The sequence below is a fragment of the Kosakonia sp. AG348 genome (assembly GCF_003337365.1).
GTDB lineage: Bacteria > Pseudomonadota > Gammaproteobacteria > Enterobacterales > Enterobacteriaceae > Kosakonia.
Genome location: NZ_QPJR01000002.1, coordinates 286025 through 343695, shown reverse-complemented (window position 1 = coordinate 343695; position 57671 = coordinate 286025). Strand labels below are relative to the sequence as shown.

Here is a 57671-nt window from a genome sequence, read left to right as displayed (position 1 = left end):
TCTTTAATGTGTTCCCGCTCGATGACCATCTTGGGTTTTATTTTGTTGATGTCGCCGGGCATGGCGTTGGTGCGGCGATGATGTCGCTGGCGGTTGCCCGGCAGTTTCTGCAGGGCCGCGTGGTGGAACGTTTTCTGTTTAATGAACATGGCGAGGTGGCGTCACCCGCGAAGGTCGTGCAGATGCTGAATGCGCGTTTTTGCAGTGAAGATACGGAGATAGTCAGCTATTTCACAATGGTTTATGGCGTTATTAACCTGCGAGATGGCAGCGGGACGTTGTGCCAGGCCGGGCATCCCACGCCGTTTATCGTCTCGCCTGACGGGCAAGTCCGCCAGACGGGTAATGGCGGGCCCCCGGTCGGGTTACTGCCGGATATGCAGTGGGAAGACACTGCATTTAGTCTGCATAACGGCGAGCGGTTGTGCCTGTTCAGCGATGGCATTACCGAGTGTGAAGGACCAGGCGATGAGCAGTTTGGTGAATTACGCTTACAACATTGGTTACAGCAGCAGACCGGCAAGCCCATTGAGGCGCTGCTGCCGTTATTCGGCGAGCATTTGACGCGCTGGCGTAATCATGACGGTGGGAGTGAAAGAACCATGACGGATGATGTTTCGTTGTTAATTATCGAGCGCGGAGGGGATGGGCATGAATATTGAGATCGAACGGTTGCCGCAGGCCATCATTATGACGCCGGTTGTCAGACGTCTGGATGCGTCGGTGGCGGCGACATTCAGGGAGATGCTCTCACGTGAAATGGCAAATGAGCAGAAAGCGTTAATCATCGATTTTAGCCGCGTCGACTTTATCGACAGTAGCTGTCTGGGCACGCTGGTGTCGTTACTGAAAATGATGAATGGCAAAGGTGAAATGCTGGTTTGCGCCCTCAAGCCCGGTATCCGCAATATGTTCACTCTGACGCGTATGGACAGGGTGTTTCGTATCTGCGAAGACCGCGATGCCGCCTGCGCCGCGCTTGCCAGGTAAACATGATGCGTGAGGCGATTACCCTTGAGGCTACGTTGGGCGCATTAGCTCCGCTGGCGGAGTGGTTGCAGCGCAACATGGCGGCGCTGCCCGTTGATGATGCGTGGCGCTTTGCGCTCGATCTTGCCGTTTGCGAAGCGGCGACCAATGTTATTCGCCATGCGTTAAACGAAGACAGCCACCGCGAATTTTCTGTGACATTCAGTTGCCACAACGATGCTGTGCAGGTCGAGTTGACAGATGATGGTATCGCCCTTTCGCCAGACAGCCTGAACAAAGCACGGCGCAAAATTGGCAGCGACGAGGAGCAGGATCTGGAAAGTGGCAGGGGGATAATGCTGATGTTGCTTAGCGTGGATAACGTGAGCGTTGAGCGGGAGGGTGGCTGTAACAAAACCACCCTCGTAAAGCGCCTGTGATGCGTTAGCTGTGCGCCGTGCGGATCAGTAATTTACCCTGCAGTAACAGCGCGAAGGTTTTCACCATCAACAGCGCGATCACCAGGTTAGCCGCGATAAACAGCGGGAATGATATCCAGTACAGTGCGCCACCCGGCGTGCCGTGTCCCAGACGAATCGAGGTGGTTGCCAGCGACGCCACGCCGAATGAAAAGCTCCAGAACGACGGGTTAAACGGCTGCGAACTGTACCAGGGGATCAGTCTTATCATGAACAACATCTGTAACAGGCCATAACCGAATAACAGTTTGGCGAACACATCGGCCTGCCCGCCGTTGACGCTCAGCCAGGCGCTACAGGCCACGAATGCAGGCGCCATCTGAATGCCAAGCGATGTACGCACCGCGGGCGACATTTCATCAAGGTTGCGCATCCGGCTGAGAATAGCTGGCTCAAGACTCAGCCAGGAGAAGAGCCCGGCGCCGAGAAACAACATCCCGACATCGTTAAAACCAAACGCGCCACAGGCCATCGCGCTGATAAAATTATTGGCAACCGTGGGCAGATAAAGCCCCGGTGTCGTTGCTTCTTTCGGGTGTTGACCGCGCCATAACCCGGCGGTTTGCCAGGCGGAGTAGGTGAGCTGCGCCACAACTGCAATAAGAAACAGCCCCAGTGCCAGCGTGTGCAGCCACGGCGCAAGGCCAATGGCGACCAGCATCGAGGTTGCCGGTGCCAGGCTGACAAAACTGCTTTTCAGCGGATGGGAGATCTCTTCCAGCACGCTCGCGCCGTGGCGAAACATTCGGCTAATAAATGCCAGCATCAACAGCGCCCAGATGACCATCGCCAGAATGATTAAGCCATCCGCAGGCAATAGCGTGACCGGCCAGATAGTGGCGGCGAAACGCCAGGAAAAGCCCAGCCCGATAATGCCAAGCACGATGCCAAAGTAGCCCGCCGGCAGGTTGAGGTGTGAATCTTTCATCACCAGACTCCTGAAATGTGTAAACCCTGAAGTAAGACGCGCGCCATTATATATGACATTTCATATGCACGTTTCACTTTTTATTCAGCTTAATATGTTGATTAAATAACCGATTAATTAATGACATTGAATTATTGTTGGCTTGGTCTACCGTTAAAGAGTAAATGATCGACTGTGCTTTTCTGTTATTTACAGCCATCTCAAATCAATCCGGAGAATGCCTGATGAACAAAAAAAGTTTAGTGATTATTAGCGCGTTAACATTACTGGCGAGTAATGCCTGGGCCGCCAAATTAATGGAAAAAGCAGAATTTGATAAAGTTTCTTCTCAATATGAAAAGGTTGGCGAGATTGCCACATCCGACGAAATGTCACCCATGGATGCCCGCCATGCGCTGAGCAAACTGGCAGATGAAAAGGGCGGCGATGTGTATGTCGTCACCTCCGATCAAACAAGGAAAAAAATTCACGCAACGGCTGACGTTTACAAGAAAAAATAAAATACCAAAGCCTCCCGCGCGGGAGGTTTTTATTTGCGAAACAGCCTGGTCTGAATATATCGAATATCGCGTCAGTTAGGTTTTAAATTAATTGTTCTTTTTAACGAAATATATTGGTGCGCAGGGTAAATATACCTGCGCATCTTTTTTTGTTTTTCTACCGCAGTAATAGAGGAGTGTGTATGGGCGTCATCTCACGAATGACGATGCGTGTCTTTGCCATCGTATTATTTCTCTCTGCCAGCTCTGGCGTGTTTGCAGGTCAGTTAATCCTCAAAAATAGCTCGTCATCGCCGATTACCTGTACGGTTGACGGCTGGACCCGCGCGTCTGGCGGCAGCTTTGACTGGTTTATTAAAGTTGAACCGGGGCAGAGTTTTTATGTCGGGCAAAATACCAGCCGCCCAAATCCGCCGATCATTAACTGGGCGAACTGTAATAACCTGCAAACCCGCGCCATGACGCTGACGCCGAAAGGGCCGAACTTCGGGATTATATTCGTCGACATGTTGCGTCAGGGACTTATCGGGGATATCGAACAGCCGGTATTCATGTTGAGGATCTTCTGAGGCTGCCTGTATCCCGCCCGCTTCCGGTGCCGCGTCTTAACCTGAGTACTTTCCGAAACATGACGTCAAGGATCCCCATTGGTTTGCGGTTGAGATAAAATAAATTATTATTTTTCAATAGTTTGCGTGCTTATTGCGCTGCGGCGGAATTTATTTGCATTTCCCTGGCAATATTTTTACCGCTCATCCGTCTACTTCATCACAAGCAATTATTCACTAACCTGATGGAGTAGAAAAAAGATGAGAGATTTTGATATGCATGAGCACAGACACGGACACCGTCACGGCTTTGGTCGGCACCGCATGATCAAACCGCTGATTATTGGCGTGGTGGTATTCATCGCGTTAGGGCTGCTAGTGATGTCGTTGTGGAACGCGCTGCTACCGGCCATTCTTGGCGTGAAAAGCATTGGTTTCTGGCAGGCGCTGGGGCTGTTAGTGCTGAGCCGCATTCTGTTTGGCGGGCTGGGATTCCACGGGGGAATGTTTGGTATGGCGCGTCGGCGTATGCATGAACGCTGGATGCAAATGACGCCGGAGCAGCGTGAAGCTTTTATCCAGCAGCGCCGCGAAGGGTTTGGTCGTCGCGATCGCTGCGGCTGGCGTGGACGCTGGGATGAAAGGGCAGATGACCGCCATCAGCCTGACGATAGCAGCGCCAAAAAACCGGACGCTGAGTGAGCACGGTGAAAACCATGGACGGCGAGTCTTTGCTGGTTAACGCGCTGAATGCCTGTCGCTCACGCCTGAAAGCGTTTATTCGTGGGCGCACGGCAGTGCGCGATGACGCCGACGACATTTTGCAGGAAGTGACTTACCAGCTGATGAATGTGGAACACCCGGTGGAAAATGTTGCCGCCTGGTTGTTTCGCGCCGCGCGCAATGAAATGACTGACAGAGCGCGTAAAAAACGTGAGCTGCCATTGTCCGGTTTTTTCAACGGCGATGATGATGAAGGCGATTTTGCGGAAGATGAGCTGGCGGAAACGCTGTTTGGCGTGCCGCAAACGCCGGAAGAGGAGTATCTGCGCGAACTGTTATGGCAAGAGCTTGAAAGCGCGCTGGCGGAGCTTCCACCCGCCCAGCGCGAGGTGTTCGAAAAGACCGAGCTTGAAGGTTTGAGTTATAAGGTGCTGGTGGAGGAGACGGGCGTCAGTATGCAGGCGCTGTTATCCCGTAAGCACAAAGCGGTGCGCTATCTGCGCAGCAGGCTGCGCAGTGTTTATGATGAATTAGTTGCAGAGTGAATAACGACGCAGAACAAACAAATAGTGACTAGAGGTTTTTAATAGCGCTCTGTTAACCAAGAATAGAAATAATTTAGTAGGTAAGGATTGTTTTTGCTTTCGAATAATGAGTATTATTGAGAACTTTCTCTAGAAAACATGTTTCTGGTAAGGATAACAGACATGCTTAGATATATTAAAGAATTCGCGTATCTTTTCAAAGACAGCAGAAAGGTTATTAATGTTGATGTTTTTGAATGGGATTTGAAGAATATTACATTAAAAAAATTACCTCATCATGCGAAATGGGATGATTTTGCGATACCGCATCCGCAACTCGAATTTACCCTATGGCAATTGGCTCACGCGGTAGTAAAAACAGACTTCCTTATTCAACGCAATTATAGCTTTCATAGCCTGGGACTTATTTTGTCTGCTCATGAACTGATTAAACTGGCAAAAAATGATAATCTGAGGCTCGTTGATGACATTGATACAGTTGTCAATGATGTGACATTAACAAGCCTAATAGGTCGGCTAGGGCAAGGTATATCTTTACTGCTAAGTAACAGATTAGGTTACGTTTTCGTCGGACATCTGGCTTCCGATGTTAAGGTGAGGGCTCATATCGCTGCTTTGCCTGATTCTAAGAAGAGAGTGAAAATAGCGGATTTTTTATTTGAGAACAGTAAGAAAGAAAGAGTTATTTTTGAATCTAAAAGCTCCTACGCGTTGCAGATTAACGACCCTTCTGAGATTAAATCGTCGTTAAAACATGCTTTAGATAAGCAGGTAGATCCCTGGCTGAACAGCCCCACAACTAATATCAATAATGGTTATGCGATGCATTCAGCCCTACGTGGTGAAAAGCAGCCCGTTAACAGCGCTATCATTTATGTCGATCCACCAGGGAGAAATATAGGTTACGAAATTGAGCTTTCAGCCGAATGGGTAAAAGTTAGAAATTATGCAGCATGGTTCAAGTTCGCTAATCTTTTCGCGCTTGCTGATAAATTAATGAACGGTGGCGAAAGCGATTTTAAACAATATTCTTTCAGAGTTGAGCGGTTTTTTGGGGGGGAGTTTGTTATATTAAACAGACATGAAAATAAATATGAGCTGGCAATCATTGTGGGCATTGATTTGCAGTTAATGCGGGCAATTGAGAAATATTTTGCGGGTGAAAAAAACGATTTCATCAACTATGCCGGAATAGATAGTTATCAGAGATTCATGGAGAGCATTGCATATCAAGCATTTAATTACAGCGTGTTCCCCGACGGTACGCTAATTGGAGAATCTGAGTGCGAGAACCCCCGGGGAAACTATCAAAAATTTTTCCTTCCTGCTTAACCACCCCAGCGGCTCTTCAAATAATTCACTGCCTGCTGAGTTTGCGGCTGTTCCAGATAACTTTCGCGGAACAAAATCGTGCCGTTAATCTGCGGCAGCGATTCGTTTAAATCGAGCTGTTTTTTCAGCTCAGGCACGCCGCCGTTGACTGTCCAGTCGGGCTCATTCTTCGAATATTCCCCCACCTTATACAGCGCCACGCCGATGTAGAGGCGTGTTTTTGTCGGTTTCACGACATCCGCCCACCATTTTGCCAGCACATCGTAACGCGCCGCATCGCGCGCGAATGGCCAGTAGATTTGCGGGGCAATGTAATCCAGTAACCCTTGTTGCACCCAGCGGCGCGTGTCGGCGAACGATTCGTCATACGCCGCGGCACCACGCGTATCGGAACCGGCGGCGTCAAATGAGCGGTTACGCCAGACTCCCGCCGGGCTCACGCCGAATTCGACATTGGGATTGAGTTGTCGGATGGTGCGTGAAACCTGCTCAATCAACTGCTGCGTATTGTTGCGCCGCCAGTCTGCTTTTGAACTGAACGCCTGGCCATATTGCCGGTAAGTCTGGCTGTCATTCAGCGCAGAACTCGGGGTTTCAGAGTAGAAGTAGTCGTCAAACTGAACGCCATCGACCGGGTAGTGTGCCACCACTTCTGCCACGATGCTGGTTATCCAGTCGCGCACTTCCGGAATGCCGGGATCGAGCACAAAACGGTCGCCTGCCGTGCGGATCCAGTCACGATGCAGCACGAAAATGCTGGCCGGATGCAGGGATAAGGTACGGATGAGTTCCGCGGTGGTCGACGGTTTGGTATTAACCGAAACGCGGTAGGGGTTAAACCAGGCGTGCACTTTCATGCCGCGCTTGTGCGCTTCATCGAGAATAAACTGCAGCGGATCGTAACCCGGATCCTGCCCAATCGTGCCGGTCAGCATATCTGACCATGGTAAAATCTTTGACGGCCATAGCGCGGTGCCGTCGGGTTTGACCTGGAAAAAGACGGTATTGATGCCAAGGCTTTTTAGCTTATCCAGCTTGTTTCTCAGCGCCTCTTGCTGCTGGCTAATGCGCAACGCAGCACTCATATTGACCGAATTTACCGGCGGCCAGTCAAGACGCGACACGGTCGCCAGCCAGATACCGCGTACGGGTTGTGTATTTTTTGCAGGCGTTGTTGCGAGTGGTTGTTTGGCCACCGGCGGCAACGGTGTGACGAGTGATTTCGGCGCTTTCGAGGCGCAACTGGCGAGTAAAAGCGCAGTGGCAATAAGCACGCCTGACTTTTGTAGTGACATCTGAAAATTAGCTCTTAGGCGTTCGACCGCGGGTCCACGGGTTAAACGCTGGTTCGTCTGATTTGGCCGGGGCGCGCTCTTCCTGCGATTCGAGATACAGCGCCTCAACTTCCGCGCGCGCCCAGGGCGTGCGTCGCAAAAATTTCAAACTGGATTTAACGCTTGGATCGTTTTTAAAGCAATTAATATTGATGCGTTTGCCGAGTTCGAGCCAACCGTAGCGGGCAACCAGCGCGTTAACCTGCATTTCAAGCGTCACGCCGTGCAAAGGATCTTTTGAAATATGAGCGGCCATGTGAAGTCCGGTTTTCAGGAAAAGTGTTGCGGAAGGTTACAAGAAAGCCCGCTAAGCGTCACGGGCTTTGCGCCGCTAAACGTTACCGTCCAGACAGGCACAGGCGACTTTCTGCGTTCCGGTCACCTTGAGTAAGGCGGACTCTGAGCGTGACGGTATCAGTGGAAAAAGGGAGAAAGTGGCGGGTGATTGCTCTTGAGGTAAGTGCTGGCAGACGCGCTGCCAGCACTGAGCGTTGCCCGCGTGCGGGGCCCGTTAACCGCCGTTATTCTAACAAGTTACGGTGTAACGTTTTCACGGCGCTGTCAGCGCATTCTGCGGGGAGCAGGAAGCAAAGATTATGGCTGGAGGCACCGTGGCAAATCATCCGCACGGAATGGTTTTCCAGTTCGGCGAACACCTCTTTGCATACCGCCGGAGCCTGCGAGAGCGTGTTACCAATAAGCGAGACTAACGCCAGACCGGTCTCGATTTCGACATGGCAGTGCGATGACAGTTCGGTAAGCAGCGCGGTAGTCAGCGTGTCCGCTTCACCGGACGTAGAGCCGGTGGAGTTGAGGATAAGCGCAATGCTGGCTTCCGAAGTTGTCACCAGATCCATCGCCACATCATGACGCGACAAAATGTTGAACATCTCGGCTAAAAAGCGGTGTGCCGGCTGCGCATCAATGCTGGATAACTTTAACAGCGTTTGCTGGCGACGAACGGCCAGCGCACGGTAACGTGGCGGTTCGGGCGTGTCACGGCAGACCAGCGTTCCGCCCGCGCGCGGCTGGGCGCTTGAACCGACAAAGACCGGAATATTTTTACGCATCGCGGGCAACAGTGTTGCCGGATGCAGCACTTTCGCGCCGAAGGTCGCCATTTCACTGGCTTCAGAGAATGAGAGCGTATCAATGCGTTTTGCCTGGGCAACGATTCTGGGATCGGTTGTATAAATCCCGGCGACATCGGTCCAGATATCCACTCGCGCTGCCTGCAACGCTTCCGCCAGCAATGAAGCAGTGTAATCACTGCCGCCACGGCCGAGCGTGGTGGTTTGCCCCGCCGCGTCGCTGCCAATAAAGCCTTGCGTGATCACCAGCGACTGCGCAATGCGCGGGCGCAAATGCTTTTCCACCCGTTCTGCAATCTCGCTTATAACAGGTACCGCGCAGCCGAACGTGTCGTTCGTGCGAATCACTTTGCGCGCGTCAAACCACTGCGTTTCGACGTCGCGTTCGCGCAGAACCTCCACAAACAGCAGGGAAGACATCAGCTCCCCGTGGCTCACCAGTTCATCGCACAGCGCGTCTGACCGGGAATCAACGGCCATGGCCGCAAGATGGCTGATATTATCGAGCAGGCGGTCAATCTCCTGGCCGATGGCTTCTGGCTGTTTCAGGCGAGAAATAATGTTGTATTGCAGGGTGCGCAGGGTGTCGATCTTATCTTGTCGAACGCTGCTTTCCAGACCGCCTGAGAGTTCAACTAACAGGTTGGTGACGCCAGCGGAGGCAGATAAAACAACCAGACGAACGTCTTTATCAGCAAGGACAATGGTGGCGCTGCGGCTCATCGCGTCAAAATCGGCGACACTGGTTCCGCCAAATTTGGCAACGATGGTGTGTGGATAAATGCGAGTCATAACAATCTCATATCAGGGCGCCATAATTTTATGGCATGAAAATTTTCATTCTCGGCATAAGGGAAGTGTGCTTCGCCTTACGAAATGTCCGCCCGCGAACATTTCTTTTTACAACCCAGGATTCTGCTCCCGTTGTCGATAACCTGTATTGCCTCTCACGAGTTACCGGGTGTGATACGCATTAATGATTAAATAGATGCTTCCTTTTTTTCGCCTCAGGGTTTTTATCGCGGGGCATAGTAAGTGATTTAACTCGCTGAATCGATATTTTCCTCAACATTTGCAATAAACCAATGGAAAATATCATGATTTATTCAGTGCTTGCTGGCGGAGTTTGGCTTAAATAACGTTCTAATAACATAAAAAGAGCACAAATATTAAAAAGCGAGGCTTATCATGGCATTGTTTCCGATGCTGCCTGGAATATTCTTGTAACAGAATTGGTTACAATTCATGCTGAACAATCCCCACGCATAAATATTTTTTGTCATTGATTTTTAAAGAAAATGACATAAATAGCCTGACAAAATAAAAGATTGAGTCCGCTGCTGAAAACACATATATTAGCCGCGTTTTTTACAAGCCCCCTTAAACCCTTATTCAACCCGGTGTTAAATCAACCCAGGTTGTAGGAGAGATATGATGACGGATAAAGTCCGTATTGATTCTTTGAGTGCTAAATCATTCCCGCAAAGCAATGAGACCTTTTTAGCAAGACAGGCCGAATTTGAATCCAATGTCAGAAGCTATCCGCGTAAATTGCCGTTAGCGATTGCCAAAGCGCAGGGCGTCTGGATCACCGATGTTGAGAATAATCAATACCTTGACTGCCTTGCAGGCGCCGGTACTCTGGCGCTGGGCCATAATCATCCTGATGTGATTCAAAGCATCCAAAGTGTCATTACCAGTGGCTTACCGTTACATACGCTCGACCTGACCACGCCGTTAAAAGATGAGTTTTCAGAATATCTGCTCTCTTTGCTGCCGGGTCAGGGCAAAGAATATTGCCTGCAATTCACCGGGCCTTCCGGCGCGGACGCCGTGGAAGCGGCGCTGAAGTTGGCGAAAAAAGTGACCGGTCGTTCCGGGATTATCAGCTTCTCTGGCGGTTACCACGGCATGACGCACGGCGCGCTTTCCGTGACGGGCAACCTGTCGCCGAAGGAAGCGGTAAACGGCATGATGCCGGAAGTGCAGTTTATGCCTTATCCGCACCAGTATCGTTGCCCGCTGGGTATCGGTGGTGAAGCCGGTGTGAAAGCGCTGACTTACTACTTCGAAAACCTGATCAACGACGTTGAAAGCGGCGTGCGTAAACCGGCTGCTGTGATCCTGGAAGCGGTGCAGGGCGAAGGCGGCGTGAACCCGGCGCCGATCGAGTGGCTGCAGCGTATCCGTAAAGTGACCCAGGAACACGGCATTATGTTGATCCTGGACGAAGTGCAGGCTGGTTTCGCCCGTACTGGCAAACTGTTTGCCTTCGAACACGCCGGTATTGAGCCGGACATCATTGTGATGTCCAAAGCGGTTGGTGGCGGTTTGCCGCTGGCGGTACTGGGTATCAAAAAGCAGTTCGACGCCTGGGCGCCGGGCCACCATACCGGTACCTTCCGTGGTAACCAGCTGGCGATGGCAACAGGCCTCACTACGCTGAAGATCCTCAAAGAAGATCGCATTGCCGATAAAGTGGCAGAGCAGGGCGAATGGCTGAAAGGCAAACTGGCTGAAATGCAAAAACGTTTCCCGGTTATCGGTCACGTTCGCGGCCTGGGCCTGATGATCGGTATTGAGATCGTTAAGCCGCACGAAGCGCAGGATCACATGGGTTGCTACCCGGCAGACGGTGAGCTTTCTGCACTGTTGCAGAAAAAATGCTTCGAATCAGGTCTGATCCTGGAGCGCGGCGGTCGTGGCGGTTGCGTACTGCGCCTGCTGCCTTCGCTGCTTATCAGCAATGCTGAGCTGGAAATTTTCCTCGATAAATTTGAAAACGCGCTGCTGAGCGCTGGCGTGAAGCCTGTTTAATCGGAGTAAGTAAGCGAATGTCTGATTTAAATCCGATTCTCTCGGGTTCCGCGCAAAGTATTGCTGCCTATCAGGAAGCCATTGAGCAGAGCACGCAAGCTGTTGTGCAGTGGCTCAAGCAACCTGAAATGTATCAGGGCAAAACTGTCGCGGAATTACGTGAGCGCATCAATTTAGAATTCACGTCTCAGGGCCTGGGCAACCAGGCCGCTATTGAGCGCGCCGTTGAGTATTTCCTTAAAGACAGCTTGTCCGTGCATCACCCGCAGTGCGTGGCGCATCTCCACTGTCCGAGCCTGGTGATTAGCCAGGCGGCAGAAGTGCTGATCAACGCCACGAACCAGAGCATGGATTCGTGGGATCAGAGCCCGTCTGCAACCATCATCGAGATGAAACTCATCGAATGGTTGCGTGCTCAGGTGGGATACCCGGCGGGTGACGCGGGCGTGTTCACCAGCGGCGGGACGCAGAGTAACCTGATGGGCTTGATGCTGGCGCGCGATGCCTTTTTTGCACGCCAGGGTCACTCCGTTCAGCAGCACGGCTTAACCGGTAATCTCAGCAAAATTAAAGTGTTATGTTCTGAAAATGCACATTTTTCAGTGCAGAAGAACATGGCGCTGATGGGGCTGGGTTACCAGTCCGTGACGCTGGTGAAAACGGATGCGTTTTCGCGCATGGATGTTAACGATCTGGCGCAGAAACTGGCCGAGGCGAAAGCCAACGGTGAGCAGGTAATGGCGATTGTTGCTACCGCCGGCACCACCGATGCGGGCGCGATTGATCCGTTAGCAGACATCGCCGCGCTGGCCGCTGAACAGCAGATTTGGGTTCACGTTGATGCGGCCTGGGGCGGCGCGTTGCTGCTCTCTGAGAAGTATCGCCATTTCCTCAATGGCCTTGAACTGGCTGATTCCGTGACGCTGGATTTCCATAAGCAATTCTTCCAGACCATAAGCTGTGGCGCGTTCCTGCTGAAAGATGCGCGCCATTATCAGTTAATGCGTTACCAGGCAGCCTACCTGAACTCTGACTTTGACGAAGAGCAGGGCGTACCAAACCTGGTGTCGAAATCCTTACAGACAACGCGCCGTTTCGATGCGCTGAAGTTGTGGATGGGTCTTGAAGCGCTGGGTAAAAAGCAGTACGCCGAAATTATTGATAACGGCGTAACGCTGGCGCAGCAGGTGGCGCAGTTTGTTGCCGAACAGCCGCAGCTGGAACTGGTGATGCAGCCGCAACTGGCTAGCGTATTGTTCCGTTTCCGCCCGGAAAATGGGGATACGGCAAGCGTTGCGTTGCTGAATCAGCGTATCGGCGATGCGCTGTTGGCCTCCGGGAGCGCCAACGTTGGTGTAACGGAAGCGGACGGGGTGACCTGCCTGAAGCTGACATTGCTAAACCCGACCGTTTGTCTGGAGGACGTCAAAGTTCTGCTGGCAAGTGTGGTTGCCTGCGGTCAGCAGTTACAGAACGCCTGATTCGCCTCGTAAGTAAAAAAAGCCGACAGCAGCGATGTTGTCGGCTTTTTTATTGTCTGCAAAACGTCTCTGCGTGTCACTCTTCGTCGGGCGCAGCCGGGGCGGGCTCCCTGGAAATAATGTCACATGGCCTGCGTTGTTGGGCTTTCGATCGGCTGGCAAATTGCGCAGCACTTTTCGTTGTTCTGAAGCAGATACCAGGAGTGAACAAACAGCGCAGTAAATCCAGGACGCAAGGAGATGCAGCGCTGCTGACAACGGTGTCGTTTTCAAACCACAAAACCCATTACGACTAAGCACGACTAAGTGCCGGGCAAAACCAGACCTATGTAAGGTGAAGGTCGCGAATCGACAGTGCGCTGCAAAAAGAGGTGAGTGTAGTGGAACCGATAGCTCAGGCAAGACTGGCCTTGGCCGTGGGTTATCTGGTTATACTTCATTTAACATAATATACATTATGCGCACCAAGATGCGATCAGACAGAACCGGCGTTTTGTGGTCATCCTTATATATGGTCAGATCTGACCGTGAATTGGTTTGACATGTTTACATTGTCATAAATGAGCGTTAAAACGGTCTATCCAAAAACGACTGTTAGTATGGTGAGAAATCGATTAGCAACACTGATGCCACCGAAAGGAAGCTCATCACGTCAGCCGATGGCCTTACAGATAAAGGGAACAAAAGTAATAGAGTCTCAGGAATGAGACAAACGTGCAGTATTACGTGCAGTATTACCAACACTGCACGTTCTTTATTGTGCGAAGTTTGAACAGTGAAAAGGATCAAAAAGGATGAGTAGAGATAACGAAACAAGCATTTTTGGACTGCTTTTTACCGGCGTAATTGTTTTCTGCTTGGCTGTTATTGCCTGGCTAATGAAAACTTTTGATGTTGAATGGCAAACGGCACTGGAGACTGCGCCTGGTCTGATTATCTGGCTTCTTGTTGTTGGTGCAGGGATCTTTTTCGGGATCCAAATGGAAACAGGCCTTGTTCGCTGGGGTACTCCGCTGGCGATCGCCCTTCTGATTCCGGTGTTCAAACCAATTATTAAGGAAGCCGCCGGAGTTCGTGAAATGCGCGGACTGGTCATGATGTAAAAGTCTCTCGACAATGTCGGGCTGGCAGCGAATGTCGGGATCATGAAGCTGCTGTTCATATTTCACCAATATCGCCAGTAACGCATCTTCTTTGTGCATCGTCTTTCTCCCGTCCTGTTTGCATCACACAATTTTGAATGCATCGCTATGCACTAATCGCCTGCACACTCCCAGCATAAACTGGCGCAGCCAGCGATGCGCGGGATCGACTTCTGAACGTGGATGCCACAGTTGAGATACGGTAATGGTGCGCGTTTTTACCGGCAGCTCAAACATTGCCACTCCCTGCCTGGCCGCAGGACTGAGAAGAAAAGAGGCCGGGATAAGCGCGATAAGATCGGACGCACGCGCCACGGCTAACGCCGCAGGAAAACCCGGCACCACAGCGGCGATTTTCCTGCGCACGCCCTGCTCTGCCAGCCCTTCATCAACCGGACCGCTTGTTAACCCCCGACGCGACGCCACGACATGGCCCCAGGCGACATACTCGTTGATCGTCACCTCATTAAGTTGCGCCAGTGGATGCGTATCCCTGACGACGCCGACAAAACGGTCTCTAAACAGCGCCTGCACGCGAATTTCTGGCCCCATTTCGCTCAGCACGCCAATTTCCAGATCGACCCGTCCTTCCCGCAAGGCACTGGAGCCCTTCTCTGGCTTTGGCGTAAACCGCAGCATCACGCCTGGCGCGACAGCCGCCATTTCCGCAATCAGCGTTGGGCCAAACGCTTCAACAAAACCATCGTTGGCGCGCAGGGTAAACATCTGCTGTAGCGAGGCAATATTAAGCTCGGGTTGCGCGGGTCGCAGCAACGCCCGCGCCTCGAAAACGGCGTTCTGCGTGCGTGTCTGAAGCGTTTCTGCATACGGCGTCAGCACCATATTGCGCCCGGCGCGCACTAATAGTGGGTCGCCGGTGGTTTCCCGCAAACGGCTAAGTGTCCGGCTCATCGCCGAGGCGCTCAGACCAAGCCGCCGCGCTGCCGCCGCCACACTGCGCTCGGCGATCAGCACATCCAGGGCAAATAACAAATTCAGATCGGGTTCACTCATCGTTTTCGTCCGCAACAGAAGGTTCAGATATGGCGTTTGCTGCAACGTATTAATGCAAATGCTGCGCCTTCCGCCATATATCCCGCGAAATTATAGTTACCGCAAGCACAAAATCAGCAGAGGTTGTTTATGACACTATTTTTGGATAAACCCGGTGATGAAGGTTTGCCCGGACGCGAGCGGTTGCTGGCCATGGTTGCCGTGATGACCAGTACCACAATGGCGGTGTTTGATGGCTCAATGGTGAATATCGCCTTGCCGCAAATTGCGCGGGCGTTAGATGTAACCGCCGCGGAAGCTGTTTGGGTAGCGAATGGCTATCTGCTCTCCGCAGCCATGACGCTGGCAATCTTTGCTGCGTTAGCGGCACATATTGGCTTTCGCCGATTATTCGCCGCCGGGCTGGGGCTCTTCACGCTGGCCTCGCTGGGCTGCGCACTGGCGCAATCGCTGGAGACGCTGGTCGCGATGCGTATCTTGCAAGGGATTGGTGGGGCGGCAACACTCAGCATTGCACCGGCGATTTTGCGCTCGGTCTTTCCCAATCGATTACTGGGGCGCATCCTCGGAATGAACGCCCTGTTGATCGCCTCCAGTACCGCTATCGCGCCGGTACTGGGCGGTACGCTGCTGGCAACGTTGAGCTGGCAATGGTTATTCGCCATTAACCTTCCGCTGGGCATCATCGCCCTCCTCTTCACATTACGGGTGATCCCGACTGCAACCTCCGCGTTGCGCGGGCCCTTCGATACGCCGGGGGCGCTGCTTTCCGCTCTTATGCTGGGCGCGATGGTAATGGCATCAAGCGCCATTTCCCGTTCCGGATCAGGGCTAACCGCATTGAGTTATGGGCTTGTTGGTCTGGCTGCCGGGGCATTGTTTGTATTGCGTCAGCGCCAGGCACTGCAACCGCTGATGCCGCTGACGCTTTTTGCCTCGCCGCGTTTTTCGCTGGCGGCACTGACATCGCTGGCCTCTTTTATCAGCCAGGGAATGACGTTTGTCGCCCTGCCGTTTCTGTTTCAGAGCGTATATGGTTACAGCGCGCTGACGTCGGCGCTGCTGTTTACCGCCTGGCCTGTTGGCATCATGCTGGTTGCGCCCCATGCCGGGCGGCTTGCCGACCGCTACGCACCTTCGTTGATTGCCACCGTTGGTCTGTGCCTTTTCGCGGTGGGGTTAATTTTGCTGGCGCGATTACCGCATGATCCGCCGGTGTGGGATATCAGCCTGCGCAGCCTGATCTGCGGTATTGGCTTCGGTTGTTTCCAGAGCCCGAACAATAAAGAGATGATGGCGAACGCATCAAGGGAGCACAGTGGTTACGCGTCCGGCGTGCTGGCGATTATGCGCACGTTCGGCCAGTGTCTTGGCGCGGCGCTGTTGGGTGGGATACTTTCGCTCTATGCCCCTTCCGGCAATGTGGAGCAGGAGGCTTTTGCGGTCCGGCTTGGCTTAGGGCTGGCCGCTGCGGCAACACTTCTGGCGATCCTCTTTAGCCTGAGCCGCGTCCGGCAAATATCTTCACCGCCGCTTTAGCGAACGCGTTGCGCCAGCCATACGGTATGCCCGGCGCAGTGGGGATCTTCCTGAACCATCCCGATAACCTCGAAACCGTGATTTGCTAATAACGCGCGGTATTCGTCAGGTGCGAGACTGGCATGGAACAACGGTTCACCGGCAAACTGCCCCATTGCGATCCCGTGATCGGTTCCGCTGGTGAACATTAACGCGCTGCCCACATGGCTATGTTCGGCAAAACGAGCGAACATGTTGCGTTGATCCTCATGCGTCAGGTGAAAAAAGCTGTCCCAGGCCAGCAGCCCATCGAAGGTTTCACCGAGCGACAGGTTGCGCATATCCTGCTGGATCCAGCGCTGAGCGGGAAACTGCTGGCGCGCGCGGTCCAGCATTGCGCTTGCACCATCAACGCCGGTGAGTTGAAAACCCTGGCGGATAAACCAGCCCGCAATCGGCTGCCCGTTACCGCACCCGACATCGACAATGTTGCCTGCAACCGGAAGCAGGCTGGCGAATTTTTCCAGCCAGCCTTTTTCGAAAAGCGCCTTTGAGCGCTGCTCAGCAAATGTCCGGGCGTGACGTTGATAGATAGAAAGAATATGTTGTGCGGCGCTGTTCATGTTGATCTCGCGTTAAGCCAGGGACCCGGCGCATACGGTTGTGATGAGAAGCAAAATGCCCGCGCTATTCCAGCATGCCTTTGAGCTTTGCCAGCAAATACGCGGTGACGGACGTTGCATCGCTGATCTTTCCTTCACACATCAACGTCTCAAATTCTTTCAGGGTAATTTTGCGCGTCGTCAGACCAAACTCTTCAGGATCCAGTTCCTGCTGCTGATGCACCAACGCTTCAGCAAGAAAAATATGGTAACCCTGGCTGGAGTAACCTTGCGCCAGCTTCTGGTACCCGACATGACGCATCTTTCCTGCCACCAGCCCGGTTTCCTCGCGCAGTTCACCGGCCGCCACATGCAGAGGATCCGCCTGCGGCGCGCATTCCCAGGCGCCTTGCGGCAGTTCAATAGTGTGCTTACCCAGCGGATAACGGAACTGCTCAACCACATACAGGCTGTCACCTTCGCGGGCGATAATCACGACAAAATCAGCTTTCTCAACAACGGAATAAATACCTTCGTTCCCATCTGCCCGCAGGATTTTGTCTTCGCGCAGACGCATCCATTTGTTGCGGTACACTTCGGTTGTGGCAAGCGTTTTAATCGCCGACATCACGGCTCTCCCTGTTTGACCTCAGGCGTGAAGAGTAACATGTGAATAGCGTAAGCGGGGGGATCTATTTGGCGCAGGAATAGGTTTCAGAGAAATCGGCGGTGGAGAAACAGAGGGGATATTAACATTAATATCCCCTTTGCAATGTCGGCTTATGGCACGCCATCGCAATTACAGGCTGCGCCGCCCTCGCCCGCCTGGCACAAGATCTGGCACATGCAGTTCCAGTCTATTTCGCCGTTCACTTCACACTCCGTCTGGCTGGCGGCGAAGACATTCATTGATAAACCAAATAATAAAATGGAAAGTAAGGCACGTATTTTCATAAAAAGTCCCTTTCTGTGTTGAATCATGAAATAAAGCCACGCGATAGCGCAGCCTTATTATTATAGGAGATGTTTTATGATGGGATGTTAATTAAGTTGTTTATTTTAATAGGAATTTTCTCCTCATTAATCCATTCTGTGAATAAATGCTCTTTATTTATTAACAGGGAAATTATATTCCATTTCAATACAGCGTAATTCCGCACGCGCCAGCGCAGAGGGATAAATACTCTCCCGCACTATGACAAACCCCTGCTTTTGATAGAAACCACAGGCGTTGGGCGTTGATGCCAGCGTGATGCGCCGCAAACCGCGCTGCATCGCTTCCTGTTTAATGGCTGCAATTATCTGCGTCGCCAGCCCCTTTCCTTCCCACTCCGGTAATGTGAAAATGGCCTCCACGCTGGCGTTGGTGAGATCGAGAAAACCCGTGGCGACCGGCTGGTCATTTGCCGTGGTTGCCACATAAAAAGGGTTATTGGCAATCATCGTACGCTGACTTTCCGGCATTTTATCCGGAGTCCAGGCGGCGATAACCTTGTCCTCATAAACGCCTTTGCAACCGTGGCGGATAGCCTGGTTACGGATGTGCCAAATGACTTCTGCTTCTTCAGGCTTTGCCCGTCTGATCGCCATATTCCTTCCCCCTAAATGCCACCACCCAGTCTAAGATTATTCTTATTTTTGCTCTTGGACACCGTCAACGAAGCGCCCTTGCGGAGGGTTAACGGTACGATATATAAATTAACAAGCGGTTAAAATACATGCAACATTCAGTGATTTATAACAAATTTCATTCGAAAGCAATGCGCTAAACGTTGCCCCTTTTACCGGGTGTATATTCTTCACGCACTGGCACAAAAAGCCTACAGCATATAAGGAAAAGATCAGTTATTTCATCCAGTTAATTTTTATGTTATCAGTATCTGCCTGCATAGCTTACGGCCTGCTTTCTGGCATGCGCCCTACCGAGGCTGATAGATAATGGAACCTCTCGTATATGTTGTCGATGATGATAATGCCGTCAGACGATCAATTGTCCGGCTACTGGCAGCAGAAGGTTACCGCGCCATTGATTTCGCCTCTGCGGAATCTTTTCTCACTCACCCGCTGGTTTCCGTACCCTCTTGTTTGATTCTGGATTTGAATATGCCGGTCGCGGACGGTTTCGATGTCGCCAGCGCGTTAAAAGATCGCGGACGCGAATTGCCGATAATCTTTCTGACCGGTTATGGCACCATTCCGTTGACCGTGCGGGCAATGAAAGCCGGGGCGCGTGAGTTCTTAACGAAGCCGGTAGAGTCCGAACGCCTGCTGTCGGCGGTCGCTGACGCGCTGACGGTGGCGGCGCAAGATTTCGAGCAACAACAGGAAAACTTTGCTCTCAAGCAGCGCCACTTATCCCTGACGCCGCGTGAGCAGGAAGTTTTTGAGCTGGCGATCAGTGGCTTGCTTAATAAGCAGATTGCGGCGGAATTGGGTGTCAGCGAAATTACCGTAAAAGTCCATCGCCGCCGGGTGATGGATAAAATGCAGGCCCGCTCGCTGGCGGATCTGGTGCATGCCGCAAGCCACCTGCATATCGCCAAATCCCGCAGCCGCTAATCCGCGGACACCGGCAAGGTAAAGGCAAACACGCTGCCGAATGGTAGCCTCGACTTCGCCGTTAGCTTGCCTTTATGCCGCTCAATAATGGCATAACTGATGGTCAATCCCATGCCCATGCCCTGCGCTTTGGTGGTATAGAACGACTCAAACAGCCGCCCCTGCACCTCTGCACTCATCCCGCTTCCGGTATCCGCAATCTGGCAAATCACCTCTTGCGGGTTCTGCGTCAGCGTTGAAAGCGTTAACACGCGCGGGCGCGAGTCGATATCCGCCATTGCTTCAACGGCATTCATCACCAGGTTAAGCAGCACCTGCTGGATCTGTACGCTATCGCCATAAATAAAGCTGTTATGCGCATCAAGGGCATACTCAACAGCGATCTGCCGCCGCGCCAGCTCGCTGCGGGAAAGGGTCATGATATGGCGCAGTAAGAAATGCAGATCGATGCGCTCGAACACCGGCTCCTGCCTGCGCGTCAGCGATTGCAGGCTACGGATCACCTCTCCGGCGCGCTGCCCTTCGCTGATAATCTCCTCCAGACCAACGCGCACATTATCGACCGGGATCGGTGAGCGATTAAGCCAGCGCAGGCTGGCACCGGCGTTAGAGACAATCGACATTAGCGGCTGGTTAATTTCATGGGCAATCGATGAGGTTAACTGCCCGACGGTGGTGGCGCGCGACACCCGCGCCAGCTCGGCCTGAGCGACGCGCGCGGCATCTTCGCTCTGCCGCTGGGCGGTAATGTCGGTAATGGTGCCAAAATATTCATGCACCTCATCACCGGAAGAGACCGGATCGCCGATGCCGAGGATATACCGGCACTCGCCATCGGTGCGGATAATGCGAAACTCCGCCTGCATGGTGAGACCCTGCGCGACACTGCGGGTGACCAGCGCGCTGATATGCGGATGATCGTCCGGGTGAACAAAGGTTAAAAACTCGGCCATGGAGATCAGTTTGCGCTTCTCGTCCAGCCCCAGGATGCGCGCATACTCATCCGACATATGCATCAAATCCTGTTCCAGCTCCCAGCGCCAGGTTCCGGTGTGACTGATTTGTTCGCCCAGCATCAGCGAGGTCTGGCTGGCGCGCAGCTCTTTTTCTACGCGCCGACGCTGCATGTTCTCTTCCACCAGCTTGGCATACAGCCGCGCGGTCTCCAGCGACACCGCAGCATGTGCGCCAAGCAGGTTCACGACGCGAGACTGGCCTGCGGTAAACATCTCCGGCATCAGGCGGTTTTCCAGATATAACACCCCCACCAGCCGCGCCTGTTTGAACATTGGCACACACATTACCGCCGCCCCGGAAGAGACAAGATACGGATCCTGGCTAAACGGGCTGTACTCTTCCGGCCGGCCGGTGCGGATCTCTTGTCCGGTGCGGATCACGGCCGCCAGCACCGATAACGGCATATCTGTCGCCAGCGGCATCTCTTTGATCACCCGCACCAGTACGCCCTCTTTACTGGTGTGTGCGCTGGCTTCGATTTCCGGAATGTTGTCATCAAGTACGCGAATCAGTAAGCCGCGCTGCGCACCGGCACGCTCCAGCAACATGGTCATCAGGATCTGAATCAGCCGTTCGAGGTTGATCTCCTCTGATAAGGCGCGGGAGGCTTTGATGATACTTTGCAGATCGCGAATTTCATCGTTCTGCGCAAAGGAGATGGTGTCATAGGGGGTACTTTCCACGGGCGTGAAAAGATGGGGATGCTCCTGCTGCAAATGGCGGACTTTGGCCTGCGCCCCGACGCGTCCCCATGCGGCCATCGCGCCGCGAAAATACGCGTCGGCTGCGGTCTGGTATCCACAGGAGAGCGCAAAACGCCCCGCCAGTTCATGCGCCAGCGCATTGCTGGGGTTAAAACCGGCTTCGCGGGACAGCGTAATCGCCTTCTCATACTGTTCGAGCGCGATGCTGTTCATGCCGTCAAGGCGCACGATTTCCGCGTAAACCAGCGCTTCTTTATCGCTGAAGGTTCCCGGATTGACGCGCGCCCAGCGGGCGATTTTATTGTAGTGCTGGTTCAGCCGCAGGCGGTGCTCAGCGGAAAACGTCTCTGGCGTTAACTGCATCGACAACGCAAGCGCGCTGTAAAGGTGATAATCCAGCAGACTGATATGCCCCGGTGCGGACCAGGCATGTTTTCCCGCCTCTTTCAGACACGATTCCGCGCGGGAACAGGCCCCGGTGAAAAAGTGCGCCATCCCGCGATAGAGCCAGAACCAGAACAGCATGGTGGCAGGCGGCGTCGGTGGCAGCAGCGATCGGGGCAGGATCGCTTTGCCGCTTAGCATGCTATCCGGCTGTCGCAGATACTCGACAAAGTGACGTTGTAACAGCAGCAGGTGATCCATGTCCGAATACTGGGTTTCACGAATAAAAGCCAGACCGCGATCGATATGGCCTAATACCGTGTCGAGGTGATCGCCGCGACTCATGGCGTTGATCACCTGGCGAAAAGCGGCAAAACAGGCAATGGTCAGATCGCCATGCGCAACGGCCGCGGTAAAGCAGGCGTTAGCGCATTCCACGCTTCGTGATAGCGGTTGTGTCCAGACACAGCTACGCCCGAGCGGCACCAGGGCTTTCGCGGCAAATTCATGTAAACCGTGGCGCGTCACCAGCTCCTGCGCCAGAACGCTGTAACGGTAGCCCAGTTCATACTCTTCATAGCGTTCACCGAGCAGTACACCAAACCAGGCCAGTGCCGAGGTGGATGCGCCGGTCAGCCCACGTTCGAGCGTCAGTTGCAGCATCTGGCACAGCAACAGGAAATGCAGGCGCGGGCAATTAAAGCTGGCATACAAACTGGCGCTCGCCAGCAGGTTCATCAGCGCGTCGGTTTCCTGATGATTCATGCGTGGCAGCGCAGTAAACAGATGCGCGGGATTATCTCCAACACGCGCATGCATCTCCTGCCACGCGTGATCACAGGCTGCATCGTCAGGATAACGGCTCAGGTGAATGCCAAACACGGTCAACCAACAGAGCGTTGTCTCCAGCGCCAGCTGATAACCGGACTGGCGAATATGCACTTCTGCCAGCAATGTCGCGGCCTGCGCTTTTTCCGTGAGCCCGCCAGGCGAGGCCAGTAACCGTTCGCACAGTCCGCGCGCGGTTGACAGGTTACCGAGCAAAAACTCACAGGCGGTCTCCTCCAGCGACAGCGCAAAGTCATGCCCTGTCCCGGTGCGAAGCCGCTGCGCGAGATGTAAATAGCTCAGGGCCGACGTGTAGTCACCGGTATGTTTTGCCCGTCTGGCGGCAAGCAGGCTAAGTTCACTGAAGTGCTGGCGTTGCGGCGGCAAAATGTCGTCGGCCGCGGCATTAATGTGGTGAATAGCGCGAAACAGCAGCTCATTGCCCGGGGCTTCGGCTGCCGTTTGCGCCAGAAGCGTGGCCGTGGCCAGATGCAACTGGCGGCAATATGCAGGTTCCAGCAGCGCGCAGGCCGCTTCGTGAATGCGCTCATGGGTAAAGGTGTACGCGGCGGCGTTAAGCGTGACCAGTCGTACCGTAAGCGCAGGATGCAGACGGTAATGCACCTCGCTGGCAGAAAGGTTCAGCACACGGCTTATTAACGTGATATCCCCCGCGCTGCCAAGACAGGCCATGCTCCCGAGCAGGATGCGCGTTTCAGGCGGCATTTGCGCCAGCTGCTGGAGCAGCAAATCGGGGACGTTTTCGCGGTGGTAGCGGGTGCTAATCGCCGCCAGGTCATACTGCCATTTGCCCTGGTAACTGTTATGGCTCACCAGACCGTCTTCGGTAATGCGCTTAAAGAACTCATGGACGAACAGCGGATTGCCGCCGGTTTTTTCATGGATCAGTTTTGCCAGCTCAAGGGTGGATGCCGGGCGCGTCTGAAAAACGGTCGCCAGCCAGCGCGAGATTGCTTTCGCCGAACGCGGTTGCGGCACACACTCAATTACCCGGCTGGCGGCGCTACGCAAGCGGGCCAGCGCGGTGGCAAAAGCCGGATCGTCTAACGAGGCTACGTCGCGGTGTGAAACCACCATCAGCAGCGGCAAGGCATGGCTGTGCTGTAACAGGTATTCCAGTAAATGCAGGCTGGCGTCATCGATCCAGTGCAAGTTATCGATAAGGATAATCAGCGGGCAACCCGGAGTGGCAAAGACATTCACCAGCCGCAGCACCATGTGGTTGAAGCGCGCGCGTGAATCGAGTGACAAAGTGTCGACAAACAGCACGGGTTTACTGTTAATCAGCAGCCCCAGCTCCGGCGCGAGGCTCACCGCCAGCGCTTCATAACCGGTGAGCGCACTGCTAAGCCGCGTCTTCCAGCGCGCCACTTCCTCAGCGGGTAACCCCAGTAAATGCAGCGCCAGCGAGCGGAAAGCGGCCGTCAGCACACCCAGCGGCAGAATCGACGAGTTTTGTTCCACCTTCCCGAGCGCGATAAGCGACGGGCGGCTCTGAAAGGCCTTTAACGACGAGGCCATCAGCGACGATTTCCCCATCCCGACAGGACCGCTGATGGTGACCAGCGTTTGCGTACCGCTTTGCACAACCGCGTCCAGCGCGTCTGCCAGCGATTTGGCCTGCGGATGGGCGCGATACAACGTGTTAGCAAAATGCAGCGCCGGTGAGCGATCCTGCAGACCTGGCGTAAAGGCGGCTATCTCGCCATCGGGCGTTAATGTCGCCTGGCAGCGGCGCAAATCCGCCATCAGCCCATCGACCGTCTGGTAACGTTTTTCCGGCGACTTTGCCAGCAACTTCAGCACAATGGTGGAGAGCATCTCCGGCACCCCGTCGCGTAGGCTATGCGGCGGCGAAGGTTCAGAGGCGATGTGGTGCAACACCCATTCAGCCTGCCCGCCTTCGCTGAGATCGAACGGCAATGTGCCGGTCAACAGCTCATAAAAGACAATCCCCAGACTGTAGAGATCGCTGCGGTTGTCCACGGCGTGGTGGGTGCGCGTGGTGTGCTCCGGTGACATATAGGCCAGCGTACCGCCGGAGAGCGGCAGCCAGTTCTGCGCCGGTTCCCCGACGGTACTGGTCGTCAGTCCAAACCCGCCCAACCGGCAGCCTTCATCGGTGAGAAAAATATTGCCGGGTTTAATATCGCCATGGATCAGGTTGCTCTGGTGCATCTGGCGCAGCGGCGTGCAGATGCGCAGGGTCAGTTCAAGCCAGCTGGCGATACACGCCATCGGCTGGGTGATCATGCGGGTGAGCGGTTTAAAGGCAAATGTGGGGTAAACCAGCGCAACGCGGCCGTGATACTGCGTGCTGGCCACCGGTTTTACCGCCCAACGGCTATCAAGCTGCTGGCGTAACGCTAATTCGTTGTTCAGCAACTGGCTGGCGCGCGGCTCGGCATCGTCGCTTACCGCCGTGGCGAGAATAAACGCATCACTCGCCCACGGGTAGTGGGCATTCATCCAGACAATGCCGCCCTCCTGCGCCAGCGGCGTGTAGATAGCATCATCCTGCAGCGTAAACGGTTGGTTTTCGGCCAGCATCGGCGGCCAGGGGGGAGATTTTGCGTTTCCGGTCATGGCGTCTCCTCACCTCCCGCCAGCGTGCGCGAAATATGATCAAGCAGCATGTCGATATCGATCGGTTTATGCAAAAAAGCAACGGCACCGGGTTGCCCCGCGAACCGTTGCCAGGTTTCATCGTCGTGACCGGAAATAAATATCAGCGGTGGCGGGCACGGGTTACATTGCAGTTTCTCGTACAGCGCCGCCCCGCTCATGCCTTTAAGTTTAATATCGGCAATCACCAGCGCGGTTTGCCGCTGCGCGCTACCATCGTTGAGGAAGGCCTCGGCGGACGCGAAGGTCAGCGTGGCGTACCCCGCCGATTGCAGCAAATTGCTTAACCCGCTACGCACGGACGGTTCATCATCAACAATGGCAATACGCAGGGTGTGCGTCATGGTTATCCTCGGGGCATTAATCCCGGCGCGGCGGTGCGTCCGGCGGTTCAGGTTGCGGCGTACCGCTAATCTTTGGCACACACTCATGGCGAAACCATGCCATGGTTAACGGTTGCCGGGCAAGTAACCGACGGGTAATCGGAACCAGTTGCTCTCCCACCAGCATGCCGAATAACCCCAGTAAGGCAATCACCGGCGGTGCGGGGGAACGTGTCCCCAGTAAAGCATAAATCCCCCCGGCCAGAAGACCGACCAGGAGGGAAAGGATCCAGGATTTCATAGGCTCACCCCGCCGCAGCTTGTGTGATCAGTGCGCTGACGAGCTGTTCGCCCATCAACATGCCAAGCAACCCGACCAGCGCAATCGCCGGTGGCGCAGGCGATCGCACCTTCAGCAAGGCGTACATCACGCCAATCAGCACGCCTGCGGCGAAAGAGACAAGTCCGACACTCATGGCATTCTCCTGCCGTTTAAAGGCTGACCGGCGTACACCGGCCAGCAAGAGACTTATTTCGCCGGAACCGGTGCCAGCGTGCGATGACCCGCTTTCGCGCGAGAAGGCGCTTTGTGCACCATGGTGTAGGCATAATCGACGCCCATGCCGTATGCGCCGGAATGCTCTTTCACAATATTCATGACCGCGTCGTACGTTTCGCGGTGCGCCCAGTCACGCTGCCACTCCAGCATCACCTGCTGCCAGGTCACCGGGATCACGCCTGCCTGGATCATGCGCTGCATGGCGTAATCATGCGCCTCTTTCGAGGTGCCGCCGGAGGCATCTGCCACCATATAGATTTCGTAGTCGCCTTCCAGCATGGCGCACAGGGCGAAAGTGTTGTTGCACACTTCGGTCCACAAGCCGGACACCACCACCTTACGTTTGCCGTTGGCCGCCAGCGCATCACGCACTTTCTGGTCATCCCAGGAGTTCATTGAAGTACGTTCCAGAATGTCTTTCTCCGGGAACACATCCAGCAGTTCAGGATAGGTGTTGCCGGAGAAACTTTCGGTCTCGACGGTAGTGAAGATGGTCGGAATATTGAACACTTTGGCGGCTTTCGCCAGCGCGACGGTGTTGTTTTTCAGCACCTGGCGGTCAATAGACTGCACGCCAAACGCCATCTGCGGCTGGTGATCGATAAAGATTAACTGACAGTTTGCCGGGGTCAGAACTTCAAGTTTCGCGGTAGTCATACAAGCATCCTTAGAGGTTAAAGTGAGGAGTGTTACGTTAAGACAGCAACTCACGCGCCATCGCTATCGTTGGCTGTATGTTAGGTATCCCTCCCCGGCATAACTATTATCTGAAGGTATAACTATCCTTTCGTATACCTATACGTTCGTATAACTGTTCATTCTTTCCCAACGCTTAGCATAATCCGCCCAGACGCTTATCCGGCCCATGAGGCCGCCAGACTGGAGGAAGTATGGATTCGCTCGTACATGCAGAACTGATATTGCTTAATGGTCAGTTTCATACGGTTGATCGGGAAAACCCGCTCGCCGATGCCGTGGCTATCCACGACGGAAAATTTGTCCAGGTGGGGACCGAAGCCGAGGTGATGGCTTACCGTGGTGAACGCACAAAAGTGGTGGATCTGAAAGGCCATACGGCGATCCCGGGGCTGAACGACTCGCACCTGCACCTGATCCGCGGCGGGCTTAATTACAACCTGGAGCTGCGCTGGGAAGGTGTGCCGTCGCTGGCGGATGCCCTGCGTATGCTGAAAGAACAGGCGCTGCGCACGCCGTCTCCGCAGTGGGTACGCGTGGTGGGCGGCTGGACAGAGTTCCAGTTCGCCGAACGCCGTATGCCGACGCTGGACGAAATTAACGAGGCCGCGCCGGACACGCCGGTGTTTATCCTGCATCTGTACGATCGCGCCCTGCTCAACCGCGCGGCGCTGAATGTGGTGGGCTACACCAAAGACACACCTAACCCGCCGGGCGGCGAAATTCAGCGCGACAGCAATGGCAACCCGACCGGGATGCTGATTGCGCGGCCAAACGCGATGATCCTCTACGCCACGCTGGCGAAAGGGCCAAAACTGCCGCTGGAGCAGCAGGTCAACTCCACGCGCCAGTTTATGCGTGAGCTGAATCGTCTGGGGCTGACCAGCGCTATTGACGCGGGCGGTGGTTTCCAGAACTACCCGGAAGATTACGAAGTGATCGCCGAACTGCACAGCAAACAGCAGATGACCATTCGCATCGCCTATAACCTGTTTACCCAGCGTCCGGGGCATGAGCTGGAAGATTTCGAAAAATGGACCGATATGTTAACGCCGGGCCAGGGCAGCGACTTTTTCCGCCACAACGGTGCCGGTGAAATGCTGGTCTTTTCCGCCGCCGATTTTGAAGATTTCCTTGAGCCGCGCCCGGATCTGGCACCCGGTATGGAAGAGGAACTGGAGCGCGTGGTGCGCCATCTGGTTGAGCACCGCTGGCCGTTCCGCCTGCACGCCACCTATAACGAATCGATCAGCCGCATGCTGGATGTATTTGAAAAAGTGAACCGCGACATTCCGTTTAACGGTCTGCACTGGTTCTTTGACCATGCGGAAACCATCACCGAAGCCAATATTGAGCGTGTAAAAGCGCTCGGCGGCGGGATTGCGGTTCAGCATCGCATGGCCTTCCAGGGCGAATATTTCGCCGAACGCTACGGTTCGCAGGCCACTAAACAGACGCCGCCGGTGGCGAAAATGCTGGAAGCCGGGTTGCCGGTTGGTCTGGGCACCGACGCCACGCGCGTTGCCAGCTACAACCCGTGGACGGCACTCTACTGGCTGGTTTCCGGGCGCACGGTTGGCGGCATGCAAATGTACGACCACAGCGCGCGTCTCGATCGCGATACCGCCCTGCTGCTCTGGACGCAAGGCAGCGCCTGGTTCTCCAGCGAACAGGGGAAAAAAGGCCAGATTAAAGTCGGTCAACTGGCCGATCTCGCCATCCTCAGCAAAGACTACTTCCGCGTACCTGAGGAGGAGATCAAAGGGATTGAATCGGTCCTGACGGTGGTCGGCGGTGAGATTGTTTATGCCACTGGCGCGTTTGGTCCGCTGGCACCGCCGGCGATCCCGGTACTGCCAGACTGGTCGCCGGTGGTGAAAGTCCCTGGTCATTATCGCAGTGCGCCGCCGCAGGCCGCTCGCGTAGGTCAGGCGTCGGGCGTACACCACTGCTCTGGTCCGTGTGGCGTACATATCCATCAACACGATGTTGCACGCGGTGCCGCCATGCCGGTTTCCGATGAAAACGCCTTCTGGGGCGCGCTCGGTTGCAGCTGCTTTGCGTTCTGACATCATGAAAACATCCTCTTTCTCAGCTGTTTCGCCCCGCGTTGATGCGGGGCTGTTCTTCCTGCGCCTGACCGGCAGCCTGCTGTTGCTGTATGTGCATGGCCTGCCGAAGGTGCTGCATTTCAGTAACGAACTGGCGCATATCGAAGATCCGTTTGGTCTCAGCCCGTGGATGAGTCTGCTGCCGGCGATTTTCGCCGAAGTGGTTTGCCCGCTGCTGATCATCGCCGGTGTCGCCACTCGGCTGGCCTGTATCCCGATCATCGTGGTGCTGCTGGTCGCGATGCTGGTCGTGCATGCAGACTGGTCGCTGGCCGAGGGGCAATTCGGCTGGTTGTTGCTGATTATCTTCACCACCTTGCTGTTAACCGGGCCGGGAAGCTGGCGGCTGCGCGTGGCGGCGAAAGGAGCACTGGCATGACGCAACAAAACGAACTGCACGCAGCGGTGACAGTGTCACCTGATATCAACGCTGTCCCAGCCGCTTCAGCCTGGCAGCCGCTGCGCCAGCGCGTTTTTCGCATGCTATGGATAGCGACAGTGGTATCGAATGTCGGCTCATGGATGAGCGACATCGGGGTGAACTGGACAATGCTCTCGCTGAGCGCCGATCCGCTGGCGGTCGCGCTGGTGCAGGCGGCCAGCAGCCTGCCGATGTTCCTGTTTGTACTGCCTGCGGGGGTACTGGCGGATATCGTTGAACGGCGCAAAATCCTGCTCTTTTCACAAGCCTGGACGTTCTGCGCGGCAGCCGGTCTGGCGCTGTTGTCGTTTACCGGCAATGTCACGCCGGAAGTGCTGCTGGCGGCGACGTTTTTACTCAGTACCGGCGCGGCGCTTAGCTCACCGGCTTTCCAGGCGGTGGTGCCGGATCTGGTTGAAAAACGCGAACTGAGTCCGGCGATTGCCCTTAATTCGCTGGGCATCAATATCAGCCGCGCGATTGGTCCGGCGCTGGGCGGGCTGCTGCTCTCTTTCGCCGGTCCGTGGATGGTGTTCTTCCTGAACGCCCTGTCGGTACTGGGCGTGGCGTTTGTGCTCTATCGCTGGCAGCCACAGGTGACCATTCAGCGTCTGCCGCCGGAACACTTCTTTACCGCCATTCGCGGTGGGCTGCGCTATGTTCACGCCGCGCCGGTGCTGCGCAATGTGCTGGCGCGTACGGTGGCGTTTTTCCTGTTTGGTAGCGCCGGATGGGCAATGCTGCCGCTGGTGGCGCGACGCGAGCTGGGTCTCGGCCCTGGCGGTTACGGCATCATGCTGGCCTGTATCGGGTTCGGCGCGATTTGTGGCGCGATGCTGCTGCCAAAACTGCGCAAGCGGCTGAATGCCGACCAAATGATGGTGGCCGCCAGTTTGCTGTTTGCCGTCACCATGGTGGCGCTGGCGTTTATTCGCCATGTCTGGCTGCTCAATGCCTTTGAGTTTTTTACCGGCTTCGCGTGGATTGCCGTGCTCTCGACGCTGAACGTCGGCGCACAGCGCAGCGCGGCCCGCTGGGTAAAAGCGCGCGCGCTGGCGGTCTATCTGACCGTGTTCTTCGGCTCAATGACGGTCGGCAGCGCCATCTGGGGCAAGCTGGCGTCGGAGTTCGGCGTGACGTGGGCACTTTGTGCCGCCACGCTGGGGATGGTGCTGGGAACTGCTACAGTTTTACGCTGGCGGCTGGAAAAAGACGCCGCGCTGGATCTCGACATGATTGATCCGGCGGGCTTCGCGACCGAAACCGACATTCCGCATGAGCGCGGGCCGGTGATGGTCAGTTGCGAATATCGGGTCTCCCCGCAAGATGCGCATGATTTTGTCTGTGCGATGCAGGAGATGCGCCGCGTGCGCAGGCGTACCGGCGCGATGGGCTGGGCGGTGTATGAAGATGCCCACCATGCTGGCCTGTTTGTTGAAACCTGGGTGATGGGATCGTGGATCGAGCATTTGCGCCAGCATGAACGTCACACGGTCAATGACAAACTGATCAGAGAGCGCGTGCTGGCCTTTCATCAGGGCGACGAGCCGCCGGTGGTCCGGCATCTGGTCGCGCCCGCGCAACGATAAGCGTTATGCAGTTAAAACCACAACACAACAATGAGGTAAACACATGAGCACAATCAAAACGCAGGATGGTACTCAGATCTATTACAAAGACTGGGGTGCGGGTAAGCCGGTTCTCTTCAGCCATGGCTGGCCGTTAGATGGCGATATGTGGGACAGCCAGCTGAATTTTCTTGCTGAACGCGGCTACCGTGTGATTGCGTTCGACCGTCGCGGTTTTGGTCGCTCCGATCAGCCGTGGAATGGCTACAACTACGATACTTTTGCTTCCGATATTAACGATCTGATTACCGCGCTGGATCTGCACGATGTGACGCTGGTTGGCTTCTCGATGGGCGGCGGTGACGTCACCCGTTATATCGGCCGCTACGGTAGCGCGCGCGTCGCCGGTCTGGTACTGCTTGGCGCGGTGACGCCGATTTTTGGCAAAACCGACGATCACCCGCAGGGCGTTGATAAAAGCGTATTCGACGGGATTCAGGCCGGTCTGCTGAAAGATCGCGCGCAGTTTATCAGTGATTTCGCCACGCCGTTTTATGGCCTGAACGCCGGGCAGAAAGTCTCTGACGGCGTGCTGACGCAAACGCTGAATATCGCCCTGCTGGCGTCGCTGAAAGGCACGCTTGACTGCGTTACCGCGTTTGCGGAAACAGATTTCCGCCCGGATGTGGCGAAAGTGGATGTGCCGACGCTGGTTATTCACGGCAGTAACGACCAGATCGTGCCGTTTGAAGCGACCGGTAAATTATCGGCTGAACTGATTAAAGGCGCGGAACTGAAAGTCTATGAAAATGGCCCGCACGGCTTTGCGGTCACGCATCAGGATCAGTTGAACGCCGATCTGCTGGCGTTCCTCAACAAACTGTAATTACCCCTGATATTGCACTCGCCCGGTACGCCATGCGCACCGGGCTTTTTTATCACTTCTTATGGAACAACTGGCTGGCGGTATCGCTCAGCACCTGAACTGCACCGCGATCCCCTTTCACCATTGACGCCATAAACGCTTTCGCCTGTTTGAAGGTGATGTGCGGCGGTAATGGCGCAACTTCCGGATCGGTCTTCACCTCCAGCACCACCGGGCGATCCGCCTGCAACGCCTGTTGCCAGGCGGCGGATAAGGCCTCGGGCGTATCGACAAAAATACCCTCCAGCCCCAGCGTGCGGGCAAATTCCGCATAATGCACATCCGGTAGTTGCTGCGTTGCTTCAAAGCGGGGATCGCCCTCCATTACCCGCTGCTCCCAGGTGACCTGGTTGAGATCCTGGTTATTGAATACGCAGATGATTAAGCGGGGATCCTGCCACTGTTGCCAGTATTTCTGAATGGTGATCAGTTCGGCCATATTATTCATTTGCATGGCGCCATCGCCCACCAGCGCCACCACGGGTTTTTCCGGCGCGGCAAATTTCGCGGCAATGGCGTACGGCACCGCGGCACCCATACAGGCCAGCCCGCCGGAAAGCGAGGCGCGCTGCCCCTGCTTAACGCGGTAGTCGCGGGCGAACCAGTTCGCGCAGGAACCGGAGTCAGAGGTGACAATCGCATTCTCCGGCAGTAGCGGAGACATCTCCCAGACCACGCGTTGCGGGTTGACCGGTTTTGCCGGCGCCATGGCGCGCTGCTCCATCAGTTGCCACCAGTCGCGAACCTGACGGGCAATCTCCTCCTGCCAGCTACGGTCGTTTTTGTGCGTCAGCAACGGAAGCAATGCGCGCAGGGTTTCGGCTGCATCCCCGTGCAAATTGACTTCGCAGGGGTAGCGCAGGCCAAGCATTGCCGGGTCAATATCGATCTGTACCGCGCGCGCGTTGCCCTCCGGCGGCAGAAATTCCGTCCACGGAAAACCGCTCCCGATCATCAATAACGTGTCGCACTCCTGCATCAGTTTCCACGATGGTTCCGTGCCCAGCAGGCCAATGGAGCCGGTGACGAACGGCGCATCATCAGGCAGCACATCCTTGCCGAGCAGGGCTTTTGCCACGCCTGCGCCCAGTAAATTTGCCGCCTGCACCACTTCCACCGCCGCGTTACGCGCGCCCGCGCCAATCAGTATCGCCACCTTTTTCCCGGCGTTCAGTACCTCTGCCGCCCGTTGCAGGTCGGCATCGTGTGGGATGACGCGTGGTCGCTGGTAACCCGAACCTGAATGGGTAAATCCGTGCGCGTGCCGGGGCGGTTGCCAGGCTTCGTCCTGTACATCTTTGGGGATGATCACCACGCCAACGCCGTTTTGCGCCATGGCTACACGAACGCCGCGATCGACCAGATGCCGGACTTGCGCGGGCGATGCCGCTTCCTGCACGAAGTTGGCGACATCGGCGAAAACGCGATCCAGGTTCATCTCCTGCTGGTAACTGGCACCGCGCGCGGTGGTTTCTGCCTGCCCGGTGATGGCCAGCACCGGCGCGTGATCCATTTTGGCGTCATACAAGCCGGTGAGCAGATGCGTGGCCCCCGGGCCGCCCGTCGATAAGCATACCCCCAGTTCACCGGTAAACTTCGCGTGACCGACCGCCATAAACGCGGCCATCTCTTCATGGCGAACCTGGATAAATTCAATCCCGTCGCCCGCTTTATTAGCGCGCTGGATGGCGCCCAGCACACCGTTGATGCCATCGCCTGGATAACCGTAAATGCGAGTCACGCCCCATTCTTTCAGACGCTGAACAAAGAAATCACTGGTTTTCATGCTCACTGTACTTTCTCCTTGCGAATTGGTAACAGTCTTTAAGGGTAGACGACGCTCGCCGCTGACCAACCTGTTATCATTCTGATAAATACAAAGAGGAGAAAAGAGAAATGGCGCTGATAGTTAAACATGAAGTGACCGAGCAGGATCAGCAGGAGCTTTTTACCGGTTTGCGCCGCTACAATCAGCAGTTTGTTAATCTCAGCGAATGGGCGCATCTGGGCGTCTATTTTCGCGATGATAATGGCGTCATGCAGGGCGGTTTGATTGCCCACCAGCAAGGTGGCTGGCTGAATATCCACTATTTATGGGTGCATGAGGATCGGCGTGGCAGCGGGCTTGGCAAAGAACTGATGCAGCGCGCCGCGCAGGAAGCGGTCGCGCTGGGTTGCCACCATGCGCTGGTGGATACCTTCAGTTTCCAGGCACTGCCTTTCTATCAAAAACTCGGTTATGAATTGCAAATGTCGCTGCCGGATTATCCGCACACCGGTATGCAGCGCCACTATCTAACGAAAGCGCTGGTCTGAAATTCAATCCGTTTGCCGTAACAGCGCTTCAGTTGCGGCAACTGCGCGATCGCGCCCTTCTATTTTGGCCTGGTAAAGCGCTTTATCAGCGCCCTCTTTTAGCCGGATGGCATCGTCAAAATTCGCATCGGCGATCAGGCTGTAACAGCCTGCGCTGATAGTGACCACATTTTCCTGACCGCTGGTTTTGGTGTGCGGAATTTTGGCGCTGCGCACCATTGCGACAGCCTGACGCGCGACAAACAGCGCGCCTTCTGGGCCGGTATCGGGCAGGATAATGGCAAACTCTTCGCCGCCGTAACGGGCAATCAGATCGTGACTGCGCACTTTCAGTTTGGCAATAATTTCGCCGACCATTCGCAGGCAGTTATCGCCGGCAACGTGACCGTAAAAATCGTTATAACGCTTGAAATAGTCGATATCGAGCATGATAAGCGAGACGGGTTTTTGCGTCACCGCAGAGGCTTTCAGGCTTTTTGCCAGAAACAGATCGAACTGGCGACGGTTGGCAAGCCCGGTCAACCCATCGGCCAGCGCCATCAGCTGCAAGGTGTGATTGATGCTGGTGAGTTCATCGCGCAGGACGGCAAGTTCCGTCTGGTTGCGCACATTAAGCCTGACCTGGCGGAAGATAATCGCCCCCATCAGCAGCGTACCCAGCAGCAGCATGGCATTAAGCACCAGATCCGGCAGGCTGTCCTTTAACCAGCTATGCCACAGCGCGGGTTTGTCATAACCCGCTGCCACCACCAGCGGATAGCGCTCCAGGCGGGCAAACCCATAAATGCGCTCAATATGATCCAGTGCGGAAACCCAGGTGCCATTCCCCCGGTCCTTTTTCGCCAGTTCGCGGGTAAATAACGGGCTGGCAGAGAGATTGCGGTTGATGATTTCATCGCCATAGGGGCGCACATACACGGCGGTGCCGTCGGTATTTACCAGCGCCAGCATGTCGCGGCTTTGCAACTCAAAATAGCCATAGAAATGGCGGAAATAGTCGACTTTTACCGTTGCCAGCAAAACACCGGCAAAACCGCCGGAACTGTCGCTGATGCGCAGCGACACCGGGATCACCAGATCGCCGGTCGAACGACTGCGAATAACATGGCCGATGTGAATACTGCCGTGGCCGTTACGGCGATGGTAGACAAAATATTCGCGGTCACTGTTGTTCGACATCACCGGAATTTTGCCAAACGAGGTGGCTTTCATATTGCCCTGGGTGTCGTAAACCATCAGCCCATGCAACTGCGGTAACCGCTCTGCCAGCTCTGCGAGATAAACGCCGAACTGGTTGACATCAATGCCTTCAATGCTGTCTGTTGGCAGGTTGCGGCGAATGTCGCGCAGCACCAGCTCCGTTTGCAAAAAGGTATCTTCCGCCTGGCGCGCCTGTGAAACGGAAAGGTTAATCGCATCCCGTTCGCTGTCTTCGACGACACGTTCCCATGCCCGGGATAACGTCCATGCGCTGGTCGCGCTGCCAGCCAGTAACAGACCAACCATAAAAAAAGTGATACTGCGCCCGAGGGAGGAATGGAGCGCCAGCGCCCGCGCGACACGTCTTTTGAGTTTCATCATTCCCCCGCAACCACATCCACTATTATTCAGTTAAGCATAGAAGAACGATGATTTATAAGCCAAATAACGCAGTGGTTTGCGCTATTTCCGGCGTAATACGCGCGGCGTTGGCATAAAAAAGGAGAATACCGTGTGGATCCTCCTTAGCAGTGAGGCTTGCCGGAAAAGATTAGATTTTGTGAAGGATGCGCTGGGGCCAGTTAATTGCCGAAACACCATTAAGCATCGGGCGGGCAAACAGAAACCCCTGGAAACGCTGAATGCCAACGGCTTCCAGCCAGCACCACTCTTCCACCTTCTCCACCCCTTCGGCGACGACGGTAATTTGCAGTTCGGCGCAGCAATCGATAATCGCTTTCACAATCGCCTGTTTCGGGCCATGCAGATGAATATCGGTGACGATGGTGCGGTCGATTTTCAGCTTGTCTGGCTGGAATTTCGCCAGCAATGACAACCCGGCAAAACCGGAACCAAAATCGTCAATCGCCAGACCAATACCGGCGGCGCGCAGCTGGCGGATGGCCCAGGTAAATTCTTCATAACCGGAAATCACTTCATCTTCTGTCACTTCGACGATGATCTGCCCGGGATTAAGCTGGTTACGGGTGATGTGATTCAGCAGAATGTCCACCGCGCCGGGAATTTTGACCAGCGACATCGGCAGCAAATTGATGGCGACTTTGTGGTTACCAATGCCGAGGCGACGCGCCATTGCCAGCGCCCAGCCTTTCGATGCGAGGTCGGCTTCGTGCAGCTTGTTTGGCGCAATCGTTGAGAAATAGTCCTGCGGGCTGCCGCCGTCGGGTCCACGGATCAGGGCTTCCAGCGACGAAATATTGCCGCGCAACGGTTCGATAATGGGCTGGAAGGCAAACTGGCACGGTTGTTCGTGAAATAACGGGGTATCGCTGGCGAAAGGCGATGTTTTGATGGCGAAACGCCACTGTTCGGGCGACGTGTTACGCACCCCGCCGTTGGTGTTCGGCGAGGCGATAAACGTGCGGATAAATTTGTAGACCCGATCATTGCTGGCCAGCTTATATTTCAGCGTGCCAAAGCGGAGGATCGCGCGTAGCACGACGTGGGGTTTCATCACCCGCAAATCGAACAACACCATTCCTCTGTCAACAAAGCGACGGCGCGGCGCGAAATCGCGCAGCAGTTCAACCACGTTACCGTGGCGGGGATCTTTGCCGATCCGCTCATACACCGCGTTGACCGATGCCTGCGGTCCCTCAAGGACCTGTAAAAAATGATCGCCGTCGAACAGTAAAATTCCCGTTACATGCAATTGCGCGTTGCGCAGGCTTGCTCGCTCGACAATGCCTGCCAGTTGTGAGGGATCTAATGTTCGATTCAGTCGGCTACGGTAAATCAAAGTCGCTAACACGAAATGCTACCCTCAGAATGCCCACAGAAAGCCCGATTAAAAATACGCCATTCCGGAGTCTATCAGCGGTTGAGGATTTCCGTCCGTCAAATAAGGGGCAATCTGTTAGCGTTCTCGTTGGCTTAAAATTGTCAAACGTGCGCGATAGCCGTGGCGAATATGCTCACAGGCGATTTCCTGCGCCGCGGCACTGTCACGTCGCGCCAGCGCGTCAACAATGGACTGGTGTTCGCGTTTCGACTCTTCGGTACGCTCTTTCAGTTCGTAGGTGGTGCTGCGCAATAACGACAAATGGATGCGTAAATTGTCCAGCATTTCATTGAGATAGGGATTATGTGTTGCGCGGTAGATTTGACGGTGGAACATGCGGTTGTGATCGTGAAGGGCTTTGCTGTCGGTCAGAGAGGCTTCAGCGTGAACCATCTCCTGTAGCAAGGCGATCTCCGCGTCAGAAGCGGCATTGACTGCCAGTGCCATCGCCAGCCGCTCCAGCCCTTCGCGCACATCGAACAACTGACGCAGACGCTCGTAACTGATGTGGGCGATGATAAGGCCGCGTTGCGGTCCCGGTTCGGCAAGCCCGAGCGTTTCCAGGCGATGAAGCGCTTCACGTATCGGCGTTCGGCTCAGGCCAAACTGCTCTGCCAGCCGCGTCTCCTGTAGACGCTCTCCCGGCAGCAACTCTCCTGCTTCGATAGCGGAAATAAGAATTTCAAACGGCGTTAAGCCCGCGTCGCGACCCGTCGATTTCACGTTTTAGCTCCTTTCGTATGTACTGATGATGGCTTTGCAAAGTCTGCACCCTGCCGTCGTTCATCTTGCCACAGGAACGGGGAGGCTTTTGCATTTTTTATTCTTTGCTTATTTAAAAAACATCTTTTGACGTTTACGAAATCGCTGCTATGTTTATTTTAAATTCATTGTATACAAATGAATTCAAATATACACAAAACGAATATTTGCTTTTTATTTTGTAAGCCAACACCGTATTTGCAAGTCAACACCAGGGAAACTGTGTTTTACCATGACAACGAAAGCAGAAACTGCATTAACCCGTGGAGAACAGCTAAGCCATTTTATCAGCCATGCTAATCAACTCGTTGTGCCAGCTGCCGTTCGGCACGAAGCAAAACGCGCATTAATTGATTTTCTTGGCGTGGCGATTGGCGCCGTTAATGACGATGCCGTTAACGCTGTTCGCCAGGTGGCGAAAAAATGGAATGCCGCCGGTGATGCGCGAATTTTCCTTTCTACTACCACCACTCCGGCACTTGCCGCATTAGTTAACGCCACCATGGCGCACGCCGCCGATTACGACGACACCCACCCAGCGGGCGCAGGCCACCCCGGCGGCCCGTGCTGGTCAACGGCGCTGGCGATGGCGCAGGCGCATCCGGTTGACGAGGAGCAGATCCTGCTGGCCTTCATCACCGGTTTTGAAGTGATGGCGAAACTGGGCGGCGGCTGGGTTCCGGGCGTTGGCCGCAACCTGCAACGCCGTGGTTTTCACCCTACTTCTGTTGTCGGTCGCGCCGGCGCGGCAGCCGTTGCCGCAGCGATTTTGCAGCTTTCCGAAGAACAGGTGCGCAACGCGTTAGGCGCGGCGGCAACCATGATGGGCGGTTTGCAGAAATCTTCCGGCACCCACGGAAAACCGTTCCACGCCGGGAAAGCGGCAATGGACGGTATTCTGGCGGCTGAACTGGCAGCGGAAAATTTTGTCGGTGCCCACCATTTTTATGAAGCTGACGGCTGGGTAAAAATCTTTATCCAGGACGGCAGCGCGGAAATTCCCCCGCTTGATTTCGGCGAGAGCTGGGAACTGCTCACCAACGGTTACAAGCTGTATGCCAGCTGCCGTGGTACGCATGCTTCCATTGAGACCGCACGTAAACTTTATCCACAATTGCAGGGGCGTGCTATCACCCGAATTTCGGCAAAAGTGCACCCGATGGGCATGGTTAACGCCGGAATTATGGATCCGCGTACGCCGCTGGAGAGTAAATTCAGCATTCCTCACTGTATCACTCTTGCATTAAGCGGCTACGCTCTGACAGATACCGATTTCACCCAGGCGACGGTTGACGATCCGCGCCCGCGTGCGCTGTTGCCGCTGCTGGAAGTGGAAGCGGTTGATGGACAGTCCGCCAGTTCCGCCTTTATTGATGTCTGGCTGGATGATGGCAGCGTGTTGCATGCGCATACGGATGTCTATCGCGGTCACGCGCAAAATCCACTGAGCGACGATGAGTTGCGCGCCAAATTTGACGCCCTCACCGTTCCTGTCCTCGGCGCGGCGCGAAGCGCACAATTATATGACACCGCCCTGCACTTTGAGCGCCCCGGATCACTGGCGCGCATCACCGGATTACTTGCCGGCGACCACTAATTCTTTTTTTGTACAGGAAATCTGTTCATGACTATTGCCCGACAACTTGCCGGTAATTTACTGGCGTTCTCCCGGCAGGCTTTCCCGCAGGCCGCGTACGCCCAGGCGCGTACCGCGATAATTGATACGTTAGGCGTGACGCTTGCCGGCGGTGTGCAGGATGGCTCGCGCAAATTGCGTGCAGTGATTGTCCCTTCAGCCGCGACCGGCAACAGCCGCGTATTTGGCACCGACCTGAAGCTGAACGCGCTCGATGCCGCCCTGTTAAATGGCGTCTCTTCGCACCTGCTTGATTTTGATGATTCCAACTCCTGGCTGCACGGCCATATTTCTGTCGCCGTTTTGCCTGCGCTGTTGGCGCTGGCGGATGAGCTGGATATCAATGGCGAAGCGGTGCTGCGCGCGTATATTACCGGCTATGAAACCGCAGTGCGCATGGGTAAAGCCGTGAGCCCGTTTCAGTACCGCCATGGCTGGCATCCGACTACCACGGTCGGCGTTTTCGCCGGTGTGGCGGCCTGCGCGGTGGCACTCGATCTTAATGAAGAGCAAACCGCCACGGCGCTAGCGATGACCGCTTCACTCGCCAGCGGCATTAAATCGAACTTCGGCACGGAAACCAAAGCCCTGGCGGTCGGCCAGGCGGCGCGGAGCGCGGTAATGGCCTGCAAACTGGCAAAAGAGGATTTCAGCGCAGGCGCGAATGCCTTCGAGCATCATCAGGGATATTTCCACGTCTATAACGGCCAGGCGAATGTCGACCCACTCCCGTTAACGGAAAACTGGGATGCAACGCCGTTTATTCTCGATACCGTGAAGAGTAACAATTACAAATATTTCCCATGCTGTTACGCTATTTTATCGCCGCTGGATGGCGTGCTGGCGCTGCGTGAGGAAACCGGGTTGCAGCCGCATGAGATTGAGCATATTGAGGTGAAAGTTCACCCGATCCGCTTCCCGCATATCAATATTCCGCAGCCGGAAAACCCGCTGGCGGGTAAATTCAGCCTGCATTATTGCGTGGCGCGTGCGTTTGTCACCGGCACCCTGACGCTGGATGATTTTATCGACGACGCGCGTTTTCAGGATCCGGCGACACAGACGTTAATGCAGAAAGTGACGCTGGAGCGCCATGACGAAGAGATTACACACAGCGCCTTCGTCACGCTGACCACCGTCGACGGACGGCAGTTTGCCTTGCGGGTCGCCGGGGCGCGGGGTTCCAGCCCGGCAATTCCGCTGCCGGATAACTTGATCGAACAGAAATTTCTTGATTGCGCCAGCCGAATTCTGCCAGCGGCAGAGGCTCAGGCGCTGTATCATCGCCTGCTGCAGGATGATTTTCGTTAAACGGATGTGAGTATGACACTGACGTTGATACCGCCGGAGATTTCCCCGCTATTTGCCGGGGTGATGGTGTTTTGCAGTTTCCTGACCTCGGCGCTGACGGCCGCCATGGGGCTCGGCGGCGGCACGGCGTTGCTGGCGATCATGGGGCTGGGGATGCCGGTGAGCAGCCTGATGCCGGTACACGGCATGGTGCAGCTTGGCTCCAACTTTAGCCGGACGCTGATTCAGCGAGTCCATGTGGTGTGGCCGCTGGTGCTGTGGTTTTTACTGGGTAGCGCGGTGGGCATTGCCGTTGGCGCACCGGTTGCGGCGGTGATCCCGGACAGCATCGCCCGTATCGCACTGGGGTTGTTTATTCTCTGGTCGGTGCTGCGTAAACGCGGAGAACAGAAACCGCTGAGTCGGCCGTTGTTTATTATTGGCGGCGCAGTGAGTAGTCTTGGGACGATGATTGTTGGCGCAACCGGGCCGATGGTCGCCGGGCTTATCAGTTCACAAGGGCTAAAACGCCAGCCGCTGATTGCCACACATGCGACCTGCATGGTGTTGCAACACGGGTTAAAGATCCTCGCGTTCGGGCTGATGGGTTTTGCCTGGGCCAGCTGGTTACCGGTGCTGGCGGCAATGATTATCAGCGGTGCGCTGGGTACGTGGCTCGGAACGCGCGTACTGGATAACGTACCGGAGCGGCTGTTCCGCATACTGTTTCGCATTACCATGATCCTGCTCAGCGCGCAGTTGCTGTGGCAAGGTGTGCGGGGATGGCTGCAATAATTCCATCGTCGGTTTTCTGGATATGCTTTACTGAATTCGTTCTTTGCTAAGGAGGTCATGGATGAGGAACATACGTATACAAACGGAAATGTTAGTGAAATCAGTAATAAATACAGTTAATTAATCGGATAGCAACTTTAAAAAGGACCGGTCATGCTCAAAAAATCTCACCTTGCCGCCTCAGCCTTGCTGCTGGCGCTCGGCAGTTTCCTGGCGCCTGCCCAGGCGGAAAACGCGCCAGCTGTTAATGGCGATACCGTGAAAAAAATCAAAGCGCGCGGTGAACTGGTGTGCGGCGTTCACCCTGCCCGTCACGGTTTTGCCGCGATTAACAGCAAAGGCCAGTGGGAAGGTCTTGATGTTGATTTCTGCCGTGCGCTGGCAACGGCGGTGCTGGGCGACGCGTCGAAAGTGCGTTTTACCCCGCTCTCAACCGCACAACGCTTTATGGCGCTGCAGTCTGGCGAAGTGGACGTGCTGTCACGTAATACCACCGCGACGCTCACTAACGATGTGTCGCTCGGCATCAGTTTTGCGCCGCCTAACTTCTACACCGGCACCGGTTTTATGGTGCGCGCCAACAGCGGCGTGAAAAAACTGGAAGATCTCGACGGCGCAACCGTTTGTGTCACGCCAAGCAGTACCGAACGTAACGTCGCGCAGATTTTCGGCTCGCGCAACATTCACTACACGCCAGTGGTTATTGAAAACAACAAAGAGTATGTCGCCGCCTACCTCGCGGGTCGCTGTGATGTGATCGCCCGCGATAAAGTGGCGCTGCCCGGTATCCTGGCGTTTGATACCGACAAACCGCAGGATCATGTGATCCTGCCGGGGATGTACTCCAAAGAGCCGCTGGCGATGGCGGTGCGCAAAGGCGATAACCAGTGGTATGACATTGTGAAATGGGTGGTTTACGCCACTTTCGATGCCGAAGAGATGGATGTTAACCAGAGCAATGTCGATGAAAAACTGAAATCCAGCGATCCGGATGTTCAGGGCCTGCTTGGTGTCACAGGCGGCTTCGGTCAGAAACTGGGTCTGGATGACAAATGGGTATACAACATCGTTAAACAGGTGGGCAACTATGGCGATATTTACAACCGCCACTTTGGCCCGAAAAGCGCTGAACCGCTGGATCGCGATTTGAATAATCAGTGGAACAAAGGTGGCCTGCTTTACGGCCTGCCGATCCGTTAATCGCCGGGCCGCCTCCGTCTTGCAGGGCGGCCCTTCTCCACTCCTGCCACAGTCGTAATTTTAATGATGAAACAGTCTGACAACTCCGGTGTTCTGGCGTCGGATGCGACGCGCGAGGCCACCGCGTTTCGCCTTTTCACCTTTTTTGGCAGTCAGTCCGTGCGCAGCGCCTGCTACCAGTTGCTGCTGGCGGCGCTGCTTGCAGGATTTAGCTACTGGCTCTACAGCAACGTGGTGGAAAACCTGCATGCGCAACGCATTTCGACCGGTTTCGGTTTTCTGCACCAGCCTGCGCACTTCGCCATCGGGGAAACGTTAATTCCCTACTCCGCGAATGACAACTACACCCGCGCGCTGGTGGTTGGATTTCTTAATACCCTCTATGTGACGCTGTGCGGCATTGTGCTGGCGACACTGCTCGGATTTTTGGTTGGTATTGGCCGGGTTTCCAGAAACTGGCTATTGATGAAAGTGTGCGTCACTTACGTGGAGCTGCTGCGTAATGTCCCGGTGATCCTGCATGTGATCTTCTGGTCGATGGTGATCCGCAACCTGCCCGCGCCGCGCCAGGCGATAGAACTGCCGGGCGGTTTTCTTACCAACCGGGGCTTAACGTTCAGCGTTCCGGCGTCGCACAGCGGCTGGCAGTGGACATTGCTGGCGCTGCTGGCTGGCTGTGTGTTAAGCCTGCTGGTTTCACTGCTTGCGCGTTACTGGCGCGAGCGGCGCAGCAAAGTGCTGCCCACTGGACCTATTCGCCTCGCGCTGATTATCGGCCTGCCGCTGCTGGTGTGGTGGTTGTCCGGTGCGCCCCATGCGCTGAATACGCCGGAGCTGCGCGGGTTTAACTTTCGCGGTGGGTTTACCATCAGCCCGGAATTTACCGCGTTGCTGCTGGGCATCTCGCTCTACTCGTCTGCCTATATCGCCGAAATTGTTCGCGCGGGGATTCAGTCCGTGCCCAAGGGGCAACTGGAAGCGGCGCGCGCGCTGTCGTTTTCATCGTGGCATGTCATGCGCTATGTCGTCATTCCGCAGGCGATGCGGGTGATGGTGCCGCCGCTGGCGAGTAAATATGTGAGCCTCGCGAAAAACAGTTCGATAGCCGTGGTGATTGGCTACCCGGAACTGGCGAATATCAGCAACACCATGATGAGTCAGACCGGCCAGGCGCTGGAGGCTATAGCCATTATGATGGTGGTGTATCTGGTCATTAGCGGCACCACCTCGCTGTTGATGAACCTGTTTAACCGCTACGTCGCCATTAAAGAGCGCTAAGGAACCGTTATGCAAAATCCTGTGGTTTTCTGGCTACGACAGCATTTATTTAGCAGCGTTGCACAAAGCGTATTGACGCTGCTGTTATTAACCGTGCTGGCGCTGGTGGGGGCAACGATCCTGCGCTGGGGCGTGATAGACGCGGTCGGTTTTAACGGGACGGCCGAGCAGTGCCGGGCGGCGGCTGGTGCCTGTTGGGCGGTGATCGGCGAGAAGTATCGCCCGATCCTCTTCGGGCTCTATCCGTATGATGAGCAGTGGCGTGCCGCCCTGGCGGTGCTGGTGTGGTTTGTCACCGTCGGGCTTTCGCTGTCGCCGATGTGCTGGCACTCGCGCCTGTTGTGGCCGCTGTGGATAGTCTCGCTGGTTGTGATGTCAGTGCTGATGAGTGGCGGTCTGTTCGGGCTACCGCCGGTCTCTTCTGCGGACTGGGGCGGTCTGCCGCTGACGCTGCTGCTTTTTTCCGGGACGGTGATTATTGGCATGCCGGTGTCGGTGGCGCTGGCGCTGGGCCGCCGCTCTCCGCTACCGTTTTTGCGCGGTTTGTCGGTGGTGTTTATTGAAGGGTTACGCGGCGTACCGTTGATCACGATCTTATTTGTCGCCGTGAACGTTTTTCCGCTGTTTTTACCTGCCGGGATGGAAGTGAACAAGCTGCTGCGGGTGATTATTGGTATTGCCCTGTTCTTTGCCTGCTATCAGGCTGAAGTGATCCGTGGTGGTTTGCAGGCGGTACCGCGCGGTCAGTATGAAGCGGCCGCGGTGCTGAATCTGGGTTACTGGCACACCACCACCAAAATTGTGCTGCCGCAGGCGCTGCGCATCTGCCTGCCGGCGGTGACCAACCATATTATTGCGGCGATGAAGAACTCGTCATTCGTGATCATTATCGGCCTGTTCGATGTTCTGACCGCCACCACCGCAGTGATGCAGGATCCGGTATGGCGTCGTTATTACATTGAAACCTATGTGTTTATTGCCGGCCTGTATTTACTGTTTGGCTTTTCGCTTTCCCGTTACGCGATGTGGATCGAAGGACGCATCGATGAACGCCGCAACCCTGAAGGAGTTTCCTGATGCAAACCACAACACCCCCGCACGATGCGATCATTCAAATGACCTCCGTCAGCAAATGGTACGGGAAATTTCAGGTGCTGGATGATGTTTCGCTCAGCGTAAAAAAAGGCGAGCGCGTGGTGATTTGCGGGCCATCCGGTTCCGGTAAATCGACGCTTATCCGCTGTATTAACCGGCTGGAAGAGCACCAGAAAGGCCAGATTCTGGTGAACGGTATCGAAATGAATGACAACGTGCGCAACATCAGCCGCATTCGTTTGAGCATCGGGATGCTGTTTCAGCAGTTTAATCTGTTTCCGCATTTAAGCGTGCTGGATAACCTGATTATCGGCCCCACGCTGGTGCGCAAGATGAGCCGCCCGCAGGCAACGGAGCTGGCGATGCACTATCTGGAAAAAGTGCAGATCGCCAACCAGGCGCATAAGTTCCCGTTGCAGCTCTCCGGCGGCCAGCAACAGCGCGTGGCGATTGCCCGCGCGCTCTGTATGCAACCGGAGATTATGCTGTTTGACGAGCCAACCTCGGCGCTGGACCCGGAAATGATCAAAGAAGTGCTGGATGTGATGCTGGATCTGGCGGACAGCGGCATGACGATGATTGTGGTCACGCATGAAATGGGCTTTGCCCGTACCGTGGCGGATAACGTGATTTTGATGGCCGACGGCCGCATTGTTGAATCCGCGCCGCCGGAAACGTTTTTCACTCAGCCTGCGCATCCGCGTACCCGTCAGTTCCTCGATCAGATCCTCAGCCATTAATTGCAGTGCGGCGGTTTTCCGCCGCACTGCCGTCGCAGTCAATATTCTGCTGCTGCATCGTTAATAACCATAAATAAATTACTTGTATTGTGGTTTTCTTATACCTGGGACTTTATCTAAAAGTAAAAATGTTAGCCTGCGATGTTAATGTTTCTATTTTTGATCGTCTATTTATTCGCCTTTGCTGCATCACTGGCTATTAATTTGACTTAAGAATGTACTTATGGCTGGTTTGTTTTTTTGTCGTCATTTTTCTTTCGCAAAATCATAACAATATTTATAAATTGAGTCGTAAGTATGACTAAAAAAATATTTAACGCAGCTACTTTCCGTTGCCGATAACTTTGTGGAGAATGCACTGGTAATAACAAAAACTCACTGGCCGGTAAATTATAAAAAAGCCTATTACCGCGTCAGCAATTTATTGATCGCGGTACATTACGGGGTTTTTCATGAAGCGTAACACTCCTGTTACACAGAAAGAGTATTTGCTTAACGATGGGGCGACGCTGTTGTCGACCACAAATACGCACAGCCATATTACTTATGCCAATACGGCATTTATTGACGCCAGCGGATTTACCGAAGACCAGTTGATGGGCGAAGCGCACAATATTATTCGCCACCCGGATATGCCCGCCGCCGCTTTTGGTGATATGTGGTTTACCATCCAGCAAGGTGATAGCTGGACCGGGATGGTGAAAAACCGCCGCCAGAACGGCGATCATTACTGGGTGCGCGCTAACGTGACGCCGGTTTATCAGCAAGGTGAGTTGACCGGTTATATCTCGGTGCGGAATATTCCACAACGCGATGAAATTGACGCCAGCGCCGCGCTTTATGATCAAGTGAATGAAAACAAACTTCGCGGTTTCCGTTTTTATAAAGGTTTAGTGGTTCGCCGTGGGTTATTTTCTTTCCTTTCAATTTTTCAGCGGATTAGTGTTTCAAAACGGATTAACCTGGGCGCCATTATTACCGCTGCCCTGTTAGTGGTATTGCAATTCCTGCCATTTAATGCGGCTGAAAAAGCCGGTGTAACGGTTATTGCATTGGGATTACTTTCCGCTTTTTTGCAGAGCCAAATATCACGCCCGCTCAAAATAGTTTTGTCACAAATGCAAAAAGTGGTCTCCGGGCGAAAAGCCGACTACCGCCATTTTAACCGCGTGGATGAAATCGGTTTGCTGATGCGCCTGGTAAACCAGTCCGGGTTGAACCTTAATTCGCTGGTGGGCGATGTTTCCGCGCAAATAAAAGGCATTCGCGTGATCAGCGGGCGCATCTCCAGCGAAGGCGATTCTCTGCGGCAACGTACGGAAGAGACCTCCGGCGATCTGCACCAGACTGCGGCGGCAGTTGAAGAGATCGCCAGCGCGGTAAGGCAAACGGCGGAAACCGCAACAGAAGCGATGGCGCGCGCGGATGAGACCAGCGCCAGCGCGATGGAAAGCGGCGATGTGATGAAAAAGACCATTGCCATGATGCAGTCGGTTTCCGCGGACAATAATAAAATCGTCGACATCATTGGCGTCATCGACAGTATCGCTTTCCAGACCAATATTCTGGCGCTGAATGCGGCGGTGGAAGCGGCGCGTGCCGGTGAATCCGGCCGCGGTTTTGCCGTGGTTGCAGCGGAAGTGCGTAATCTGGCGCAACACTCCGCCTCTGCCGCGCGTGAAATTCAGACGCTTATCGAACACAACGTGGCTAACGTGAAAAGCGGTGTTGAGATGGTCGAAAACACCGAAACCCACCTGACAGCGATGATCGAAAGCGTGATCAATATGTCGGCGATGATTAAAGAGATCGGCATCGCCACCCACGAACAGACACAGGCGCTGGAGCTGATTAACCAGTCCGTTTCACGTATTGGCGCCATGACGCATAACAACACCGGCATGGTGGAGCATGTCACCAGCGCGGCGGAAGATCTCTCTGAACGCGCCGCCCGCCTGCATCGCGCGGTGCATGTTTTCGGCGGTAGCTGATAGTCCAGGACACCATGCTATAGTGCTGCTCCCGGTCGTGGAAAAACAGGACATAGCATGGTGTTTCTAAGAGCAGTGCTGATCTTCATCTTTTCGGCAGCCGCCCATGGCGCCGATCGTCTTTCTCCTCCCGCCGGGTTTATGCAACCGCCGGAACACCACCCAGCAAAAGCGGTTAACTGCCCCACAGCCCCCGCGCCTTTCACTGGCGTGCTGGATTTTCAAAGTAAATATGCAGGCTCCGACAGCGCGCGTGCCACGCTCAACCCTGAAGCCGACGCCGCTTTCCGCCAGCAAACCAGACCGATTACCGATATGGAGCGCTTTGTCAGCCGCCAGGTAACCGCCTGGGCGCAAAACGGGAACCCGTCGAATGTCGCCTGTGTGGTCAACGCCCTGGCAGACTGGGCCAGCGCGGGGGCGTTAACTGGCGATGCGAAGAACCATACCGGCAGATCAATGCGTAAATGGGCGCTGGCCACCTTCTCTTCTGCCTGGCTGCAGTTGCAATATTCGCCTCAGCATCCGCTGCGCGCTTATCCGGCTCAGCAGGCAAATATTGAGCGCTGGCTCAGCACACTTGGTGATTTAACCGTTAACGAATGGCATGATTTACCGCTGAATAAAGTCAATAACCACAGCTACTGGGCGGCCTGGGCCATTATGGCAACCGCGGTCGTCACGCAGCAGCGCGATCTCTTTACCGACGCGCTGGATATTTACCGTACGGCGATGCAGCAAATTGATCCGCAAGGTTTTTTACCCAACGAACTGCGCCGTCGTCAGCGGGCGTTCTCTTACCACAATTACGCTATCCAGCCGCTGGTGATGATTGCGCTGTTTGCCCGTGCAAACGGTGTCGATCCAGAAGCGGAAAATCACGACGCGCTGCGGCGTCTGGGGGAAGTGGTGATTGGCGGGATAACCGATGCGCAGCCGTTTGCGCAAAAGACAGACGCGGCGCAGGATGTGTCGTTTTTACAGCACCCGACCAATCTGGCCTGGCTTGAAGGCTGGTGCCAGCTGTATAGGTGTAATGATCCGCTGCGCCAGCGTATAGCGTCCCTGCGCCCGCTGCAAAACACCCGTCTGGGCGGTGATCTCAGCCATCTGATGGCCGCCACCGCCCGACAGGAGTAAGTGAGGTTAACCGGCGTTTCCGGCTATCGCCAGATAGTCCGTATAGAGCTGTGGCGCACCGGAAAACGATGCGAGCGTGCGCCACTCGTCATACATCCGTTCCGTATCCTGATGTGCGGCGACAAAGGCCAGTGATTTTTCCGTGGACACATCCAGCCCCGGATGAAAGGCGTTCAGCGACGCCAGACTCTCGATTTCCAGCATCACCGCGTACTGATCGAGACGATTACCGCCCTGACCTTTCAGCATGTGGAATTTCCAGCCGGGGTAATCTTCGACGCGGTGGATATTGTCAGTAATGAATTTTTCGAACGTCTGCGGCAGCACGCCCGCGCGCAGGGCGAGGTTGTGGAAACCGACGACACGCGCCACCGTTTCTTGCCCGGCTTTGGCCTGGTAATTCGGCCCATCCGGCAACGAGCTATGCGTATTTTCCGCCACCAGGGAATAAGTGGTGAAAATGGTCGGCAGCTCGGCAAACGTCGCGAAGGTTTTCCACTCAGCAATCAGCGCCAGCGCCTGCGGGTGTTGCTGCCAGAATTGCTGCGCTTCGGCGGTCTGCTCGCCACTGGCTGTCACATAGCGGGCGTACTGCTGCGCATCCGGCGCTTCGTACAGCATCAGATACTCGTTTTCTCGCTCACCGCGTAAACCTTTAAGCAACGTCCAGCGCCAGCCCGGATACGCCGGGATCTGCACACCGCGCTCGCGGGCGAATTGCTCAAAATCGCCCGCCGTTACCCCTTTTTTCAGGTTGAGGCCAATGTAATGCACGCTAAAAACTGCATGAGATGGGTAATTCATAAAGACTCCTTTCTTTTTTCAATTTTTCAATTTTCACAACACGGGCGTGCCCGTGGTTAATGGATAATGTTGCGCGCCTGCAGGCTAACCAGCAGCAGAAGCACAATGCCGGCGCTGAACACCGCGCTCAGGCTGAAGTGTTGAGCCATGGCGCCAATCAGCGCCGGGCCGCTCAGCAATCCCGCATAGCCGAATAACGTGACGGCGGGCAGCGCGAAGTGCGACGGCACACTGGGCTGATTCCCCGCGCCGGAGAAAAGCACCGGCACAATGTTCGCCAGCCCCGCGCCAACCAGCACGAACCCGGCAAGAGAGAGCATGGCGCTATGCAGTGAAACCATCACCAGCAACCCCGCCGCGGCACACACTCCGCCGAAGAGCAGCACGCGCACGTTGCCATACGTGTTGATTAAGCGATCGCCATATACCCGCCCCAGCGCTACGGCAATGGAGTAGAGCGTAAAGCCCAGGCCCGCCTGCTGCGCGGGCATCTGACGTTCGCTGTGCAGGAAAACGGCTGACCAGTCCAGCATCGCGCCTTCGATCAGAAAGATAAAAAAACAGACGATAGCGATGAAAAGCACATGCGGATGCGCCAGCGTTCGCAGCAGGCTTCCTTTCGCGTCGGTTTGTTGCGGGCGCCTGGCTAATAAATGGCCGGATGAAGCCAGCGCGATCGCCAGAATCAGCAGCGCAATCAGTAAAATGGCGTGTCGCGGCGCCACACCTGCCCACAACAACAGGCTGACGCTTCCGGCACCCGCGATGCAACCCAGGCTATAAAAGCTATGGAAACCGGCCATTCTTGCCTGGCCGGATTCACGCTCAACCACCACCGCCTGGCTGTTCATCGACACATCGAGCAGGCCATTTGCCGCGCCGAAAAAGAGCAGAACCCCGCCCATCACGACGGGAGAATCGATAAACAACATTACGGGCAGATCGAGACACAACACCAGGGCGCAGCAGAGGATCACGGCCCGACAGCCAAACCGGCTGATTAAGCTGCCGCTGAACGGCATTGCCAGCATCGACCCTGCGGCAATGCAAAACAGCAGCAAACCCAGCGCGCCGTCATCAACGTGCAGCGTGGCTTTCACCAGCGGGATCAGCGGTGCCCACGCGGAGACCGCCAGACCGGCGATAAAAAATATCCCCCGTGTCGCATGCTGTGCGCCGGTATTTGTGGCTGGGTGAGGCGTTGTCATTGGCTACACTCCTTGTCCCTGGCTTTCGGCCACGGCCAGATAATCGGTGTAGATTTGCGGCGATCCCGAGAATGACGCGAGCTGTTTCCACTCCTCGTACATCTGTTTGGTGTCCCGGTGTGCGCTGGCGAAAATGGCTGCCTGATCGGTGGCGATATCCGGTTCAGGATAGAAAACATCCAGCGCCGCAAGACTTGCGATCTCCATCATCACCACATATTGATCCAGCCGGTTGCCGCGCTCGCCTTTCAGCATGCGGAATTTCCAGTCCGGGTAATCTTCAATACGCTGGTAATTTTCGGCGATAAAGGTCTCGAAGGTCGCGGCTTCGACATCCGGGCGCAGCGCCAGGTTATGGATGCCAATCACCCTGGCTTCCGGTTCCTCTCCCGGTCGCTCGCGATAACGGGGGCCATCCATCACGGTGCTTTTTTTGTTTTCTGCCAGCAGCCGATAATCGGTGTAGATCGTCGGTAGCGCGCTGAATGTCCCCAGTTGTTGCCACTCCCGCAGCAATTGCTGAGCGTGCGGGCGATCGCGCCAGAACTGACGCGCCAGTTCGGTGAGATTGCCATCCGCGCGCTGGTAACGATCGCGCAAGCCGGCGTTTTCGATTTCATACAGCATCAGAAATTGCCCGGCGCGCTCTCCCCGCAGGCCGCGCAGCAACGTCCAGCGCCAGCCGGGATAACAGGGGATCTGGCACCCTTTCTCACGAACAAACTGCTCAAACTGTTCATTGGTGACCCCGGCTTCGGTGTCAATGGCGATGTAATAAAGGCTAAAAACCGGTGTTGATGCGTCAGTGTGTTTCATGCGCGACCTCCTGACTGTCGGCGAATGTGAATTGGGTATTAATGATCGCTTCCACCAGCGTGACGCCATTTGGCGTAAGCGTGACGTTATCGCCAGTCACGGTGATGAGCGCTTTTTGCGTTAACGTTTCTAACGCGCGATGAATCACCGGGTTGTGGAAAAAACTGCGACTGTCGAAGCGCTGGCGGAATTCGCTATCGTTGACCGGGCGCAGAGTGGAGAGGGCCATTTTGAAGGCATTAACTTCGCGCTGAAGCGGTGAAAAACCCTGTTGCGATTCAATGGGTAAGCGCCCTTCTTCCAGCGCCTGGGAGTAGTGTTTGTAATCCGTAATGTTGATCGCCTCCGACTGCGTGCATTTCGAACTGCCGCCAAGACCAATCGCCACTTCCGGATACTGTTTATTAAGGTCAGTAATCAGCCCTTTCCACTTCTCCGCAGGCTGGGTGCGCTGATGGAAATACATGGTGGGATGCTCAGTGTACTCATCGGCGAAGTAGCGCTCGATCAGCTCACGCATCTGGTACTGCTTACCGAGCCCCGGAAAGCGGCTGGTCGTCCCTTTTTTCTGCCATAAACTCTGGCGCTGCCCCGATACCCCGGTGCGCTGCTTCATCAATTCCGCCATATGCAGCTTTGTGCAGACGACATGGGAAAGCGCCAGTTCGCGGCACTTCTCCATATCATATTTCACGTCATCGACGCTTTGCCCTGGCAGGCCGTAGATCAGATCCACACTTATCCAGTCGAAACCGACTTCGCGCGCGTTCGCAATCGTCTGTTCGCAGGTTTCCGCGCTATGTTTACGTCCACAGGCCTCGATAAGCTGGTTATTGAATGACTGGACGCCAAAACTGATTTTGCTGAACCCCAGCGTTTTGAGCAGCTGCAGATAGGCTTTTGTCAGCGTTGCCGGTTCCCCTTCAAAGCGCAGCGTGGCGGCAGAAAAGTTAAAATTGTTGCGGTAAAACTCAATCAGACGCCGAAGTTCCGCTTCCGGTAGCAACGACGGCGTGCCGCCGAAAACGTTAAATTCGCCCACTTCCGCATGGGCAAGCGCGGGCACCTTTTGCAGCCACAACGTTGCTTCCTGAATATTCTGATCCACCACCCGGTGAAAAACGGCCCGCGAGGGGGCGCTCTGCGGATTAATGATAATGGTCGGGAACTGGCAGAAATGGCAGCGGTAGCGGCAGGTGGGAATCGACGCCCAGAGATGGATCTGCGCTGCCTGTTTAATGTCGTGTTCCATCTCGCGGAAAAAGGCGTCCTGCGGGTAGTCTTTGATGTCGCCCGGAAACACGTGGCAACCAAAAGGATCCCGGTAGACGTACTCCAGCAAGGTGTGATTTTCCGGCGCCGCCAGAAAGTCGTACACGCGCGGCACCGGGTAGTGCGGGTCGAGATCGTTCAATGAATCCAGAAGTGCGTTATTCATCAGAAGACTCCCCCGTTGGCAAAGTAGTTATGCGCCATGCCGGACTCGCGATCCTCACAGAAATACCAGACGAAACGCTGGAAATCGCGCTCCTCAACCTCGTCAAAACAGGCTGGCAGCGGCGGTGGGAAACCAATGTCTTCGCCCATCGCACGGCGCATGGCGCTGAAAATCTCGTCGCGAAATTCGAAATAGAGCCGGTAAGCGGGCGTTTTATAGGCGTGGATGGGCGTGAAATCGATAATGCGTGTTTCGTGTTTGATGGCCTCGATGCGCCGGAACAGGCGATCGGCTACCACCGGACCGAAGAAGTCACGCACGGCGTCGCTGTCTAACAGCAGGTGCGGGTTGAGAAGCACCGGCAGCACAATGTTTTTCGGCACGTAATCTTTTATGGAGTAGTGCCAGGCCTGTAATGACTGTTCTGGTGTCGTGTCGCTCAGCGAGGTTTGCTGTCCCCCTTCCGGACGGACATCTTTCATGATGATGATGCCATCCTGTCCATAAGCGACACCGGTTATCACTTCCTGCAGAATGGTGTCCACGCGGCGGCTGTTGATTTCAACATGGGAATCGCGTGCGTAGACAGGTTTTCCGCCCGCGGCGATCACGCGAATACCGAAATCCCAGTCATCGGAAAGGTGCTCGACAAACCGGCCGTTATTGAGCTGGTAAAAAATCTCAATGCCGCCGACTTTGTCGTACATCGTACGTTCAACGGCAAAACCTTTGCCATCCGGGAAGCCGCCAAACAGCGAGAAGGAGACATCGCGGCAGCGCAGCGTTTTCTGGATCTCCGCAAACAGGTTTGGGCGCAGCCGGAAGTCGTTTTCGTTGTAGTAGTAATTACAGGTGCCTAAATCCCCTGCTTCCTCGACCATTTTTTCAATTAGCGTGTGCAGCCACCAGCTGTCCACGGTACAGTCCGCATCGGCCGAAACGATATAGTGCTTACGGTTTATGCCAAGGCGTTTATCACGCGCTTTTGAACGCAGCGAGGCGTAGTCCATTCCGCATTTTCGCGCGGAGGAGACACCCTGCGTGGTTTCCTTGATGATATGAATATCCATTGCCGGATTGAGCCGATGAAAATCCTCTATTTGCGCTACTGAATCGTCGGTGGAATTATTATCCACCACGATCAGCTCCCAGTTATCATGTGTCAGCATGTTATTACGCGTTCTTTGATGAAGTAACGAGACAAGCACAGAATTAATTCTGTCGCTCTCGTTATAAACGGGTAAGACAATCGAAACATAAACATTGTTACGCATATATACTCTCCCTGAGTATTAATTAAGACTCAATGCTCTTACTGTTAAGTATTTTCTTACCAATAAGAAAATTTTGATAAGCCATTTCTGACATTAACGGTTTGTTAGTGATGAGTTTATAAACATTGAGAATAAACTCATCGTCAGGTAAATCATCTTTCTCGGCAGAAATATCCATGACTGGAGCAAAGAAACCATATTGCCCATAGACTTCGTCATAATATTCGTAACGTGTCGAAATGTAACAGCGCCGGTGACTAATCGCTTCACCAATTGGATTTCCATAACTGTCGTAATCCCATGACGTCAGAAAAGAGACGACATCACACGAGTAATATAAATCTTCAATGGTGTAGGTGTTCATGCCCGGAGGCATGTAACCGTGCTGCAGCCAACCAATAAAGTGTATAAACGGTTCAACCTGTAATGTCCTTGCTAAATCAACCAGCGATTGATAACACTCCGGCGCCTCATGGGGATCGCCTGCGATAACAAGAAATACGTGCCCCTCGCGACCGTGTTGTTGAAATAGCTGGTTGAGTTTTGATACCAGGTAAATATCCCGGTCAAGCCGTTTTTGTGGGATGAGGCGCGTGGTTCGGGCAATCAATATATCATTACAACCTATACCAAGGCTGCGCCGCATATCACTATGACTTCGCGCCTCGCTAAAGTTGTAAGCGTTCTTTTTAACTTTAACTTCAACAGCATAGTTACACCATTCTTCAAGTTTTGCTTTCAAATCCTCATTAAGCGTAACGTAGGTGATATAGGGGGATTTTATGGGTTTGATGGCATATGGGTATGGATAAGCACCATATTTCATCACCGTTTTTTCGCTGTTCCACATTAAATCATGGTCGCGCCAGGTGACGAATCTCTCTAAATCATATCGCTTCCCATATACATCTATTGCAATATATAGGGCCTTTGTATAAATAATATTTTCCGGAAGCGTGCCGTTTTCAACATAAACCGTGCCGATATTGAGTTGCTCCCATTGCAGCACGATTTTTTTTGCCAGTTGGCATGCTGTTTTATCAATCACAGAAAGAATTCTTTCACGTTCCGCTGATGAAACGGTTATTTTCTGACTAATCAATACATTATGCGAGTACTCGATAAAACCGGGGTTGTAGTCAGGTAGGCTGGTAATGTCATTTATTCGTGCAAGCGTAAATCCACCTTTATATATAGCATTCTCCCATTCATATGGTTTATTGAATTTGCCTTTATCAATCTTGATGTCGTAACCAAGATCAAGATAAGGCTTAATTCCCTTGTGCACTAACTCTTGTGCTGTTTTGAATGCTTCAACAGTAATTCCTGAAAAAGCAACAGCATCAAAAGAAATAAAAATTACTCCATTTCTAACGTCCATGGAATTACCTCTTTCTCATTGCGAAGATATTTTTTTAATTATTCCATTGATGCTAAGAAAAGCATATTACGGCCTGGGTTTAAAGTGGTTGGCATCGCAATGTTGAAGATAATGTCATTTTTTTACTTTTCGTCACATAAAAAAGCGAAATGATGTTTCATCCGTAATATATCAATTTAATTATTGTAACCATTAAGCAACTTTGTGAAGGCGTTTAAACTCAAGAATATTCTACTTTAATTGAGGCCATTCGGAATTTTTACTCTCAAACCCTATAGTGTGCAGGAATTTAATCTGTTAGAGAGGCTTTATTATTTATCGCGATAAAACCTAAAGGTAACTTTTCTTATTGCACTTTATACCGGGATGTCCGAGGATAACAGTTCGGTATGTTTTTTGTACCGCGCAATGATGAGATTGAATTTCGCCCGGTCAGTCACCGGGCTTGTCCTTGAAACATTGAACTGGATTAAGGAGTAAGCATGAAATCGAACCGTCAGGCACGTCATCTTATGGGGCTGGATTACAAAGTGTCGAACACCCGCAAAGTTGTCACGAAAGACAACCAGGAAGAGACGGTGGTCACTCACCGCTCCGGGCGTCATCGCCGCGCAGGCTGATTTGTCCACCCTCACCACCCCGTCCGGGGTGGTGTTTTATCCCCCCTCTCCTTGTTATTGCTAAAAATTCAATCAACGAATACCGCGATCGGGAAGTATTTGCTGAAGCGATGCTTTATACTTGCGCCCGCCGCTGTACCTGCCCGTGACTCACCCCCACGGGAGAAAGTTGATCAAGGAGCTGTAAGATGAATGCAAAGCATAATAAAAACCGATCGTTATATATCCCTTACGCTGGACCCGTGTTGCTGGAGTTTCCGTTGCTGAACAAAGGCAGCGCCTTCAGCATGGAAGAGCGCAGCAACTTCAACCTGCTTGGCCTGCTGCCAGAAGTGGTTGAAACCATTGAAGAACAAGCCGAACGCGCCTGGTTGCAGTATCAGGGCTTTAAAACCGACATCGATAAGCACATCTATCTGCGCAATATTCAGGACACCAATGAAACCCTCTTCTATCGGCTGGTCGAAAATCATCTCGAAGAGATGATGCCGGTGATCTATACCCCAACCGTCGGCTGGGCGTGCGAGCGTTTCTCTGATATTTACCGCCGCGCACGCGGTGTGTTCATCTCCTGGCAGAACCGCGCCAGCATGGACGACATCCTGCAAAACGTGCCGAACCACAATATCAAAGTGATCGTGGTGACCGACGGGGAACGCATCCTCGGTCTTGGCGACCAGGGCATCGGCGGCATGGGTATTCCGATTGGTAAGCTGTCGCTTTACACCTCCTGCGGCGGTATCAGCCCGGCTTACACCCTGCCCGTCGTGCTGGATGTTGGCACCAACAACCAGCAGTTGATTAACGATCCGCTCTATATGGGTTCGCGTCATCCGCGTATCACTGGCGATGATTACTACGCTTTTGTGGATGAATTTATTCAGGCGGTGAAACAGCGCTGGCCGGACGCGCTGTTGCAATTTGAAGACTTCGCGCAGAAAAATGCCATGCCGCTGCTGAACCGTTATCGCGATGAAATCTGCTGCTTTAACGATGACATCCAGGGCACGGCGGCAGTCACTGTCGGGACGCTGATCGCCGCCAGCCGCGCGGCGGGCAGCCAGCTCAGCCAGCAGAAAATCGTCTTCCTTGGCGCGGGTTCCGCCGGTTGCGGTATTGCGG

General features: G+C 54.5%; 52 protein-coding genes and 1 pseudogene (2 of these 53 running past the window's edge). 29 read left to right on the top strand and 24 right to left on the bottom strand.

The annotated features are described in order from the left end of the window. The 3 genes in view from DFO56_RS05440 to DFO56_RS05430 are tightly spaced (at most 2 nt apart) and all read left to right on the top strand, a layout consistent with a single transcriptional unit that may run on beyond the window. On the top strand, positions 1-662 hold the 3' portion of the coding sequence (locus DFO56_RS05440) for a PP2C family protein-serine/threonine phosphatase (RefSeq protein WP_045508449.1). Its footprint begins 553 nt before the window's first position; only the last 662 of its 1215 coding nucleotides appear in the window; the start codon falls outside the window, past its left edge; the stop codon is at positions 660-662. Further along, positions 652-990 (top strand): STAS domain-containing protein, encoded by a 339-nt coding sequence (locus DFO56_RS05435; protein WP_016496105.1) that lies wholly within the window; start codon positions 652-654, stop codon positions 988-990. Before DFO56_RS05440 ends, DFO56_RS05435 begins: the two co-directional genes overlap by 11 nt. Before the next feature lie 2 nt (positions 991-992). Continuing rightward, entirely contained in the window at positions 993-1409 is a 417-nt protein-coding gene (locus DFO56_RS05430) for an ATP-binding protein (protein WP_233500376.1), read from the top strand. 4 nt (positions 1410-1413) lie between these two features. Here DFO56_RS05430 and tehA read toward each other — a convergent pair whose 3' ends face one another. Continuing rightward, on the bottom strand, positions 1414-2376 hold the full coding sequence (gene tehA, locus DFO56_RS05425; RefSeq protein WP_045508445.1) for a dicarboxylate transporter/tellurite-resistance protein TehA: 963 nt from the start codon (positions 2374-2376) through the stop codon (positions 1414-1416). 224 nt (positions 2377-2600) lie between these two features. Here tehA and yahO point away from each other — a divergent pair, with 224 nt between their 5' ends. The 5 genes from yahO to DFO56_RS05400 all read left to right on the top strand — a co-directional run bounded on the left by yahO (position 2601) and on the right by DFO56_RS05400 (position 6024). Further along, entirely contained in the window at positions 2601-2876 is a 276-nt protein-coding gene (yahO, locus tag DFO56_RS05420) for a DUF1471 family periplasmic protein YahO (RefSeq protein ID WP_017456766.1), read from the top strand. Positions 2877-3058: 182 nt separating this feature from the next. After that, positions 3059-3445, top strand: coding sequence for a hypothetical protein (locus DFO56_RS05415; RefSeq protein WP_045508443.1), 387 nt, complete (start codon positions 3059-3061; stop codon positions 3443-3445). A gap of 240 nt (positions 3446-3685) precedes the next feature. Beyond that, positions 3686-4126, top strand: a complete 441-nt coding sequence (locus DFO56_RS05410; protein ID WP_045508441.1) for a hypothetical protein — start codon at positions 3686-3688, stop codon at positions 4124-4126. Positions 4127-4140: 14 nt separating this feature from the next. After that, complete coding sequence (locus DFO56_RS05405; RefSeq protein ID WP_045508634.1) at positions 4141-4692, top strand: RNA polymerase sigma factor; 552 nt, start codon at positions 4141-4143, stop codon at positions 4690-4692. 162 nt (positions 4693-4854) lie between these two features. Next, on the top strand, positions 4855-6024 hold the full coding sequence (locus tag DFO56_RS05400) for a hypothetical protein (RefSeq protein ID WP_045508440.1): 1170 nt from the start codon (positions 4855-4857) through the stop codon (positions 6022-6024). Here DFO56_RS05400 and DFO56_RS05395 read toward each other — a convergent pair. From DFO56_RS05395 to lysC, 3 genes are all read right to left on the bottom strand, one after another. Continuing rightward, on the bottom strand, positions 6021-7319 hold the full coding sequence (locus DFO56_RS05395) for a glycoside hydrolase family 10 protein (protein ID WP_045508438.1): 1299 nt from the start codon (positions 7317-7319) through the stop codon (positions 6021-6023). The genes DFO56_RS05400 and DFO56_RS05395 overlap by 4 nt on opposite strands. 7 nt (positions 7320-7326) lie before the next feature. Continuing rightward, positions 7327-7614: a VF530 family DNA-binding protein gene (locus DFO56_RS05390; RefSeq protein WP_045508436.1), complete on the bottom strand. Its 288-nt coding sequence runs from the start codon at positions 7612-7614 to the stop codon at positions 7327-7329. A 265-nt stretch (positions 7615-7879) separates the two neighbouring features. Continuing rightward, the gene (gene lysC, locus DFO56_RS05385) at positions 7880-9241 is read right to left on the bottom strand and encodes a lysine-sensitive aspartokinase 3 (protein WP_045508435.1); all 1362 of its coding nucleotides are present in this window, start codon (positions 9239-9241) and stop codon (positions 7880-7882) included. A 639-nt stretch (positions 9242-9880) separates the two neighbouring features. On the opposite strand from lysC, the gene DFO56_RS05380 reads away from it, so the two are divergent. The 3 genes and pseudogenes from DFO56_RS05380 to DFO56_RS05370 all read left to right on the top strand — a co-directional run. Beyond that, complete coding sequence (locus DFO56_RS05380) at positions 9881-11266, top strand: diaminobutyrate--2-oxoglutarate transaminase (protein ID WP_016496095.1); 1386 nt, start codon at positions 9881-9883, stop codon at positions 11264-11266. A 17-nt stretch (positions 11267-11283) separates the two neighbouring features. Further along, positions 11284-12747 carry an aspartate aminotransferase family protein gene (locus DFO56_RS05375; protein ID WP_045508434.1) on the top strand — a complete coding sequence of 488 codons (1464 nt, stop codon included), beginning with the start codon at positions 11284-11286 and terminating at the stop codon, positions 12745-12747. Between the two features lie 794 nt (positions 12748-13541). Continuing rightward, positions 13542-13841, top strand: a pseudogene (locus tag DFO56_RS05370) (hypothetical protein); the annotation flags it as partial. 132 nt (positions 13842-13973) lie between these two features. Here DFO56_RS05370 and DFO56_RS05360 read toward each other — a convergent pair. Next, the gene (locus tag DFO56_RS05360) at positions 13974-14903 is read right to left on the bottom strand and encodes a LysR family transcriptional regulator (RefSeq protein WP_045508432.1); all 930 of its coding nucleotides are present in this window, start codon (positions 14901-14903) and stop codon (positions 13974-13976) included. A gap of 129 nt (positions 14904-15032) precedes the next feature. On the opposite strand from DFO56_RS05360, the gene DFO56_RS05355 reads away from it, so the two are divergent. Then, positions 15033-16442, top strand: coding sequence for an MFS transporter (locus tag DFO56_RS05355; RefSeq protein WP_045508430.1), 1410 nt, complete (start codon positions 15033-15035; stop codon positions 16440-16442). Here DFO56_RS05355 and DFO56_RS05350 read toward each other — a convergent pair. The 4 genes from DFO56_RS05350 to DFO56_RS05340 form a co-directional block, all read right to left on the bottom strand. Continuing rightward, positions 16439-17044 (bottom strand): class I SAM-dependent methyltransferase, encoded by a 606-nt coding sequence (locus tag DFO56_RS05350; protein WP_045508429.1) that lies wholly within the window; start codon positions 17042-17044, stop codon positions 16439-16441. The two genes, DFO56_RS05355 and DFO56_RS05350, sit on opposite strands and share 4 nt — an antisense overlap. Positions 17045-17108: 64 nt before the next feature. Continuing rightward, on the bottom strand, positions 17109-17651 hold the full coding sequence (locus tag DFO56_RS05345) for an NUDIX hydrolase (protein WP_045508427.1): 543 nt from the start codon (positions 17649-17651) through the stop codon (positions 17109-17111). Between the two features lie 152 nt (positions 17652-17803). Beyond that, positions 17804-17977: a hypothetical protein gene (locus DFO56_RS24795; protein ID WP_016496088.1), complete on the bottom strand. Its 174-nt coding sequence runs from the start codon at positions 17975-17977 to the stop codon at positions 17804-17806. A gap of 153 nt (positions 17978-18130) precedes the next feature. Beyond that, a complete protein-coding gene (locus DFO56_RS05340) occupies positions 18131-18613 on the bottom strand; it encodes a GNAT family N-acetyltransferase (RefSeq protein WP_045508425.1) in 483 nt (160 codons plus the stop codon). Positions 18614-18961: 348 nt separating this feature from the next. Here DFO56_RS05340 and DFO56_RS05335 point away from each other — a divergent pair, with 348 nt between their 5' ends. Beyond that, positions 18962-19582: a response regulator transcription factor gene (locus DFO56_RS05335; protein WP_016496086.1), complete on the top strand. Its 621-nt coding sequence runs from the start codon at positions 18962-18964 to the stop codon at positions 19580-19582. Here DFO56_RS05335 and DFO56_RS05330 read toward each other — a convergent pair. From DFO56_RS05330 to DFO56_RS05310, 5 genes are read right to left on the bottom strand one after another with little or no spacing between them, the layout of a single operon-like run. After that, the gene (locus DFO56_RS05330; RefSeq protein WP_045508423.1) at positions 19579-25122 is read right to left on the bottom strand and encodes an AAA family ATPase; all 5544 of its coding nucleotides are present in this window, start codon (positions 25120-25122) and stop codon (positions 19579-19581) included. The two genes, DFO56_RS05335 and DFO56_RS05330, sit on opposite strands and share 4 nt — an antisense overlap. After that, positions 25119-25505: a response regulator transcription factor gene (locus tag DFO56_RS05325; protein ID WP_045508422.1), complete on the bottom strand. Its 387-nt coding sequence runs from the start codon at positions 25503-25505 to the stop codon at positions 25119-25121. The genes DFO56_RS05330 and DFO56_RS05325 overlap by 4 nt, the downstream gene beginning before the upstream one ends. Positions 25506-25521: 16 nt before the next feature. Next, positions 25522-25785 (bottom strand): XapX domain-containing protein, encoded by a 264-nt coding sequence (locus tag DFO56_RS05320; RefSeq protein ID WP_045508421.1) that lies wholly within the window; start codon positions 25783-25785, stop codon positions 25522-25524. A 4-nt stretch (positions 25786-25789) separates the two neighbouring features. Further along, on the bottom strand, positions 25790-25960 hold the full coding sequence (locus tag DFO56_RS05315; protein ID WP_072051623.1) for a DUF1427 family protein: 171 nt from the start codon (positions 25958-25960) through the stop codon (positions 25790-25792). 53 nt (positions 25961-26013) lie between these two features. After that, entirely contained in the window at positions 26014-26700 is a 687-nt protein-coding gene (locus DFO56_RS05310) for a hydrolase (protein WP_016496081.1), read from the bottom strand. A 233-nt stretch (positions 26701-26933) separates the two neighbouring features. On the opposite strand from DFO56_RS05310, the gene DFO56_RS05305 reads away from it, so the two are divergent. From DFO56_RS05305 to DFO56_RS05290, 4 genes are read left to right on the top strand one after another with little or no spacing between them, the layout of a single operon-like run. Continuing rightward, the gene (locus DFO56_RS05305) at positions 26934-28808 is read left to right on the top strand and encodes an amidohydrolase (RefSeq protein ID WP_045508420.1); all 1875 of its coding nucleotides are present in this window, start codon (positions 26934-26936) and stop codon (positions 28806-28808) included. A gap of 4 nt (positions 28809-28812) precedes the next feature. Next, positions 28813-29229: a DoxX family protein gene (locus DFO56_RS05300; RefSeq protein WP_045508418.1), complete on the top strand. Its 417-nt coding sequence runs from the start codon at positions 28813-28815 to the stop codon at positions 29227-29229. Further along, a complete protein-coding gene (locus tag DFO56_RS05295) occupies positions 29226-30860 on the top strand; it encodes an MFS transporter (RefSeq protein WP_045508417.1) in 1635 nt (544 codons plus the stop codon). The genes DFO56_RS05300 and DFO56_RS05295 overlap by 4 nt, the downstream gene beginning before the upstream one ends. A 43-nt stretch (positions 30861-30903) precedes the next feature. After that, positions 30904-31725, top strand: coding sequence for an alpha/beta fold hydrolase (locus DFO56_RS05290; protein WP_016496077.1), 822 nt, complete (start codon positions 30904-30906; stop codon positions 31723-31725). A 52-nt stretch (positions 31726-31777) separates the two neighbouring features. Here DFO56_RS05290 and DFO56_RS05285 read toward each other — a convergent pair whose 3' ends face one another. Beyond that, positions 31778-33556 (bottom strand): thiamine pyrophosphate-requiring protein, encoded by a 1779-nt coding sequence (locus tag DFO56_RS05285; protein WP_174240578.1) that lies wholly within the window; start codon positions 33554-33556, stop codon positions 31778-31780. Positions 33557-33660: 104 nt separating this feature from the next. On the opposite strand from DFO56_RS05285, the gene DFO56_RS05280 reads away from it, so the two are divergent. Further along, complete coding sequence (locus DFO56_RS05280; RefSeq protein WP_016496075.1) at positions 33661-34080, top strand: N-acetyltransferase; 420 nt, start codon at positions 33661-33663, stop codon at positions 34078-34080. A gap of 3 nt (positions 34081-34083) precedes the next feature. On the opposite strand, the gene DFO56_RS05275 is transcribed toward DFO56_RS05280, so the two are convergent. The 3 genes from DFO56_RS05275 to DFO56_RS05265 all read right to left on the bottom strand — a co-directional run bounded on the left by DFO56_RS05275 (position 34084) and on the right by DFO56_RS05265 (position 37804). Next, the gene (locus DFO56_RS05275; protein ID WP_045508414.1) at positions 34084-35658 is read right to left on the bottom strand and encodes a sensor domain-containing diguanylate cyclase; all 1575 of its coding nucleotides are present in this window, start codon (positions 35656-35658) and stop codon (positions 34084-34086) included. Positions 35659-35830: 172 nt separating this feature from the next. Beyond that, the gene (locus DFO56_RS05270) at positions 35831-37051 is read right to left on the bottom strand and encodes a diguanylate phosphodiesterase (RefSeq protein WP_044489356.1); all 1221 of its coding nucleotides are present in this window, start codon (positions 37049-37051) and stop codon (positions 35831-35833) included. A gap of 105 nt (positions 37052-37156) precedes the next feature. Further along, entirely contained in the window at positions 37157-37804 is a 648-nt protein-coding gene (locus DFO56_RS05265) for a GntR family transcriptional regulator (RefSeq protein ID WP_045508412.1), read from the bottom strand. Between the two features lie 271 nt (positions 37805-38075). On the opposite strand from DFO56_RS05265, the gene DFO56_RS05260 reads away from it, so the two are divergent. From DFO56_RS05260 to DFO56_RS05220, 9 genes are all read left to right on the top strand, one after another. Then, complete coding sequence (locus DFO56_RS05260) at positions 38076-39440, top strand: MmgE/PrpD family protein (protein ID WP_045508410.1); 1365 nt, start codon at positions 38076-38078, stop codon at positions 39438-39440. A gap of 27 nt (positions 39441-39467) precedes the next feature. Continuing rightward, a complete protein-coding gene (locus tag DFO56_RS05255) occupies positions 39468-40790 on the top strand; it encodes an MmgE/PrpD family protein (protein ID WP_045508408.1) in 1323 nt (440 codons plus the stop codon). Between the two features lie 12 nt (positions 40791-40802). Then, a complete protein-coding gene (locus DFO56_RS05250; protein ID WP_017456805.1) occupies positions 40803-41564 on the top strand; it encodes a sulfite exporter TauE/SafE family protein in 762 nt (253 codons plus the stop codon). Positions 41565-41717: 153 nt separating this feature from the next. Next, on the top strand, positions 41718-42764 hold the full coding sequence (locus DFO56_RS05245; RefSeq protein WP_045508405.1) for an amino acid ABC transporter substrate-binding protein: 1047 nt from the start codon (positions 41718-41720) through the stop codon (positions 42762-42764). Between the two features lie 63 nt (positions 42765-42827). Further along, entirely contained in the window at positions 42828-44042 is a 1215-nt protein-coding gene (locus DFO56_RS05240; protein ID WP_045508402.1) for an amino acid ABC transporter permease, read from the top strand. A gap of 9 nt (positions 44043-44051) precedes the next feature. Beyond that, positions 44052-45119 (top strand): amino acid ABC transporter permease, encoded by a 1068-nt coding sequence (locus tag DFO56_RS05235; protein WP_045508399.1) that lies wholly within the window; start codon positions 44052-44054, stop codon positions 45117-45119. Further along, on the top strand, positions 45119-45877 hold the full coding sequence (locus DFO56_RS05230) for an amino acid ABC transporter ATP-binding protein (protein WP_016496065.1): 759 nt from the start codon (positions 45119-45121) through the stop codon (positions 45875-45877). Before DFO56_RS05235 ends, DFO56_RS05230 begins: the two co-directional genes overlap by 1 nt. A gap of 452 nt (positions 45878-46329) precedes the next feature. Next, positions 46330-47868, top strand: a complete 1539-nt coding sequence (locus tag DFO56_RS05225; RefSeq protein WP_016496064.1) for a PAS domain-containing methyl-accepting chemotaxis protein — start codon at positions 46330-46332, stop codon at positions 47866-47868. 57 nt (positions 47869-47925) lie between these two features. Beyond that, positions 47926-49008, top strand: a complete 1083-nt coding sequence (locus DFO56_RS05220) for a mannuronate-specific alginate lyase (protein WP_045508396.1) — start codon at positions 47926-47928, stop codon at positions 49006-49008. A gap of 6 nt (positions 49009-49014) precedes the next feature. Here the strand turns inward: DFO56_RS05220 and DFO56_RS05215 are convergent, their stop codons facing one another. From DFO56_RS05215 to DFO56_RS05190, 6 genes are read right to left on the bottom strand one after another with little or no spacing between them, the layout of a single operon-like run. Next, on the bottom strand, positions 49015-49812 hold the full coding sequence (locus DFO56_RS05215) for a hypothetical protein (protein ID WP_016496062.1): 798 nt from the start codon (positions 49810-49812) through the stop codon (positions 49015-49017). 56 nt (positions 49813-49868) lie between these two features. Beyond that, the gene (locus DFO56_RS05210) at positions 49869-51020 is read right to left on the bottom strand and encodes an MFS transporter (protein ID WP_045508393.1); all 1152 of its coding nucleotides are present in this window, start codon (positions 51018-51020) and stop codon (positions 49869-49871) included. 3 nt (positions 51021-51023) lie between these two features. After that, positions 51024-51836: a hypothetical protein gene (locus DFO56_RS05205; protein ID WP_045508390.1), complete on the bottom strand. Its 813-nt coding sequence runs from the start codon at positions 51834-51836 to the stop codon at positions 51024-51026. Further along, complete coding sequence (locus tag DFO56_RS05200) at positions 51823-53274, bottom strand: radical SAM protein (protein ID WP_045508387.1); 1452 nt, start codon at positions 53272-53274, stop codon at positions 51823-51825. The genes DFO56_RS05205 and DFO56_RS05200 overlap by 14 nt, the downstream gene beginning before the upstream one ends. Next, positions 53274-54548 (bottom strand): glycosyltransferase family 2 protein, encoded by a 1275-nt coding sequence (locus DFO56_RS05195; RefSeq protein WP_045508385.1) that lies wholly within the window; start codon positions 54546-54548, stop codon positions 53274-53276. The genes DFO56_RS05200 and DFO56_RS05195 overlap by 1 nt, the downstream gene beginning before the upstream one ends. A gap of 22 nt (positions 54549-54570) precedes the next feature. Continuing rightward, the gene (locus DFO56_RS05190; RefSeq protein WP_045508382.1) at positions 54571-55929 is read right to left on the bottom strand and encodes a glycosyl transferase family 2; all 1359 of its coding nucleotides are present in this window, start codon (positions 55927-55929) and stop codon (positions 54571-54573) included. Between the two features lie 482 nt (positions 55930-56411). On the opposite strand from DFO56_RS05190, the gene sra reads away from it, so the two are divergent. Beyond that, positions 56412-56549 carry a stationary-phase-induced ribosome-associated protein gene (sra, locus tag DFO56_RS05185; RefSeq protein ID WP_016496058.1) on the top strand — a complete coding sequence of 46 codons (138 nt, stop codon included), beginning with the start codon at positions 56412-56414 and terminating at the stop codon, positions 56547-56549. A 188-nt stretch (positions 56550-56737) separates the two neighbouring features. Further along, positions 56738-57671 carry the 5' portion of an NAD-dependent malic enzyme gene (locus DFO56_RS05180; RefSeq protein WP_016496057.1) on the top strand. It continues 770 nt past the right edge of the window, so 934 of the gene's 1704 nt are visible here — the first part of the coding sequence; the start codon lies at positions 56738-56740; its stop codon lies beyond the right edge, outside the window.

Bases quoted from the DNA above. Each gene is read 5' to 3' on its own strand.
- DFO56_RS05435 (WP_016496105.1), top strand. From the start codon at position 652: ATGAATATTGAGATCGAACGGTTGCCGCAGGCCATCATTATGACGCCG.
- DFO56_RS05415 (WP_045508443.1), top strand. From the start codon at position 3,059: ATGGGCGTCATCTCACGAATGACGATGCGTGTCTTTGCCATCGTATTA.
- DFO56_RS05345 (WP_045508427.1), bottom strand. From the start codon at position 17,651: ATGTCGGCGATTAAAACGCTTGCCACAACCGAAGTGTACCGCAACAAA.
- DFO56_RS05230 (WP_016496065.1), top strand. From the start codon at position 45,119: ATGCAAACCACAACACCCCCGCACGATGCGATCATTCAAATGACCTCC.
- DFO56_RS05360 (WP_045508432.1), bottom strand. From the start codon at position 14,903: ATGAGTGAACCCGATCTGAATTTGTTATTTGCCCTGGATGTGCTGATC.
- sra (WP_016496058.1), top strand. From the start codon at position 56,412: ATGAAATCGAACCGTCAGGCACGTCATCTTATGGGGCTGGATTACAAA.
- DFO56_RS05255 (WP_045508408.1), top strand. From the start codon at position 39,468: ATGACTATTGCCCGACAACTTGCCGGTAATTTACTGGCGTTCTCCCGG.
- DFO56_RS05405 (WP_045508634.1), top strand. From the start codon at position 4,141: ATGGACGGCGAGTCTTTGCTGGTTAACGCGCTGAATGCCTGTCGCTCA.
- DFO56_RS05200 (WP_045508387.1), bottom strand. From the start codon at position 53,274: ATGAATAACGCACTTCTGGATTCATTGAACGATCTCGACCCGCACTAC.
- DFO56_RS05375 (WP_045508434.1), top strand. From the start codon at position 11,284: ATGTCTGATTTAAATCCGATTCTCTCGGGTTCCGCGCAAAGTATTGCT.
- DFO56_RS05210 (WP_045508393.1), bottom strand. From the start codon at position 51,020: ATGACAACGCCTCACCCAGCCACAAATACCGGCGCACAGCATGCGACA.
- DFO56_RS05390 (WP_045508436.1), bottom strand. From the start codon at position 7,614: ATGGCCGCTCATATTTCAAAAGATCCTTTGCACGGCGTGACGCTTGAA.
- DFO56_RS05290 (WP_016496077.1), top strand. From the start codon at position 30,904: ATGAGCACAATCAAAACGCAGGATGGTACTCAGATCTATTACAAAGAC.
- DFO56_RS05340 (WP_045508425.1), bottom strand. From the start codon at position 18,613: ATGGCGATCAGACGGGCAAAGCCTGAAGAAGCAGAAGTCATTTGGCAC.
- DFO56_RS05335 (WP_016496086.1), top strand. From the start codon at position 18,962: ATGGAACCTCTCGTATATGTTGTCGATGATGATAATGCCGTCAGACGA.
- yahO (WP_017456766.1), top strand. From the start codon at position 2,601: ATGAACAAAAAAAGTTTAGTGATTATTAGCGCGTTAACATTACTGGCG.
- DFO56_RS05350 (WP_045508429.1), bottom strand. From the start codon at position 17,044: ATGAACAGCGCCGCACAACATATTCTTTCTATCTATCAACGTCACGCC.
- DFO56_RS05320 (WP_045508421.1), bottom strand. From the start codon at position 25,785: ATGAAATCCTGGATCCTTTCCCTCCTGGTCGGTCTTCTGGCCGGGGGG.
- DFO56_RS05245 (WP_045508405.1), top strand. From the start codon at position 41,718: ATGCTCAAAAAATCTCACCTTGCCGCCTCAGCCTTGCTGCTGGCGCTC.
- DFO56_RS05235 (WP_045508399.1), top strand. From the start codon at position 44,052: ATGCAAAATCCTGTGGTTTTCTGGCTACGACAGCATTTATTTAGCAGC.
- DFO56_RS05205 (WP_045508390.1), bottom strand. From the start codon at position 51,836: ATGAAACACACTGACGCATCAACACCGGTTTTTAGCCTTTATTACATC.
- DFO56_RS05295 (WP_045508417.1), top strand. From the start codon at position 29,226: ATGACGCAACAAAACGAACTGCACGCAGCGGTGACAGTGTCACCTGAT.
- DFO56_RS05225 (WP_016496064.1), top strand. From the start codon at position 46,330: ATGAAGCGTAACACTCCTGTTACACAGAAAGAGTATTTGCTTAACGAT.
- DFO56_RS05195 (WP_045508385.1), bottom strand. From the start codon at position 54,548: ATGCGTAACAATGTTTATGTTTCGATTGTCTTACCCGTTTATAACGAG.
- DFO56_RS05395 (WP_045508438.1), bottom strand. From the start codon at position 7,319: ATGTCACTACAAAAGTCAGGCGTGCTTATTGCCACTGCGCTTTTACTC.
- DFO56_RS05275 (WP_045508414.1), bottom strand. From the start codon at position 35,658: ATGAAACTCAAAAGACGTGTCGCGCGGGCGCTGGCGCTCCATTCCTCC.
- lysC (WP_045508435.1), bottom strand. From the start codon at position 9,241: ATGACTCGCATTTATCCACACACCATCGTTGCCAAATTTGGCGGAACC.
- DFO56_RS05400 (WP_045508440.1), top strand. From the start codon at position 4,855: ATGCTTAGATATATTAAAGAATTCGCGTATCTTTTCAAAGACAGCAGA.
- DFO56_RS05310 (WP_016496081.1), bottom strand. From the start codon at position 26,700: ATGACTACCGCGAAACTTGAAGTTCTGACCCCGGCAAACTGTCAGTTA.
- DFO56_RS05190 (WP_045508382.1), bottom strand. From the start codon at position 55,929: ATGGACGTTAGAAATGGAGTAATTTTTATTTCTTTTGATGCTGTTGCT.
- DFO56_RS05305 (WP_045508420.1), top strand. From the start codon at position 26,934: ATGGATTCGCTCGTACATGCAGAACTGATATTGCTTAATGGTCAGTTT.
- DFO56_RS05260 (WP_045508410.1), top strand. From the start codon at position 38,076: ATGACAACGAAAGCAGAAACTGCATTAACCCGTGGAGAACAGCTAAGC.
- DFO56_RS05240 (WP_045508402.1), top strand. From the start codon at position 42,828: ATGATGAAACAGTCTGACAACTCCGGTGTTCTGGCGTCGGATGCGACG.
- DFO56_RS05215 (WP_016496062.1), bottom strand. From the start codon at position 49,812: ATGAATTACCCATCTCATGCAGTTTTTAGCGTGCATTACATTGGCCTC.
- DFO56_RS05355 (WP_045508430.1), top strand. From the start codon at position 15,033: ATGACACTATTTTTGGATAAACCCGGTGATGAAGGTTTGCCCGGACGC.
- DFO56_RS05220 (WP_045508396.1), top strand. From the start codon at position 47,926: ATGGTGTTTCTAAGAGCAGTGCTGATCTTCATCTTTTCGGCAGCCGCC.
- DFO56_RS05325 (WP_045508422.1), bottom strand. From the start codon at position 25,505: ATGACGCACACCCTGCGTATTGCCATTGTTGATGATGAACCGTCCGTG.
- DFO56_RS05300 (WP_045508418.1), top strand. From the start codon at position 28,813: ATGAAAACATCCTCTTTCTCAGCTGTTTCGCCCCGCGTTGATGCGGGG.
- DFO56_RS05315 (WP_072051623.1), bottom strand. From the start codon at position 25,960: ATGAGTGTCGGACTTGTCTCTTTCGCCGCAGGCGTGCTGATTGGCGTG.
- DFO56_RS05410 (WP_045508441.1), top strand. From the start codon at position 3,686: ATGAGAGATTTTGATATGCATGAGCACAGACACGGACACCGTCACGGC.
- DFO56_RS05330 (WP_045508423.1), bottom strand. From the start codon at position 25,122: ATGACCGGAAACGCAAAATCTCCCCCCTGGCCGCCGATGCTGGCCGAA.
- DFO56_RS05380 (WP_016496095.1), top strand. From the start codon at position 9,881: ATGATGACGGATAAAGTCCGTATTGATTCTTTGAGTGCTAAATCATTC.
- tehA (WP_045508445.1), bottom strand. From the start codon at position 2,376: ATGAAAGATTCACACCTCAACCTGCCGGCGGGCTACTTTGGCATCGTG.
- DFO56_RS24795 (WP_016496088.1), bottom strand. From the start codon at position 17,977: ATGAAAATACGTGCCTTACTTTCCATTTTATTATTTGGTTTATCAATG.
- DFO56_RS05280 (WP_016496075.1), top strand. From the start codon at position 33,661: ATGGCGCTGATAGTTAAACATGAAGTGACCGAGCAGGATCAGCAGGAG.
- DFO56_RS05430 (WP_233500376.1), top strand. From the start codon at position 993: ATGATGCGTGAGGCGATTACCCTTGAGGCTACGTTGGGCGCATTAGCT.
- DFO56_RS05250 (WP_017456805.1), top strand. From the start codon at position 40,803: ATGACACTGACGTTGATACCGCCGGAGATTTCCCCGCTATTTGCCGGG.